The organism is Kitasatospora sp. NPDC096077 (assembly GCF_040303245.1).
In the GTDB taxonomy this organism is placed as follows: Bacteria; Actinomycetota; Actinomycetes; order Streptomycetales; family Streptomycetaceae; genus Kitasatospora.
This window is the reverse complement of sequence record NZ_JBEOSV010000032.1, coordinates 1-56,364: the sequence shown is the minus strand read 5'-3', so window position 1 is coordinate 56,364 and position 56,364 is coordinate 1. Positions and strand designations below refer to the sequence as shown.

Here is a 56,364-nt window from a genome sequence, read left to right as displayed (position 1 = left end):
GCGCCTGGGCGCTGCTCGGCGCCAGGCTCGACGCCGCCCCCGATCCCGATCCCGACCGCGACCGCGACCGCGACCCCGCCCTGACCAACCGGACCTGACGGACCAGAGACGGACCGGAGCCGACGTGACCACCCAGACCGCAAGCCCGCCGACGCCCCGCGCCGTCGTACCCGCCGCCCGCCGGGCCGCCGCCGCGCTGGGCTCGCCCGCCCGGCGCACCCTGCTGCTCAGCGTGCTGTGCTTCGCGGTGATGTGCGCGATCGGGATGCAGGGCTGGGCGTCCGTCTCGCTCGGCGGCTTCGACCTCGGCATCTTCGACCAGGGGATACGCGGCTACGCCCACTTCGGGTTGCCGGTCTCCACGCTGAAGTACTACCACCACGAGTTCCCGCCCGGGTTCTCGCTGCTCGGCGACCACTTCTCCCCGGTGCTGGCGCTGCTCGCGCCGCTGTACTGGATCTGGGACGACCCGCGCTCGCTGATCATCGGACAGGCGCTGCTGTTCGCGCTCGGGGTGCCGCTGATCCGCCGGATCGCCGCGCACGCCTTCGCCGCCGCCGAGCCGCGCACCGCCCGCCGGGCCGCCGACCTGGCCGGGCTGGTCTACGCGCTCGGCTGGCCCCTGCTGGTCGCCTCCCGGGTCGGCTTCCACGAGGTGGCGTTCGCCGTCCCGCTGATCCTGCTGCTGCTGGAGCGCGGGCTGGCCCGCCGCTACGGCACGGTGGTGCTGGCCGCGGTGCTGCTGTGCTGCACCAAGGAGGACCTGGGCCTGCTGGTCGGCGCGTACGGCCTGGTGCTGCTGCTGCGCACCCGGGGCACCGGGGACCGGGCCGGGCGGTTCACCGGGATCGGGCTGCTGCTGGGCGGGCCGATCGCCTCGGCGGTGGCGATCACCTGGCTGATCCCGGCGATGGGCGGCGAGCCGGGCTACTACTGGAACTACGACGCGCTCGGTGCCGACGGCGGCGAGGCGGTCCGCAACCTGCTGCACAACCCGTTCCTGCTGGTGCAGACCGCCTTCGACCAGCCGCTGAAGCCGCTGCTGCTGCTCTGGCTGTTCGGCACCATGTTCCTGCTGCCGCTGCGCTCGGCCACCGTGCTGTGCCTGGTGCCGCTGCTGGCCGAGCGGATCCTGTCCAGCAACCCCAACCACTGGTCGATCGCCCGGCACTACGACTCGATGCTCTGGCCGGTCCTGCTGACCGCGAGCCTGGAGGTGCTGGGGCGGCTGAGCAGCACCGGGCGGCCCGAGCGGACCCGTCGGCGGGCCCGGCTGCTGGGCCTGGGCACGGTCGGGGTGGCGCTGGTCGCGGCGGTGCCGATCGGGCTGCTGCAGCTCGCGGTGCCGTCCTCCTGGGAGCCCCGGGCGAGCGAGGCCGCGCTGGTCCGGGCGGCCGCGCTGATCCCGGACGGCGCCTCGGTGGAGGCGGACAACCAGATCGCGCCGCGGCTGACCGCCCGGACCGACGTGGTGCTGGTGGACGGGACGCCGCGCGGGCGCGCGTACGTGCTGATCCGCTCCGACAAGCGGTCCTTCCCGTTCACGACGGACAAGGAGCAGGCCGACCGGATCCAGCTGCTGCTGGCGCACGGCTACCGGCAGCTCTGGGCCGAGGACGGCGTGGTGCTGCTGCACCGGGAGGGCGACGAGCCGGTGCCCGGCGAGCACGTGCCCGGGCCGGGCAGCAAGCCGGTCCAGGACAAGGTGCCGACCGACGTGGGGCACAACCTGTTCAAGGGCTGACCCCGCCCGCGCGGACGATCACCACCGGGCAGGACGCGTGGCACAGGCAGTACTGGGCGACGGTGCCCAGCGGGACCTCCGGCGGGGTGCCGTGGCCGCGGTTGCCGAGCACCAGCAGCGCGGCGCCGGCCGCGGCGGTGACCAGGGCGGGGCCCGGCGGCCCGGCCTTGAGGTGGCGGCGCAGCGGGACGGCGCAGTGGGCCGCCGTCTCGTCCAGGATCCGGGCGGCCCGGTGCTCGGGCTCGAAGCCGTCCAGGGCGGGCGGTACGAGGCCGTGGTCGCCGTACAGGCAGGGGAAGTCCCAGACGGCCACCGCCTCCAGCGGGCCGCCGGTGAGGCCGGCCAGGCGGGCCGCCCAGCGGGCGGCGGCCAGGGCGGGTGCGGAGCCGTCCACGCCGACCACGATCAGGCCGTGCGGCTGCATGCTTCGAGCGTAGACACGGCCGGGGGCCGGCCGGAAGGTCTCCGGCCGGCCCCCGGGGGCGTGGGTCAGGGGCGTTCGGCGTAGGACTGGTGCTGGTGCGAGCCCTGGGGCGGGACGGCGCCGTAGCGGCCGGGGCGGTGGCCGCGCGGGTGCCGGGTCAGGTGGAAGCCGAGGACGCCGGCCAGGGCGGCCAGGAAGCCGCCGCCGATGGTCCAGTACCAGCGGCTGTTCCAGCCGGAGAACCAGCCGGTGTACCAGTGCTGCTTCTCGGCGACCGGGGCCGCCGCCTTGGCCGTGCTCGCGCCGCCGCCGACCGGCGGGACCAGCGGGGCCTTCAGCTCGCCGCCCTCGGGCTGGGCGTTGTCGGCGTTGCCCTTGGCGGTGACGTGCAGCCGGGTGGTGGCGGCCAGGCCGAGGTCGGGCTGCGGGGCGTCGGTGACCGACAGCCGGACGTAGTAGGTGCCGGGCAGCGGGTCGCCGGACCACGGCTCGGCCCAGGTGCGGACCTCGCGCAGGGTGCAGTTCAGGGTCAGGGCGGTGGCGCTCTGGTCGCCGGTGGCGTTCTGGGTGCCGGCGGTGCAGGCCTGGCGGCGGCGCAGGCCGTCGAAGACCTCGACGGTCCAGGTCTGCGGGCCGTGCCGGTCGGCGGCGGGGGCCAGGTTGACGGTCAGGCTGATCGTCGGGGTCTGGCCCTCGGCGGCGCCGAACGCCCAGTACAGGTAGTCGCCGGTGGAGACGGCGACGTCGGCGTCCTGGCCGGGGGAGAGGTTGACCGCGGTCAGGAAGGAGGTGCCGGCCTTGGTGGCCGGGGCCGGGCTGCCGCTCGCGGTCGCGCTCGGGGACGGCGAGGCGGCGGAGGCGGCGGGGGCGCCCAACACGAGGGTGGGCAGCGCGAGGGCGGGCAGCAGGGCGAGGGCGGCGAGGGCGCCGCGGATCGTCGTACGCATGGTCAGTTCTCCCGCCAGACGGCGATCCGCCAGCGTGCGATCCAGCCGGAGACCAGGCCGAAGGCCAGGCCGGCCAGGGTGAGGGTGAGCAGCAGGATCCAGCCGCGGCCGAGGCCCATCGCGGCGCCCTCGGGGGCGGGCGAGGCGGCGGCCAGGTCGACGGTCAGCTCCAGCGGCATGCCGGGGTCGGTGTGGACGCCGGCCTGGGGGGCCAGTGCGTTGCTGACGACCAGGCAGACGGTGGTGTCCGGCTTGTCCTTGGCCGAGGCGGTCGGGCTCGCGGTGACGTAGCCCTTGGAGTCGTCGGTGGACCAGCGCAGGCCGGTGGAGACGACGTCGGTGCGGGTGCTGCCGGCGTCGGTGCCGCGGACGAGTTCCTGGCCGGTGGCGCTGGTGGCCTGGAGCAGGACGCCGTAGTCGCGGGCCACCGCGCGGTCGAGTCCGACGCTGACCGAGGCGCGCAGCTCCTGGCCGGCCTTGACCGGGACCTTGTAGACGCGGTGCTCGGAGAACTTCTCCCGGTCGCTGTAGACGCCGGGGGCGAGCACCGGGGCGTTGTCGCACTTGTCGGTGCCGGTGGTCTTGACCGGGTTGACGGTGTAGGTGTCGTCGTTGCGGTCGATCAGCTGCTTCACCTTGTCGGTGAGCTGCTGTCCGGTGCGGACGTCGGTGTAGGTGCCGCCGGTGGCGTTGGCGATGCAGAGCAGCTGCTGGCGGGTCTTGTCGTCGTGGGCCAGGCCGAGGGTGTCGACCACCAGGTGGATGCCCTGGGCGGCGAGTTCGCGGGCCACGTCGCACGGGTCCGGCGGGGCGCAGTCGTCCTCGCCGTCGGTGATCAGGACGATCCGGCGGGTGGCGTCGCCCTTGCCGAGGTCCTGGGCGGCGCCGCGCAGGGCCAGGCCGATCGGGGTCCAGCCGGTGGGGCGCAGGGTGGCGACCGCGGTCTTGGCCTCGACCTTGTTGGTCCTGCCGACCGGGAACAGCTGCTTGGTGTCCTGGCAGCCGACGGTCTTGTCGTTGCCGGGGTAGCTGGCGCCGAGGGTGCGGATGCCGAACTCGGCCTCCGGGGGCAGGGCGTCGATCACCTCGTTCAGCGAGTTCTGGGCCACCGAGATGCGGCTCTTGCCCTGGATGTCGGCGGTGTTCATGGAGCCGCTGACGTCCAGGATCAGGTCGACCTTGGGGGCCTCCTGGGGTGCTGGGGTGGCGCCGGCTGAGGGTTCGTCGGCGTGGGCGGGCAGGCCGAGGAGCAGCGAGGCGCCCGTTATCGCCAGGGCGGCCAGCAGGCTGCCGAGCCTGGTGTGCGGTCGTCGTCCGGTATTCACCCGGTGATCCTAGGGATCATCAGTTCGTCGGGGCCAAACGGGGCCGGGCGGGCCGCCGGTTCGCTCCGGCGCGGGCTCCGGCGTGAACTCCGGTGCGGGGCGCGGTTGTTGCCGGGCGGGATGCTCACGGTGTCTTTACCGGGGCTGGATAACCTTCGTGGGGATCCGATGGAGACGGGGTGGGGATGGAGCTGACCGCGGTCGGCAAGCGGTACGGGCGGGGCGGGCGGTGGGTCCTGCGGGACGTCGCTCTGGCGGTCGGACCGGGGGAGTTGGTGCGGATCGCCGGGGCGAACGGGAGCGGCAAGTCGACCCTGCTGCGGTTGGTGGCCGGGATCGAGCGGCCGAGCACCGGCCGGGTGGTGCGGTCCGGTGCCGCGGCGTACGTGCCGGAGCGGTTCCCGCCGGCGCTGCCGTTCGACGCCTCCTCGTACCTGCTGCGGGTGGGCCGGGTGCACGGGCTGTCGGCGGCGGGGGCGCGGCGGCGGGCGGGGGAGTGGCTGGACCGGTTCGGCATCGCGGACCGGGCGGGCACCCCGTTGAGCCGGCTGTCCAAGGGGACGTGTCAGAAGGTCGCGGTGGCGCAGGCGTTGATGGCCGAGGCCCCGGTGCTGCTGCTGGACGAGGCGTGGACCGGGCTGGATCCGGGGGCCCGGGCGGTGCTGGACGAGGCGGCGGTCGAGCGGGCGGCGGCGGGCGCGGCGGTGCTGTTCGTGGACCACGACCCGAATCGGCTGGCCGGGCGGACCGGTGCCGCCTACCGGGTCGGCCCGGACGGCGGGCTGCGGCCGGTGGCGGAGGGGCCGGAGCCGGTGGTGGCCGACGGGCCGGTGATGGAGATCGAGGTGGAGCTGCCGGACGGCGCCGCGCTGCCGGAGCGGCTGCCCGGCGGGCCGGAGGCGGTCGCGCTGGGCGGGGCGCTGGTGCGCCTGACGGTGCCGGCCGGTCACTCGGACGCGCTGCTGCGCGCTCTGCTGCTGGGCCGGCCGGGCGTGCGGGTGCTGGCGGTGCGTCGACGGGAGGGGGAGCGGTGCGGCGGCTCGGACCACTGACCCGGTACCACCTGGAGCTGCTGGTGCGCTCGCACGCCTGGCTGCCGCCGTTCCTGACGTTCGTGCTGCTGCTGGTGGTCGGGGTGTCGGCGGGGGATCCGCTGCTGGGCGGGCTCGGCTACGGCGCGGGGGTGCTGGTGCCGGTGAGCGCCTGGTACGTGCGCGGGGTGCTGACGGCGGAGCCGGCGGCGTCGCGGGCCTGTCTGGTGGCGGCGGCGGGCCCGGCGCGGGTTCACCTGGCGGCGCTGCTGGCGGCGTTGACGGCGGCTCTGCTGTCGGCGGTGGGCGGGGTGGCGGCGCTGTGGTGGACGAGTGGGCCGGTGGTGAACCCGGGGGCGGGGGCCGATCCGGGGGTCGGCCGGGCGCTGCTGGCCGGCCTGGCCGCCTCGGTGGTCTGTGTGCTGTCGGGGGTGCTGGCCGGGGCGGTGGCCAACCGTCCGGTGCCGGTCCGCTCGCCGTACGGGATCCTGGCGGCGCTGGGTCTGGCCGCGGCGGCGCTGGTGGTGCCGGTGTCGCCGGCCAACGCGGCGGTGCGCGGGGTGGTGACGGCGGCCCGGACCGGGCGGCTCTGCGTGCCCTGGGGTCAACTGCTGCTGTCCGTCGTGCTGGTGGCCGTGGTCGGGGCGGGGGTGGCGGCGCTGGCGGGGCGGCGGCCGGAGTGAGGGGCGGAGTGAGGGGCGGGGCGGGGGCCGTTCGGGGCGATCGCGACACCGGCGGACACACCGTGCCGAACTGCCGTACATATGGATAACGCTCGTTAGGGTGACGAACCTGGGCACGGTCGCCGTCGCACCGGCGTCCGGTCCGCCCCGATCGGCATCCCCGCCTCCCCCCCCAGGACGGTCCGTGGCGACACCTTCCGCCGTGACGAGATCCCCGGCCCGGCCCGACCGGCCGGTGCCGACCCGGCGCACCACCGAGCTGGTGCTGGTGCTGGCGGCCGTGCTGACCGCCGTGTTCGGCTACGTCGAGGTCGGTGTCGACCTCGACGGCGAGGCGCCGGCCGACGCCGTCCAGTACGGGGCCGCGCTCGGTGTGCTCTCGCTCGCGGCGCACGGGGTGGTCCGCCGGCGGGCCCGGTACGCGGATCCGCTGCTGCTGCCGATCGCGGTGCTGCTCAACGGGATCGGCCTGGTGGTGATCTACCGGCTCGACCGGGCCACCCCGGGCCGGGAGGCCGCCTCCACCCAGCTGCTCTGGTCGGCGCTCGGGGTGGGGCTGTTCATCGCGGTGGTGCTGCTGGTGCGCGACCACCGACGGCTGCAGCGGTACGCCCACGTCGGGGCGCTGGCGGCGCTGGTGCTGCTGGTGGTGCCGATCCTGTTCCCGCCGGTGTACGGCTCCCGGATCTGGATCGTCGTCGGGCCGCTCTCCTTCCAGCCGGGGGAGTTCGCCAAGATCCTGCTGGCCGTCTTCTTCGCCGCCTACCTGGCGGTGCACCGGGACGCGCTGGCGCTCACCGGCCGCCGGGTCTGGCGCTGGCAGCTGCCGCGCGGGCGGGTGCTCGGGCCGGTGCTGATGATCTGGGCGGCCTTCGTCGGGGTGCTGGTGCTGGAGACCGACCTCGGGATGTCGCTGCTGTACTTCGGGCTGTTCGTGGTGATGCTCTACGTGGCCACCGCGCGCACCGGCTGGATCGCGATCGGGCTGGGCCTGGCGGCGGTCGGCGCGGTGACGGTGGGTTGGCTCTCGCCGCACGTGCACAGCCGGGTGGTGGACTGGCTGGATCCGCTGGGCTCGATCGCGGCGGGCCGGGGCGCCAACCAGATCGCCCAGTCGCTGTTCGCCTTCGCCTGGGGCGGCGAGCTGGGCACCGGGCTGGGGAACGGGCACTCGGTGCTGATCGGCTTCGCCGCCAAGTCGGACTTCATCCTCGCCACCATCGGCGAGGAGCTCGGCCTGACCGGGCTGTTCGCGGTGTTCCTGCTGTACGCGGTGCTGGTCTCGCGGGGTTTCCGGACCGGCATCGCGCTGCGCGACCCGTTCGGGCGGCTGCTGGCGATCGGGCTGGCCGCGATCGTCGGCCTGCAGGTGTTCGTGGTGGCGGGCGGGGTGCTCGCGCTGATCCCGCTGACCGGGATGACCATGCCGTTCATCGCCCAGGGCGGTTCGTCGGTGGTGACCAACTGGATCATCGTGGCGCTGCTGGTGCGGATGAGTCACGAGGCCCGCCGGCCCGCGCCGGAGGTGGTGGGCTGATGGCGGCCGGCCCGTCCGGCGGCGGCCGGCCGCGGGGCAACGGCCCGCAGGGGCTGCCCGGGATCTCGGTCACCGGGCGCCGGGCGGCCACCTTCTGCCTGCTGCTGGTGGGGGCGCTGTGCGTGCAGGCCACCCGGGTGCAGGTGTTCGAGGCCCGGGACCTGGACCGGAACAGCGCCAACCAGCGGCTCGTCGTCGAGCGCTACGCCCGGCCGCGCGGCGACATCCTGGTCGGCGGCCGGGCGGTGACCGGCTCACTGCCCACCGGCGGCCGGTACGCCTACGAGCGCACCTACACCGACGGCCCGACCTACGCCGCCGTCACCGGGTTCGCCTCCCAGGCGTACGGCAACAGCCAGCTGGAGGGCACCGAGGACGACCTGCTGACCGGCACCGACGGCCGGCTGGGCGGCTGGTCGCTCTGGGACGCCGTCTCCCGCCGGCAGAACCCCGGCGGGGACGTGTACACCACGATCGACCCGGCGGCCCAGCAGGCCGCGATGAACGGGCTCGGCGACCAGAAGGGGGCGGTGGCCGCGATCGAACCGGCCACCGGGCGGATCCTGGCGCTGGCCAGCACCCCCTCGTACGACCCGGGCGGCTTCGCCGGCTCCGGCAACGCCGACCAGACCGCCTGGAACCGGTTGCAGGTCGACACCGACCAGCCGATGCTCAACCGGGCGCTGCGGCAGACCTACCCGCCGGGCTCGACCTTCAAGGTGGTCACCGCCGCCGCGGCGCTGGCGGCCGGGACGGTGACCGACCCGGACGCGCCGACCGCGGCGCCCTTCCCGTACGTGCTGCCCGGGACGACCACGCCGCTGGTCAACGACAACGCGGCCTGCGACCGGCCGGGGCTGTCGCTGGACACCGCGATGACCCTGAGCTGCAACAGCGTGCTGGGCTGGCTCGGGGAGCGGACCGGGCTGTCGAAGCTGGTGGCGACGGCGGAGGGCTTCGGCTTCAACGATCCGAGGCTGGACATGCCGGTGCGCCCGGCCCGCTCGAACGTCGACACCTCGATGGACCCGGCCCAGCTGGCGCTGTCCTCGATCGGGCAGTACGACACCGCGGCCACCCCGCTGGTGATGGCGATGGTCGCGGCCGGGGTCGCCGACAACGGGACGGTGATGCGTCCACAGCTGGTGGACAGGCTGACCAGGAGCGACGGCGGCACGGTGGAGCTGATGAAGCCGGCCGTGTACCGGCAGGCGACCAGCCCGGCGGTGGCCGGGCAGCTGCAGCGGCTGATGACCGACGTGGTGGAGAACGGCACCGGCGGCAACGCCCGGATCCCCGGGGCGGTGGTCGGCGGCAAGACCGGCACCGCCGAGCACGGGGCGGACAACAGCGGGACGCCGTACGCCTGGTTCATCGCCTGGGCCAAGCCGGCCGGCTCGGACGCGGTGCCGCCGGTCGCGGTGGCGGTGGTGGTCGCGGACAGTGACGCCACGGATGTGACCGGTGGTGCGCTGGCGGCCCCGATCGCCCGTGCGGTGATGCGGGCGGTACTGGGCCGCTGAGGCCAATCGACGGCGCTGAGCTGGACGTTTAGCGGATTGACCGATGATCCGACGGGTGCGAAGTGTCGGGTTTGTCATTGTCGATGCGACGATTCGTACAATGCGCCGATCGGTATTGTTTGTTTGCGACAATGGCGTTTTCGCGGGGTACTGTCCCATGTTTGTTCGGTTGGTCCCCGATGGCACCCCCCCCAGCGCCCCGGGTGACCGGCCCCTGGACACCCTCCCCCGCCCAGAAGGACTGCGGTTTTGGCCAGCAACACCCTCGGTGCGCGTCTGCTGCGACGCAAGCCCGTCACGACCCTGATCGCGGAGAGCGAGGGGCGCGGCCTTCCGGCCGGTGCCCCCGAGGAAGGCGGACGCTCCGGCATCCACCTGCGCCGCTCCATCGGCCTCTGGCAGCTGTCCGCGATCGGCATCGGCGCCACCATCGGCACCGGCATCTTCTTCGTGCTCAACACGGCGGTGCCCTCGGCCGGACCGGCGGTCATCCTGTCCTTCGTGATCGCGGCGGTCACCGCCGGGCTCACCGCGCTCTGCTATGCCGAGATGGCCTCGGCGATCCCGGTCTCCGGCTCCTCGTACTCCTACGCCTACGCCACCCTCGGCGAGGGCGTGGCCTTCGGCGTCGGCATCTGCCTGCTGATGGAGTACGGCGTCTCGGCCTCGGCGATCGCGGTGACCTGGGCCGAGTACCTGAACAAGTTCTTCGACCTGGCCTTCGGGTTCAAGATCCCCGAGCAGCTGGCCGGGGCGCCGGACAGCACCCACTGGTTCAACCTGCCGGCGCTACTGCTGGTCGCCATGGTGTGCTTCCTGCTGATCCGCGGCGTCAGCGAGTCGGTCAAGGTCAACGCGGTGATGGTCGCGATCAAGATCGTCATCCTGCTGATGTTCATCGGTGTCGCGCTCACCGGCTTCAAGTCCGGCAACCTGACCCCGTTCATGCCGCTCGGCATCGGCGGCGTGCAGGTCGCCGCGTCCAGCATCTTCTTCTCCTTCATCGGCCTGGACGCGGTGTCCACGGCCGGCGAGGAGGTCAAGAACCCGCGCCGCACCCTGCCGATGGCGATCATCATCTCGCTGGTCGTGGTGACCCTGCTCTACATCCTGGTCGCGCTGGCCGGCATCGGCGCCCAGCCGTGGACCGAGTTCAACGGCCAGGAGGCCGGCCTGGCCCAGATCCTGCAGAACATCACCGGCCAGAGCTGGCCCGCGATGATCTTCGCGGTCGGTGCGATCGTCTCGATCTTCAGCATCACCCTGGTGGTGATCTACGGCCAGACCCGCATCCTGTACTCGATGGGCCGCGACGGCCTGCTGCCCAAGCGCTTCGCCGAGCTCTCCCCGCGCACCGGCACCCCGGTCTGGAACACCCTGGTGGTCGGGATCGGCGTCGGCGCGCTGGCCGCGTTCATCCCGCTGAACGTGCTGGCCGACATCACCAGCCTCGGCACCCTGATCGCCTTCTCGGTGGTCGCGATCGGAGTCATCGTGCTCCGCCGCACCCAGCCCGACCTGCCGCGCGGCTTCAAGGTCCCCGGCTACCCGGTCGTCCCGCTGGTCAGCGTCGGCTTCTGCATCTACCTGATCACCGGCCTGCACGCCGACACCTTCCGGGCCGGCGCGATCGCCCTCGCCGTCGCCGTGGTCGTCTACTTCGGCTACAGCGTCAAGCACTCCCGGCTGGAGCGGGCCGGGAAGCAGGACGCCCCGGCCGACACCACGACGGGCTGACCCGGCTGTTATCCAATCGTGAAGGGCCGCCGTCCGGCATGACGGGCCGCGGCCCTACGCGCGTAGCGTCCCGAACGGGGCCCGAGGCGATGGCGACAGGGCCCGCTCGGCAGCCATAACCTTCCACCATGGTGAGCACCCGCACGCCCGGCTCCTCCCGCCCGCGCGGCCGCTTCACCGGCCGAACGAGAACGCCGGCCCAGACCACCGGCGCCGAACCGCCGTCCAGACCCGGACCGCCGTCGAGCACCACGCTGCCCCGGCCGTTCCCCCGGCAGCGTGGCGAGAGCACCTTCCCGCCTACGCCCGATCGGTGGAATCCCGCCCGACTCGCCTCGCTGCGCTGGGTCCAGCTGATCGGCTGCCTGATCGCGGCCGGCTGGGCCGCCGCCTTCCCGCTCGTCTCCGACCTGGACAACCAGCGGCTCTGGGGCCTGGTCGCCGCCCCGGCCTACGTCCTGGCCGGACTGCTCTGCCTCGTCCTGCCGCGCCGCTTCGCGGCCGAGGCCGCCGCCGTGGTCGCCCTGCTCGGGGCCGTCGTGGCACCGCTCGGGCTGCTCGCCGTCAACGGCCGGCACCAGTCCGAGGTGATGGTGGTCGAACGCTCCGCCCACCTGCTGCTCACCAGCGGTGACGTCTACCTCCCGCACCCGGTGGTGGTCACCGACTACAACCCGTACCTGCCGGCGATGTCCCTGTTCGGACTGCCGCGCCAACTGCTCGGCAGCTCCACCGCGTTCGCCCGGGTCGCCGGGGACGCCCGGATCTGGTTCGCCCTCACCTTCGTCGTCTGCCTGCTGGCCGCCTGGCGGCTGCTGCGCCCCACCCGGGAGCGCGCGCCGCTGCTGCCGCTGGCCATCCTCACCGCCTCGCCGCTGATCGCGCTCGCCCTGGCGGTCGGCGGGGTCGACCTGCCGCTGATCGGGGTCTGCTGCCTCGCCATGGCCCTCGCCGAACGGGACCGTACGGTCGCCGCCGGACTGGTGCTCGCCCTCGCCTGCAGCCTCAAGTGGACCGCCTGGCCGGCCCTGCCGGTCGCCGTCCTGCTGCTGTGGCGGCTGTACGGCCGCCGGCCAGCCGCCCGCACCGCGCTGATCGCGACCGGGGTGAGCGCCGCGGTGCTGCTGCCCTCGATCCTCACCGAGCCGACGGCGCTGCGCGACCAGGTGGTGCGCTTCCCGCTCGGGATGACCGCGATCCGCACCCCGGCGGGCAGCCCGCTGCCGGGCAAGGTGCTGGCGGGCTTCGGGCCCACCGGTCACACCGTCTCGCTGGCGCTGATGACCCTGGCCCTGATCGGGGTGGCGATCTGGCTGGTGGCCAGGCCGCCGGTCTCCGCGATCGCCGCCGCCGACCTGCTGGCCGGCGGGCTCGCCATCGCCTTCACGCTCGCCCCGGCCGGCCGGTTCGGATACCTGGCGCTGCCCGCCGTGCTGATGATCTGGCCCCGGCTGGCGGCCCGGCGCTGGAGCAGCCGCCGCCCGCTGCCGCCGAGCCGCGCGGCAGCGCCGGAGCCCGCGCTGCCGTTGTGATGCGCCCGCTCCGCCTTCGTGGCGGAGCGGGCGCAGGGCCGGGGCCTACTGCCGGGGGGCGCCGACCGCCTTGATCAGCGAGGCGACCGCCGGGCCGGCCGCGTCCACGCCGTGGCCGCCGCCCTGGACCTCGGCGGCGATCGCCAGGTTGCCGCGGAAGGCGGTGAACCAGCTGTTGGTGGTGGTCGCGCCCTGGACCTCGGCGGAGCCGGTCTTGGCGCCCGCCTTGTCGGTGATCCCGGCCATCACCTGGCTGGCCGTGCCGCTGACCGCGGTGGCGTTCATCATCGCCCGCAGCTTGGTCGCGACGTCCGGCGAGATCTGCCGGGCGGCCTGCTGCTGCGGCAGCCCGGCGACCAGGATGGGCTGCTTGAACGTGCCGCTCTGGACGGTCGCCGTGACGGAGGCGATCGCCAGCGGGTTCATCTGGACCTTGCCCTGCCCGATGTAGTTCATCGCCTGCTCGTCCTTGCTGCCCGGGGCCACCGGGATCTTGCCGTCGGCGTTCGGCAGACCGGTCTTCCACTCCAGGCCGATGCCGTACACGTCCTTGGCCGTGTTGGCCAGGGTGTCGGGCTTGAGGCTGGTCAGGCCCTGGTTGATGAAGGCCGTGTTGCAGGACACCATGAAGTCCTGCTGGAGGGTGTTGTTCGGGAAGGCGCCCGGGAAGTCGTTCGGGATCGCCACCGGGTTGCTGCTCTTCTCGGGGCAGGCGACCGTGGTGTCCGGGTTGATCCCGGCCTCCAGCAGGGCCGTCGAGGTGAGGATCTTCATCGTCGAACCGGGGGCGAGCAGGCCGGCGAAGGCCCGGTTCTGGCCGTTGGCCGGGGCGTTGGCGAAGGCCAGCACCTGGCCGGTGCTCGGCTCGATCGCGACGATGGAGCCGGACTTGCCGCCCAGGTCGGTCATCGCCTTCTCGGCGGCCGCCTGGAGGGTGTTGTCGATGGTCACCTTGAACGGCTGGCCGGGCTTCGGCTCGACGATGGTGAACAGCTTGTCCGCGGCGGTCTTGCCGGCCGGGTCGGTGATGACCACCGCGCTGCCCGCGTCCTTGTCCTTGTTCGGGTCCGGCGGCAGCAGCTTGCGGGCGTTGTCCTGGAGGCTGGACATCAGCGCCGGGGTGAGCGAGGCGCCCTGCAGCGGCTTGCCGTTGCGGTCCACCACGGTGGACGGCGGGGCGAAGACCTGCTGGGTGGCGATGGTCTCGTTGCCGGACAGGTGCGGGTGGATCACCGAGGGCGCCCAGTGCACGGCCGGGGTGTTGTCGCTCATCTTCACGACGCCGAGGAAGCCGTTGTAGTCCCAGGCCCGGTTGGTGCCCTCGAACTCGGCGCGGGCCTTGAAGCCCATCAGCACGCCGGTCGGCGCCGCGGAGGCGGAGGGCGAGGCGGAGTCGCCGGCTCCGGGGGTGGCGCTAGCGGGCGGGGTCGCCGAGGCCGAACCGGTGGGCTTGGCCGGAGCGGGGCTGCCGGTGGCCGAGGCGAAGGCCTGCGGGGTGGCCGGACCGGCGGGGGTGAGGGTCAGCGCGCTCGGCTTCACCTGGTCCTTGAAGGCGGTCAGGGCGGTGGTTGCCGCGGCAGGGTCGTCGGTCAGCGAGGCCGCCTTGGCGATGTCGCCGGAGGCCCAGGCCGCCAGGAAGTCCTTCGCGCCGGCCGCCGCCTGATCGGCGGAGGGCGGTTCGGCGACCACGGTGCGGGGCTTCTTCGCGGAGGACCCGGAGTCCGAGCCGCCCATCAGGCTGTAGGCCCCGTAGCCGCCGCCCGCGAGGACGGCGATGGACACGCCGGTGATGATGCCGATCTTCGCGCCACTGCGCATGGTGCCAATCCCCCAGGGGTATCGCGGCCGGGCGCAACCGGCGGGGCCGGAAACGCGGTACGTCTCCCACCCTAGGCAGGCGGATTCGGCGCCCCGGCCGGAGGCCGGGGTCTTGTGACGGATCTGGTACGTGTCGTGGACCGGGTGCGGATGCTTCGGGGGAACCCTGTGCGGGCGCCCCGCGGGCCCGCCCGGGGCCTCAGATCCAGCTGTTGAACCACATCCGGCGGCGCCAGTCCTCCAGCGGGATGGTCTGCCCGGTGTACAGCGGGAAGAAGTAGAGGAAGTTCCAGACGATCAGCAGCACCAGCAGCCCGGCCGTCGCCGAGCCGATGATCCGGCGGTCCCGGGAGGCGCCGGGCGGCCCGATCAGCGCGCCGATCAGCATCGTCACGGCGAGCACCAGGAAGGGGACGAAGACCACCGCGTAGAAGAGGAAGATCGTCCGCTGCTGGTAGAGGAACCACGGCAGGTAGCCGGCGGCCAGGCCGCACAGCAGGGCGCCGGCCCGCCAGTCCCGGCGGAACGCCCACCGCCACAGGCAGTAGACCAGTGCCAGCACGCCCGTCCACCACAGCAGCGGGGTGCCGATGCCCAGCACCTCGCGGGCGCAGTCGGCGACGGTGCAGCCGTCCTGGCCGAGCTTGGGGGACTCGTAGTAGAAGGACACCGGGCGGCCCAGCACCAGCCAGGACCACGGGTTGGACTGGTAGGTGTGCGGGTCGGTCAGGTGGGTGTGGAACTCGTAGACCGTCGAGTGGTAGTGCCACAGGGCGCGCAGGCCCTCGGGTATCCACGGGTAGTCGGTGGAGCGGCCGACCGCCCAGTCCCGGCCCCAGCCGCCCTGACCGGGCGCGGTGCTGCTGGCGAACCAGCCCCACCAGGTGGCCAGGTAGACGGCCACCGAGACCACCACGACCGACAGGAAGGCCGGCACCACGTCCCGGGCCAGCACCGCCAGGTACGGGCGGGGGGCGCCGGCCAGCCGGCGGGCGCCGACGTCCCAGAGCACGGTCAGCAGCCCGAAGGCCGCCGCCACGTACAGGCCGCTCCACTTGGTGGCGCAGGTCAGGCCGACGCAGACGCCGGCCGCGATCCGGTACGGGCGCCAGCCCAGGTTGATCCGCTGGGCGAGCGCCGCGTCCGCGACCCCGTCCAGCCGGGCGGCCAGCCGGGCCCGGGTGCGGTCGCGGTCCAGCAGCAGGAAGCCGAAGGCGGCGACGATCCAGAACATCACCACCAGGTCGAGCAGCGCGGTCCGGCTGAGCACCAGGTGCAGGCCGTCCACCGAGAGCAGCAGGCCGGCCACGCAGCCCAGCAGGGTGGAGCGGAACATCCGGCGGGCGATCCGGGCCAGCATCAGCACCGACAGGGTGCCGAGCAGGGCCACCGCGAACCGCCAGCCGAAGGGGTTCATGCCGAACAGCTGCTCGCCCGCGCCGATGATCCACTTGCCGACCGGAGGGTGCACCACGTACGAGGGCGTCGAGCGGTACGGGACGGCCGCGCCCGGCGTCATGATCGTGGTGTTGGCGTCCTCCGGCCAGTTGATCTCGTAGCCGCCGTGCCAGAGCGCGTAGGCGTCCTTGGCGTAGTACGTCTCGTCGAAGATGATCGCGTGCGGCTGGCCGAGGTTGCTGAACCGCAGCAGCCCGGCGAACACCGCCACCGCGATCGGGCCCAGCCAGCCGGACCAGCGGCACAGGAAGTACCAGAGGCCCTGCGGCAGCGCCAGGCCCAGGCGCAGCAGCAGCGGGGACTGCGGGACGTCCGGCGGCGTCACCCGGGGGCCGTCCGGCATCGGCGGGACCAGGCGCTCGGTGAGCGTCCCGGCGCTGCGGGCGCGGTAGCCGTACCCGGCCAGGCGCTCCCGCCAAGCCGCGGGTGAACCGGATGACCGGGATGACCGGGATGACCGGGGGGACGGCAGGCCGACACCGCCCCGCGCGGAGTGGTCCGTACCGGTGGGCGTCTGCGCCGCCTTGTCGCCGTTCATCCGCCACATCGTAGGGGCGCTCCTCGTACGGGTGAGCGATCCCTCGGAAGCTGCCCGAATCGTCACCAAAAGCTCCGGACGGCCCCAGGTGGAAGGATGGGGCCCGTGACAGGAGTACTGGTTCTCGCAGGCACCCCCATCGGCGACGTCTCGGACGCCCCGCCCCGGCTGGTCAATGAGCTGGCCACGGCGGACGTGATCGCCGCCGAGGACACCCGCCGGCTGCGCCGGCTCACCCAGGCGCTCGGGGTGACCCCGGCCGGGCGGGTCGTCTCCTACTTCGAGGGCAACGAGGTCGGCCGCACCCCCGAGCTGGTCGAGGCGCTGCTCGGCGGCGCCCGGGTGCTGCTGGTCACCGACGCCGGGATGCCCTCGGTCTCCGACCCCGGCTACCGGCTGGTGGCGGCGGCGGTCGCGGCGGACGTGAAGGTCACCGCGGTGCCCGGGCCGTCCGCGGTGCTCACCGCGCTCGCGCTGTCCGGCCTGCCGGTCGACCGGTTCACCTTCGAGGGCTTCCTGCCGCGCAAGAACGGTGACCGGGCCCGGCAGCTGGCCTCGGTCGCCGCCGAGCCGCGCACCATGGTCTTCTTCGAGGCGCCGCACCGGATCGCCGAGGCGCTGTCGGCGATGGCCGCGGCCTTCGGGCCGGAGCGGCCGGCCGCCGTGTGCCGGGAGCTCACCAAGACCTACGAGGAGGTCAAGCGCGGGCCGATCGGCGAGCTGGCGGCCTGGGCCGCCGAGGGCGTCAGGGGCGAGATCACCGTCGTGGTCGCGGGCGCCCCGCCGGCCGCGCCGGAGGAGCTGACCCCGGCCGAGCTGGCCCGGCTGGTGGCCGTCCGGGAGGAGGCCGGGGAGCGGCGCAAGGAGGCCATCGCGGCGGTCGCGGTCGAACTGTCCGTGCCCAAGCGGGACGTCTTCGACGCCGTGGTGGCGGCCAAGAAGGACGGGTTGGACGGGGCTTTGAAAAAGGGGTGAATTCCGGGGGTTGCGGGGCGGGCGGGGAGTCGTACCTTGGAGGGAAGGCCCCGGTAAACGCTCGCCGAGCTGAAGGTTCGGCCCCGGTTTCCGGGGTGCGGGAGGCCCTTCGTATAGGACTTCCCAACCCGCATCCAAGATTTCACAAGAGGGGCGTCACCCGGGGCGGTCCGGGCATTTCCTGGAATGGAAAGCCCCAGCCGGGCGAGCGCCCGACGGGCACTGGGAGTTGGCTATGAGCGACACGATCGGTAGCCCCCGCAGTGGCAACGCGCTGGGCGTACCCGGGCTGGCCGGGGCGGCGCACACTCCCGTCGAGACCGTACGGGAGGCCTACTCCTTCGCCTGCCTGCGCTGCGGGTACGGCTGGGAGCAGGCGTACGACATCGAGCACCACGTGGGCAAGGACGGCCACATCGTGTTCGAGTACCACGCCAACGGCGTCCGGGTGCCGTCCCCGTTGCTCAAGCCGACCTGCCCGGGGTGCGGTGGCCACACCGTGCGGATCATGCGCGAGGGCCGGGTGGCCTCCGCCGACCAGTCCCGGCACCACGCCCCCGGCTACCCGGCGCACGCGGAGCCCGCGCCGGTCGAGTCGGTCGAGTCGGCCGGGGCGACCCCGGTGTCCGGGCCGCGCGGGCCCTGGGCCCGGTTCTGGGCGCGGCTGTTCGGCTGACCGCCCGCCACGGACCACCGGGGCCGCCCGCCGCGAGCAGTGCGGCGGGCGGCCCCGGTCTCGTGCGGGTGCGGGTGCGGGTGGTGGGGGCGGGTGTGGGCGGTGCGGCGGGCGGTGCGGGCGCGTGCGGCGGTAATGCGGTCGATTCGTGTGTTCGGGCCCGACTAAGCTTTCCGACCATGGCGGCCACTGCAGACCACAGCACCACCGGGGCGAGCGCCCCGGCGTACTACGTTTCCACCCCGATCTACTACGTCAACGACCGTCCCCACCTGGGCCACGCGTACACCACCGTGGCGGGCGACGTCCTCACCCGCTGGCACCGCCAGCGCGGCGAGAAGGTGTGGTACCTGACCGGCACCGACGAGCACGGTCAGAAGATCATGCGGACCGCCGAGGCCAACGGCGTCAGCCCGCAGGAGTGGTGCGACAAGCTGGTCGAGGAGGCCTGGAAGCCGCTCTGGCAGCACCTGGAGATCGCCAACGACGACTTCATCCGCACCACCGAGGAGCGGCACACCGCCCGGGTGCAGGAGTTCGTCCAGGACCTGTTCGACAAGGGCGAGATCTACAAGGGCGGCTACTCCGGCCCGTACTGCGTCGGCTGCGAGGAGTTCAAGCTCCCCGCCGAACTGCTCGACGGCGCCACCGAGGACGAGAAGCTCTGCGCCGTGCACAAGCGGCCGGTCGAGTGGCTGGAGGAGGAGAACTACTTCTTCCGGCTCTCCGCCTACGCCGAGCGGCTGCTGGAGTTCTACGCCGCCAACCCGGACTTCATCCAGCCGGCCTCGGCCCGCAACGAGGTGCTGCGCTTCGTCGAGCAGGACCTCAAGGACCTCTCGATCTCCCGCTCCACCTTCGACTGGGGCGTGCCGCTGCCCTGGGACGAGAAGCACGTCCTCTACGTCTGGGTGGACGCGCTGCAGAACTACATCACCGCGGCCGGCTACGGCAGCGACCCGGAGCGCTTCGCCGAGCTGTGGCCGGCCTCCGTCCACCTGGTCGGCAAGGACATCCTGCGCTTCCACGCGGTGATCTGGCCGGCCATGCTGATGGCCGCGGGTCTGCCGCTGCCCAAGCGGGTCGTCGCCAACGGCTGGCTGATGGTCGGCGGCGAGAAGATGTCCAAGTCCAACCTGACCGGCATCGCGCCCACCGACCTGACCTCGCACTTCGGCGTGGACGCGTACCGCTACTACTTCCTGCGGGCGATCCCGTTCGGCACGGACGGCTCGTTCTCCTGGGAGGACTTCACCGCCCGGTACACCTCCGAGCTCGCCAACGACTTCGGCAACCTGGCCTCCCGGGTCGCCGCGATGGTCGGCAAGTACTTCGGCGGGGCGCTGCCCGCCCCGGTCGCGCACGGTGACGCCGAGCAGGCCGTCGCGGACGGGCTGGCCGCGGCCGTCGCCGCCGCCGACCTGAAGATCGGCGAGGAGCTGGACTTCGCCGGCGGCCTCGCGGCGATCTTCGAGTTCGTCAAGCAGGTCAACGGCTACCTCACCATCCAGGAGCCGTGGAAGGTCGCCAAGGACGAGTCGGAGGAGGGCAAGGCCCGGCTGGCCACCATCCTCTACACCGCGGCCGAGGCGCTGCGCGGCACCGCCGTGCTGCTCAACCCGGTGATGCCGTCCACCGCCGAGAAGCTGTGGGCCTCGCTGGGCGCCGCCGAGGGCCTCGGCGCGCTCGCCGGGCAGCGCGTCGCCACCGCCGGCGACTGGGGCCTGCTGCCCGCCGGTGCCACCGTCACCAAGGGCGACATCCTGTTCCCGCGCCTCGAAGAGAAGCCGGCCGCCTGACATGGCCAAGAAGGACGACGACCGGTCGACCCCGCCGCCGCTGCCGGAACCCCTGGCCGTGGCGGTGGCCGACTCGCACACCCACCTCGACATGCAGACCGGCACCCCGGCGGAGGGGCTCGCCCGGGCCGCCTCGGTCGGGGTCACCACGGTGGTCCAGGTGGGCTGCGACGTGCCCGGTTCGCGCTGGGCCGCCGAGCTGGCGGCGCAGTACGAGCAGGTGCACGCGGCCGTCGCCCTGCACCCCAACGAGGCGCCGCGGATCTTCCTCGGCGACCCGGACGGCTGGTCCGGGCAGCGGCGGCCCGGCGGCGGGCAGGCGGCGCTGGACGAGGCGCTCGCCGAGATCGACGCGCTGGCCGCGCTCCCGCAGGTCCTCGCCGTGGGCGAGACCGGCCTGGACTACTTCCGCACCGGGCCGGAGGGGGTGGAGATCCAGAAGGAGTCGTTCCGCCGCCACATCGAGATGGCCAAGCGGCACGGCAAGGCGCTGGTCATCCACGACCGCGACGCCCACGAGGACGTCATCGCGGTGCTGCTCGCCGAGGGCGCCCCGGAGCGGACCGTCTTCCACTGCTACTCGGGCGACGCCGAGATGGCGAAGGTCTGTGCCGAGCACGGCTGGTACCTGTCCTTCGCCGGACCGGTCACCTTCAAGGCCAACCAGCCGCTGCGGGACGCCCTGCTGGCCACCCCGCTCGACCGCGTCCTGGTCGAGACCGACGCCCCCTTCCTCACCCCGCACCCCTACCGGGGGCGGCCGAACGCGCCGTACCTCATCCCGGTCACGGTCCGCTCGATGGCCGCCACCCTGGGGCTGCCCGAGGACGAGCTGTCGGCGGCGATCGCGGCGAACACGGCGCGGGCCTTCGGGTACTGAGCTCCGGGCTTCGCCGGTCGAACGGATTCGTGGTTCCGGAGAAACGGTTCGGCACTCCTGATCGCTGCCTAGGCTGGCTAGCATGAGTGCAGTGAGGGAGGTGGCGATGACCGCCGAGCCGATCGACTGGAAGCTTCCGCCGTCCCAGGGCTGGACGTACGAGCAGGTCAGGATCATGGACCTGCCGTCTGACTGGGAACTGGTGGACGGAGCCGTCGTGGTACGAGGGCAGACGAAGTGGTGGCACGACCAGGTACGTGATCAGCTGTTCGCGGAGCTGCGCGCCGCACGGGTCGCACCCTACGTAGTCAATGTCGAGCGCTGTGTACTGCTCGACGAATACAACGTGGCCAAGCCGGACGTGGCCGTATTCGACAAGACGGGCCTCGATTTCTTCGAGCTCGAGTGCACGCCACCTGAGTCCGTCGCCCTGGCGGTGGAAGTAGTCTCGCCCGGTTCCAAGGCAGCTGACCGCTTCCGCAAGCCCGGGCAGTACGCCGAGAAGGGCATTCCCTCCTACTGGCGGGTCGAGCGCGGCATCGACAACCTCCCGATCGTCCACGAGTTCCACCGGGACGAGGAGAAGGGCGTCTACCTGCCCGTCGAGCAGCACGAGGGAGTGCTCCGCACCTCGGTTCCGTACCCCGTGGAGATCGACCTCGCCGCGGTCGTCGAACTCTGAGCGCCTCCGGCGCCCGTATCCTTGGCGCGTGAGCACCACCGACCCCACCCCTGACAGCCACCTGCTGGGCGCCGCCGACATCCGGGAGCTGGCCGCCGCGTTCGGCGTCAAGCCGACCAAGCAGCGCGGACAGAACTTCGTCATCGACGGCAACACCGTGCGGCGGATCGTCCGGGCCGCCGAGGTGACCGGGCAGGACGCCGTGGTGGAGGTCGGGCCGGGGCTCGGCTCGCTCACGCTGGCGCTGCTGGAGGCGGCCCGGCACGTCACCGCGGTCGAGATCGACCCGGTGCTCGCCCGGCACCTGCCGGACACCGTCGCGGCCCGGATGCCCGGCAAGGCGGACGCCTTCGCGCTGGTCCTGAGCGACGCGATGGAGGTCACCGAGCTGCCCGGCCCGGCGCCCACCGCGCTGGTCGCCAACCTGCCGTACAACGTGGCCGTGCCCGTCCTGCTGCACATGCTGGCGACCTTCCCCAGCATCGAGCGGACCCTGGTGATGGTGCAGAGCGAGGTCGCCGACCGGCTCGCCGCCAAGCCGGGCAACAAGGTGTACGGCGTCCCCTCGGTCAAGGCCAACTGGTACGCCGAGGTGAAGCGGGCCGGCGCGATCGGGCGGAACGTGTTCTGGCCCGCTCCCAACGTGGACTCCGGGCTGGTCTCGCTGGTCCGCCGCGAGCCGCCGAGGACCACGGCCAGCCGGACCGAGGTGTTCGCGGTGGTCGACGCCGCGTTCGCCCAGCGCCGCAAGACCCTGCGCGCCGCGCTGGCCGGCTGGGCCGGTTCCGCCGCCGGGGCCGAGCAGGCGCTCGCGGCCGCCGGCATCGACCACAAGCTGCGCGGCGAGATGCTGACGGTGGAACAGTTCGCCGCGATCGCCGAGCACAAGCCCGTCATCGCCGAGCACGAGCCTGCTAAGGACAGTGAGTGATCACCGTACGGGTACCGGCCAAGGTCAACGTCCAGCTCGGTGTCGGCGGCCTGCGCGCCGACGGCTTCCACGACCTGGCCAACGTCTTCTTCGCGGTCGCGCTGGGGGACGAGGTCACGGCGAGCCCGGGTGAGGGCGTGACGCTCTCCTGCACCGGGCCGGACGCCGCCGTCGTCCCGCTGGACGACAGCAACCTCGCCGCCCGCGCCGCCCGGCTGCTCGCCGCCCACCACGGCCTCGCCGACCCGGGCGTGCACCTGCACATCGCCAAGGCCATCCCGGTGGCCGGCGGCATGGCCGGCGGCAGCGCGGACGGCGCCGCCGCCCTGGTCGCCTGCGACGCGCTGTGGCAGCTGGACACGCCGCTGCCGGTGCTGCTGGACCTCGCCGCCGAACTCGGCTCGGACGTGCCGTTCGCCCTGCTCGGCGGCGTCGCGCTGGGCCGCGGCCGGGGCGAGATCCTGGAACCGCTCCCGGTCGAGGGCACCTTCCACTGGGTCTTCGCGGTGGCCGACGGCGGCCTGTCCACGCCCGCCGTCTACCGCGAGTGCGACCGGCTGCGCGACCGGGCCGGCACCGGTTCCGGCGAGACCGACGTGCCCGTCCCGGACGCGGACCCGACGCTGCTCGCGGCCCTCGCCGAGGGCGACGCCGTCGCCCTGGCCGCCGCGCTCACCAACGACCTCCAGCCCGCCGCCGTCTCGCTGCGCCCCGCGCTGGCCGCCACCCTGCGGGCCGGCACCGAGGCCGGCGCGCTCGGCGCCCTGGTCTCCGGCTCCGGGCCGACCTGCGCCTTCCTGGCCAAGGACGCCGAGTCGGCCGCCGCCGTCGCCGAGGCGCTGCTCGCCTCCGGCACCTGTCGGGCCGCGCACGCCACGTACGGGCCGGTGCCGGGGGCCTCGGTCGTCTCCTGACGCGTCGGGGGTGCCCGGGCGGGCCCATTAGGCTGGGGTGATCGGGGCGTCCCCGATTCAGGGGCGGGCTGGGCCCGCCCCGCGACCGCCGAACCCAGGAGCGCAGCACACGTGGCCGTCAACCTCGCCACCATCGAGTCCGTCACGAAGGTCTACGGCACCCGCACCCTGCTGGACGCGGTGAGCCTGGGCGTGAGCGAGGGCGACCGGATCGGCGTCGTCGGCCGCAACGGCGACGGCAAGACCACCCTGATCCGGATGCTCGCCAAGCTGGAGGAGCCCGACGGCGGCCGGATCACCTGGAGCGGCGGCCTCGAACCGTCCGTCCTCACCCAGCACGACTCGCTCGACCCGAAGGCCACCATCCGGCACGAGGTCATCGCCGACCGCGCCGACCACGAGTGGCTCGGCGACGCCCGGATCCGCGACATCATCGAGGGCCTCTTCGGCGGCCTCGACCTGCCCGGCTTCGCCGACGGCCTGGACACCGTGATCGGTCCGCTCTCCGGCGGTGAGCGCCGCCGGATCGCCCTCGCCAAGCTGTTGCTCGGCTCGCCCGAGCTGATCATCCTCGACGAGCCCACCAACCACCTCGACGTCGAGGGCATCAACTGGCTCGCCCAGCACCTGCAGAAGCGCCGCTCCGCGCTGGTCTGCGTCACCCACGACCGCTGGTTCCTCGACCAGGTCTGCACCCGGATGTGGGACGTCCAGCACGGCGAGGTGCACGAGTACGAGGGCGGCTACTCCGACTACGTCTTCTCCCGCGCCGAGCGCTCCCGGATCGAGGCCGTCGAGGAGCAGAAGCGCCAGAACCTGGCCCGCAAGGAGCTCGCCTGGCTGCGCCGCGGCGCCCCCGCCCGCACCTCCAAGCCGCGCTACCGGATCGAGGCGGCCAACGCCCTGATCGCGGACGTGCCGGAGCCGCGCGACAAGAGCGAGCTGATGAAGTTCGCCAACGCCCGGCTCGGCCGGACCGTCTTCGACCTGGAGGACGTCACCGTCAAGGCCGGCCCCAAGCTGCTGCTGGAGAACCTCACCTGGCAGCTCGGCCCCGGCGACCGGATCGGCCTGCTCGGCGTCAACGGCGCCGGCAAGACCTCGCTGCTGCGGGCCATGCGGGACGCGTACGCCTCCGAGGGGGACGTGCAGCCGACCTCGGGCGTGATCAAGGTCGGCAAGACCGTGCGGCTGGCCTACCTGTCGCAGGAGATCGCCGAGCTGGAGCCGGAGATCCGGGTGCTGCAGGCCGTCGAGCAGGTCCGTTCGCGGGTCGACCTCGGCAAGGGCCGGGAGATGAGCGCCGGGCAGCTGTGCGAGCAGTTCGGCTTCGGCAAGGACAAGCAGTGGACGCCGGTCGGCGATCTCTCCGGCGGCGAGCGGCGGCGGCTCCAGCTGCTCCGGCTGCTGATGGACGAGCCCAATGTGCTGTTCCTCGACGAGCCGACCAACGACCTGGACATCGAGACCCTCAACCAGCTGGAGGACCTGCTCGACGGCTGGCCCGGCTCGATGGTCGTGATCAGCCACGACCGGTTCTTCATCGAGCGCACCACGGACGTCGTCCACGCGCTGCTCGGTGACAAGAAGATGCGGATGCTGCCCGGCGGCGTGGACGAGTACCTGGAGCGGCGGGCGCGGATGGCGGCCGCGGCGGCAGCCGCCTCCTCCGCCGCGGTCGCGGCCTCCCCGGCCGCGGCGGAGGCCGCCGCGGGGCTGTCCGGCGGGGACCTGCGGGCGGCGAAGAAGGAGATGCAGAAGCTTGAGCGGCAGATCGCCAAGCTGGACCAGAAGGAGTCCAAGCTGCACGCCCAACTCGCCGAGCACGCCGCCGACTTCTCCAAGGTCGCGGAGCTGGACGGGCAGCTGCGCGGGGTCCGGGAGGAGAAGGAGGAGCTGGAGCTGAGCTGGCTGGAGCTGGCCGAGCAGGTCTGACCTGCGGTTCCGGCCTGTGGTTCCGGCCCGAGGCTTCGGCCTGCGGTTCTGGACTACGGCTTCCCGAGCAGTACGTCGAGTTCGTCCGCCGCACGGCCCAGCGCGCTGAGCGCGGGGTCGTGCGGCGCGTTCGGCCGCAGCGAGGGCCCGGTCGGCGGGCGGTGCTCCCGGGCCGCGGCGGTCAGTTCGTCCAGGGCCCGGTGGACCCGCCCGGTCTCGGCCGGGTCCGGCACCCGGCCGCCGTACCGGACCTGCGCGGCGAACGCCGCCACCGCGCCGCCGAGCCGCTCAAGCGCGGCCGTGGCCGGCAGCCACTGCTCGGCCAGCCGACCGGTGGGCGGCGGCTCGGCCAGGCCCTGCTGCACCTCCCGGCGGGCGTCCGCCAGTGACCGGTAGGCGGTGCGGCGCAGCCACACCTGGGCGGTGTGGTCCGTCGGGTGGCCGTGCTCGGTCCGCTGGTCCGTCCGCTGGTTCGTCGGCTGGTCCGTCCGCTGTTCCGTCACCGCGTCCAGGTAGGCCCGCAGGGCGGTGGTCGCGGCCACCAGGCGGGGCTCGATCCGGTGACGGGGGCGCTCCGGCCACAGCAGGTAGCCGAAGAGCAGCACGATCACGCTCGCCAGCACGGAGTCCAGCACCCGCGGCCAGAACTCGGCCGCACCGCTCTGGCCGCCCAACTGGAGCAGGACCAGCGCCATCGGCGTCATCACCACGGTGTTCAGCCCGTAGTGCGCCGCCGTCGCGTACGGGAGCAGCGCCACACAACCGGCCGCGACCGCCGTCAACGCCCACTCCCCGGTGGCCACCGACAGCAGCGCGGCCGTCACCACCACGCCGAGCACCGTGCCGACCGCGCGGCTCACCGCGCGCAGGAACACCGAACCGAGGTCCGGCTTCAGCACGAAGGCGATCGTCATGGGCACCCAGTAGCTCTTGCTGAGCGGGTAGTTGGCCGTGACCGCCGAACCCGCCGCGATGCACAGCGCGACCCGCAGGCCGTACCGGAGGGACGGGCCGGACAGCAGGGCGCCCCGGAGCCGCCACGGGTCGGGCGGCGGCGCGGGCGCGGTGCCGACCCTGGTCGGGCGGCCCGCGACCGTGTCGGCGGCGGCCCGCAGGGCCGCGTCCAGGGCCTGCCGGGAGGGGGTGTCCGGCCGCCAGTCCGGCACCGTCACCTCGCCGCCGCCCCGCCGTACGGCCCGCGCCAGCCGCCCCGGCACCTCGGCCACCTCCGGCGGCACCGGCCGCCAGGCCCACAGCAGGCCGGTCGCCGCCTCGGTGGCCGCCAGCGCCGCCTCGTACATCGGGCGCAGGCCCCGGCGGTCCGTCGTCCGGCCGCGTTCCGGCAGCAGGTCCTGCAACTGGTTCAGGCGGGCCGTCAGCACCCGGCGGGAGGCGGCGCCCCGCGCGGTGCCCAGATCGGCCAGGGTGCGGCCGAGGGCCTCGTACACGGCGGCCAGCGCCCGGTTGCGCGGATCCGAGGCCGGGCGGGTGTGGGCGCCGGCCGGCAGCCCGAGCAGCACCACGAACGCGGCACCCACCAGCATCATCGGCGCCGCCGCCCACCACGGCGTCGGCAGCGGCATCCCGCTGCCCAGCGCCGTCGACACCAGCAGCAGCATCCCGGCCGCCGAACCGCGCGGGCCCGTCGCGCTCAGCGCGCCCGACCCGAACGCCGTCAGCGTCAGACCGGCCCCGAGCGCGAGCGTGCCCGTGTGGACGTGCTGCAGGGTGGTGCCGATCAGCATCCCGAGAGCGGAGGCCGTCACCGCCGACCCGATCCGGGCCGCCCGCAGCCCCACCGGCTCGGCGCGGTCGTTCATCGTCGCGTGCATCGCCCCCAGCCCGGCGAACACCCCCAGGTCCAGCCGGTGCAGCAGCAGCCCGACCACCAGCGGCACCGCCATGCCCACCGCCGCCCGGACCATCGCCCCCACCGGCACCGGCGGCCGGGCGGGGCGCACGGCACGGGCCCACCAGGTGGTCTGGGTCGGCTTGCTCGCAGGCATGTCGTCGCGTCCGTTCGGCGGCCTCGGATCGCTGCTGTGCGACATTGCGCGGCAGATGGGGCGTACCGGGTCAGTCTACCCAGGGCCCCGGGGCGGGCCCCGGACGTGTCGAGTTCGTACCGATCGGGCCCGGCCCGGCCGAGGTCCCTGCCCGGCCGACAGGGGTGGTGGCTACCATGACGGAGGCGGGGGCCGCTCCCAGGACGGGCGGTCGGACGGCCAGGACGGTACGAACCGGAAGTTGACGGTGTGTGACGGCAGGCGGGGCCCCGGGAGTCGCCCGGGGCGCGCGGGCCGACGGGGGAGAGGTGGATTGCTGTGACGGATCCGAGTACGCCGGCGGCGGGGTCGAACCCGGGGGACACGCCGTTCACCCTGGAGAGGAAGCTGCATCTCCCGTGGGTCGGCGGGGTCAACATCGCGCCCGTCTTCAGCACCGCGGAGACCAACAACACCGCCGGTGACCTGGTCTCGGCCTTCGGCAAGCACGACGTCAAGGTCGAGCTAGACACCCTCACCGGCTTCGCGAAGAAGATCGAGGCCCTGCTCGCGGCGATGGAGGGCTCGGAGGCCGCGCCGTACAAGCTCGCGGCGCAGAAGGTGTCCCAGCAGAACTTCGTCAGCGGGGACGAGGCCCACCAGTTCGTGGAAGCGGTCGCGCTCTCCTCCACGTACGAGAAGGTCCACACCCAGCTCGTCAAGCTGCACAAGGACTTCACGGCGCAGATCAAGGCGATGCAGCACGCGGTCACGTCGACGGCACAGAACTACTCGACCAACGAGGACAAGACGACGGACGACCAGAACGCGGTCGCGAAGCGGACCGGCGCCGACGGCTTCTGACGGCGGTCGAGGTCGAGGTCGAGGTCGAGGGCGACGGTTCACGGGGAACGGGGAGAGAGAGCAGTGGCAGTCCAGTCGAAGTTCGAAGGCATGGACCATCAAGTACTTCTGAACATGGTCAACGGAACCGACCCCACGACGATCCTCAGTCGTGCCGCGAAGCTGCAACAGGCCGGCGGTGTTCTCAAGGAGTTGAGCGAGGCACTCACGGCGCACCTCTCCAAGGTCACCTGGGAGGGCCGTGCCGCGGAGAACTTCAAGACGTGGGCCGGGAACCTGCAGCAGTCCGCCGAGAAGCTGGGCGCCTACTCGACGGGCGCGGGCAACGCCATGAACCAGGCCGGTGAGGCCCTCAGCACGGCCAAGGCCGCGGTGCCGCCGGTGCCGCCGGACGCCGTCGCCTGGGTGAAGGGGCGGCACGACCAGGGGGCGCCCGACCCCGAGGTGCTCCGGCAGCTGAAGACGGTCGGCTGGTACCCGAACGGGCCTTCCACGGGTGACATCGACGCGGCCATGAAGCGCAAGAACCCGAACTGGGTCTCCGAGACCCAGGCGATGGCCGGGACCAAGGAGCTCTACGACGCGCACCAGGAAGCCATCCGGCAGATGGAGAAACTGGGCGAGGCCTACTCCGCGGCGACGACGACGCTGACCGGGCTCGGCGACAACGTGGTGCTGCCGGGGACGCCGACGGCGACGAACCAGAACGATTCCACGGCGGTTTCCCGTGACGGGGCCAGTGGCGGTGGCTACGGCGGGTACGTGAGCGCCCCGCATACAACCAACACCCGTAAGAGTTCCGGTCAGTCCGGCGGCTACATCGGCGGCCCCTCCATGGTGCGCCGTGATCCGTCGACGAACTGGGAGGAGTCGACCTACCCCGGTCACACCGGACCGGTACCGCCGCACGACGGTGGCCAGTTGCCCACGCCCCCGCGGGACCCGGGCACCCCGGTGCCGCCGTCCACCCCGTCGGACCCGGTCCACCGACCGGGCACCGGTCTCGACAGCTTCCCGACCCTGCCGGACCAGACCGTCCCGGTCGGCCCCGGAAGCGGTCCCGGCCTGCCGGGCGGCCCGGGCGGAACTCCCGCCCACCCGGGCGGTCCCGACGGCCAGGGCGGCCTGCCCGGGCTGTCGGGTGGCACCGGACCGATCAGCGGCTACCCGGGCGGCGTCGGCGGCGGCTCCGTGCCGGCCAGGGGCATCGGCGGCGTCCCGGGCAAGGCCGGCGGCTCGATTCCCGCCCGTACGGGCCCGTTCGGCGGTGGCTCGGTCCCGGGCAGGTCCGGCGGTCTGCCCAGCGGCACGGTCTTCGGCCGTGAGGGCGCACCGGGCGGCGGCCGGATCGGCGGGTCGGCCACGGGCGGCGGAACGGGTGGCATGCACCCGGGCATGGGCGGCGGCCACGGTGTCGTCGGCGGGGCCGGCGGCTCGCGCGGTCGGGGCCTGACCTCGACCCCCGGTGGCACCGTCGGCGGCCGCAAGGGTCCTGCCGCCGGTGGGGAGTTCACCCCCGGCGGCACCGGCCTGCGCAACCGGGCGGCCGCGGCGGAAGCCGCCGAGGGCGGTGCCCGCTCCGGGCAGAACGGCATGATGGCCCCGGGTGCGGGCGGTCACGGCAACCGGAAGGAACGCGACCGCCGCGACCGTGCGGACTACCTGCACGAGGACGAGGAGACCTGGACCAGCGGCACGCCGCACAGCAACCCCGACGTGATTGAGTAGGACGACAGAGAGACTGCCCGGCCACTGGGCCCAGCCGGTGGCCGGGCAGACCTGTTCGGGGCGCGCTCTGCCGGCCTGCGGTGGGACTGACGAGGAGTGGTGATGGGGCGGACGGACGCGCGATCGCGTTGGCGGGCCGGGGCTGCGGCACTTCTGGCGACGGGAATCGTCGTCGGCCCGGTTGCGGTGCCGGCAGCCGCGGACGGATCGATCCGTGAGAAGCAATGGCATCTGGACGCCATGCACGCGTCGGAGATGTGGAAGACCTCCAAGGGGCAGGGAATCACCGTTGCGATCGTCGACGGTGGATTCAAGCTGGACCATCCGGATCTTGCCGGGCAGTTCCTGTCCGGCAAGGACTTCAGCGGAGGTTCCGGGGGCGTGGGGTCCTACACGGACGGGCACGGCACGGAAATGGCGAGCCTGATCGCCGGGACGGGCGCGAGTGTCGGTGGGACCGGCGCCTACGGCTTGGCACCGGCGGCCAGGATTCTTCCGCTGAAGATCAACAACGGGTCCGCCACGGCAGCCTCCCCCAGTGATTTCCTCGACCAGATCGGGCAGGCGGTGAACTATGCGGTCGACCAGGGCGCAAAGGTCATCAACATCTCGCAGGGCATGGACGAGGACAGGTTCGCCGCGGCTGATGTGGCGAAGCTGAACGGGATTCTCGCGCAGGCGCGCGCCAGGGGATCACTGGTCGTGGCAAGCGTCGGGAACGAGGCGCAGTCGGGGAACCCGGTGTCCTATCCCGGGGGGCTGCCCAACGTCGTCGGCGCGGGGGCGGTCGACCACGATGTCGTCGCGACCTCCGAATCCGAGCAGGGGCCGCAGGTGATACTCGCCGCGCCCGGCATGGACATCTTCGCGGCCTGTGTGGCGGACACCGGCTACTGCAAGAGCCATGGCACCTCCGACGCGGCCGCTCTGGTGTCCGCTTCGGCGGCTCTGGTCTGGTCGGTGCACAAGGACTGGACCGCGAACCAGGTTCTCCGGGTCCTCATCAATACGGCGAGCAAGCCCACGGACGGTTCCGTCCGCAACAACGACGTCGGGTACGGGGTGGTGCGGCCGCGGGTCGCGCTGACGGATCCCGGCGACCCCGGTCCGGCGGACGTGTCCCCGGTTCCGGCGGCGGATCCGGTGCCCGCGGCGAGCCCGTCCGCGTCTGCGGGTTCGCCGGCTCCGGCCGCGTCGGCGTCGGTGCCCGCGGGGAGTCCGAGTGCCGTGGCGGTGGGCGCGCCGACGGTGGCCGCGTCGTCCGGGTCGTCCGGGTCGGGGGGCGTGCTGCCGGTCGTGGGCGGTGGGGCGGCCGGGTTGGTGGTGGTGGCCGCGGTGGTCGTCCTGGTGCGTCGGCGTCGGCGGGCGGCCGCGTAGGAGGTGGAGGCGGGGACGGGCCCGGGTGTCGCGGAGGCGGCGCCCGGGCTTTTGCGTGGGGCGTGTGGGGCGGGGGTGTGCGCCGGGGTCACTCGGGTGGGGGCTGGCGGGGTGGCCGGACGGTGGCGAGGGTGGGTGGTATGGATGCGGAAGGTGTGGGCCGGGACGGGCAGTTGAGGCGGGCGGCGGCCGCGGCGTTGATCGGGACGGCGATCGAGTTCTACGACTTCTTCCTCTACGGGACGGCGGCCGCCCTGGTGTTCGGGCCGGTGTTCTTTCCCGGACTGGGGTCGGTGGGGGCGTTGTTGGCGGCGTTCTCGGTGTACGCGGTGGCGTTCCTGGCCCGGCCGTTGGGGGCGGTGGTGTTCGGGCACTTCGGGGACCGGGTGGGGCGGAAGGCGACGCTGGTGGTGTCGCTGCTGCTGATGGGCTCGGCGACGGCGGCGGTGGGGTTGTTGCCGGGGTTCGCCGTGTGGGGCTGGTGGTCGCCGGTGCTGCTGGTGGTGCTGCGGGTGTGCCAGGGCGTGGGGTTGGGCGGGGAGTGGGGCGGGGCGGCGCTGCTGATCGCGGAGAACGCGCCGGCGGGGCGGCGCGGGCGGTACGGGGGGTTCCTGCAGTTGGGGCCGTCGGGCGGGTTCGTGTTGGCGAACGGGGCGTTCCTGGCGCTGCAACTGGGGCTGGACGAGCGGTCGTTCCGGGAGTGGGGGTGGCGGGTGCCGTTCGTGGCCTCGCTCGCGCTGGTGGCGGTGGGCCTGTTCGTGCGGCTGCGGTTGGCGGAGACGCCGTTGTTCCGGGCGGACGAGCGGCGGGACCGTCCGCCGGTGGTGGAGCTGCTGCGCGAGCACTGGCGGCCGGTGCTGGCGGGCGGCGGGGCGATCACCTTCGGGTACGCGCTGTTCTACCTGACCACCACGTACGCGCTGGCGTACGCGACCTCCGGGTTGGGGGTGGCGAGCACGCTGGTGCTGGCGATGCTGCTGGTCGGCTCGGTGGTCGGGGCGGGGACGGTGTGGCTGAGCGCCTCGCACAGTGACCGGTGGGGCCGGCGGCGGACGTTGCGGTGGGCGACGGGCCTGGCGGCCGGGTGGTCGCTGGTGCTGTTCCCGCTGTTGGAGACGGTGCGTCCACCGCTGATGTTCCTGGCGCTGTCCGGGGCGTTGGTGGTGCTGGGCTGCCTGATGGGCCCGGTGGCGGCGTTCCTGCCGGAGCTGTTCCCGACCCGGGTGCGCTACACGGGCGCCGCGTTGACGTACAACCTGGGCGGTGTGATCGGCGGGGCGACGACGCCGCTGGTGGCGACCAGGCTGACGGCGGAGTACGGGACGGCACAGCCGGTCGGCTGGTACCTGGCGGTGCTGGGCGGGTTGGCGCTGGGCTGTCTGTGGCTGCTGCCGGACACCACGGGCGCGGAGTTGGCGGCGGTGGACGGCGGACGCCGCCGGGTGCCCGTCCTGGGGACGGACCCGGCGGCGTAGCCGTACGGGGGGCGGGGTCAGCCGGCCAGGGCGGCGCGGCCGGCCAGCAGGACCGCGGTGTGCCGGGCGACGCGCTCGCCGAGGTGCTCGGCGGTCGCGATGTCGGCCTTGTGGACGGCCTCCGGGCCGGCGTCGGCGGGGGAGGAGGCGGCGGCGCCGTTGAAGAAGCCGAGCCGGTTGAGGTCGTTCTCGGTGGCGGTGGTGGCGTTCCAGCCGGGCTTGAGGCCGAGGTTGACCCAGCTCATGCCGTGCTGGGCGGCCAGGGTCTGGAAGAAGCCGAGGGTGCCGGCCTTGTCGCCGCTCTTGGAGGCGGAGTTGGTGAAGCCGGCCGCGACCTTGTCCTGCCAGGCGTCGGAGAACCAGCGCTTGCTGGTGGCCTCGGCGAAGACGTGGAAGGCGCCGGAGGCGGTGCCCATGTAGGTGGGGGAGCCGAAGACGATCGCGTCGGCGGCGTCCAGCTGGGCCCACTGCTCGTCGGTGATGGTGTCGACGGCGATCGTGACGACCTCGGCACCCGCAGCGGCGGCGCCGCGGGCGACGGCCTCGGCGATCACGGCGGTGTGGCCGTAGCCGGAGTGGTAGGCGAGGGCGACGGTCGGACGGACGGCGGTCATGAGGGCACTCCTGTGCGGGGTGGAAGCGGCGGGGACGGCGAAGCGCGGACGGGTGCGGGCACGACGGTGCCCCGGGCGGGGCCCGGGCCTGCCGGACCCGCCTTCGGTCTCTAATGTAGACCAGGTCTCTGTTGGTTACCAAGAGCGGATCGGAGACCGTGGGTCTACCCTGGCGGTATGACGACGGAGGAAGCGGCCCGCGCCGGGGTCGAACAGCACGAGGAGCTGGAGCTCGACGTCTTCGCCCGGCTCTGCCCCAGCCGCGAGATGTTCGCCGAGCTCGCCGACAAGTGGTCGATGCTGATCCTGATGAGCCTCTCCGCCTGCGGCCCGCAGCGCTTCTCCGAGCTCCAGCGCGCGGTCGGCGGGGTCAGCCGCAAGATGCTCACCCAGTCGCTGCGCAACCTGGAGCGCAGCGGCCTGGTGCTCCGCACGGTCTTCCCGGAGACGCCGCCGCGGGTGGTCTACGACCTGCGGCCGCTCGGCCGGGAGCTGGCCGAACTGGTCGCCCCGCTGGGCCGCTGGACGGAGCGGCGCGCCCTGCAGATGCTCGCGGCCCGCGAGGAGTTCGACGCGGCGCACGCCGGGGGCGGCGAGTAGCAGCCGGGGGCCGGCGGGCGGCCGGGAGCCGGGACGGAGCCGATTTCCCTTCCGGGCCGACGGCCGTGTAATGTCTTCCTTGTTCGACCGGCCCGGGAAAACGAAAACCCGGCAAGCCCCTATAGCTCAGTCGGTAGAGCGTCTCCATGGTAAGGAGAAGGTCTGCGGTTCGATTCCGCATGGGGGCTCAACTGAAAGACCCTCGCCTCTCGGCGGGGGTCTTTCGCGTTCCCGCGCCCGACCTGCGTCGATCCGCCCCGGTCCGCCCGGCCCCCGGGTGGCTCGCGGCGGACGTGACCTAGCGGGTCGGGTACGGAATGCGCTGTGATGGTGCGTCATCGGCCGCCCGCCCGACGGGTGCGGGCACGAGCCGGACCCCGAGCTGGAGGGCGTCATGGGCGTTCGACTCGTGGTGGTCGACGACCACCGGTTGCTGGCCGAGGCACTGGCCACCGCGCTCCAGCTGCGCGGCCACCGGGTGCTCGCGGTCGGCTCGCCGGCCGCTACCGCCGCCGACCTGGTGGCCGGGCGGCGGCCCGAGGTGTGCCTGCTGGGGGTGGCCGCGCCGGGCGACCCGGGGGCCTTCGACGGGCTGCGCCGGATCCGCCGGGAGCGTCCCGAGGTGGCCGTGATCGTCCTCGGACCGGTGGGTGAACTCCGGGGTGTGGCCTGTGCGTTCGCGGCCGGGGCGGCCGGGTACGTGCCCAGCGACGAGCGGATCGAGGTGGTCGAGCGGGCGATCGGACGGGCCCGGGCGGGCGAGGCCGCGGTGACGGTGGACGTCCTGCGCGGTGCCTTCGACCAACTGCTGCGCCCGGTGGCCGAACCCGACGACGAGGCGGTCCGGCTGCTGCGGCTGCTGACCCGCCGTGAGGTGCAGGTGCTGGCCCGGATCGCGGACGGCGAGGACACCGCCGCGATCGCCGCCGGGATGCGGATCGCCGCGAGCACCGCCCGTACCCACGTCCAGCGGGTGCTGATGAAGCTCGGCGCGCGCACCCGGCTGGAGGCGGCCGCGGTGGCCGCCCGGACCGGGCTGCTGGAGCGGATGTCCGGCGGCTGAGCCGGGCGGGGGCCGTGGGGGGCGCGGGGCGACCGCCCCGGTGGTCCGGAGCACCCGTCCGGGCAGGGACAATTGGCCGTAGTCGTACGCATTCCGTCGATGGCGCCGCCGACGCGCGGGCCATCGCCCGCTGGAGGTCTCATCATGAGTAAGTACCTGGTCACGGGTGGCGCCGGCTACGTCGGCAGTGTGGTGGCCGCCCACCTGCTGGAGGCGGGGCACGAGGTGACCGTCCTGGACGACCTCTCGACCGGCTTCCGCGAGGGCGTCCCGACCGGTGCCGAGTTCGTCGAGGGCCGGATCCAGGAGGCCGGCCGGGTGCTGGACGGCTCCTTCGACGGCGTGCTGCACTTCGCCGCCTCCTCGCAGGTCGGCGAGTCCGTCGTGGACCCGGAGAAGTACTGGCGCAACAACGTGGCCGGCTCGCTGGAGCTGATCACCGCGATGCGCGCGGCCGGCGTGCGCAAGCTGGTCTTCTCCTCCACCGCCGCCGTGTACGGCGAGCCCGAGGTGGTGCCGATCGCCGAGACCGCCCGGACCTCGCCGACCAACACCTACGGCGCCAGCAAGCTCGCCATGGACCACATGATCACCAGCGAGGCCGTCGCCCACGGCCTGGCCGCCGTCTCGCTGCGCTACTTCAACGTGGCCGGCGCGTACGGCGCCTACGGCGAGCGCCACGACCCCGAGTCGCACCTGATCCCGCTGGTCTTCCAGGCCGCGCTCGGCCGGCGCCCGCACATCGCGGTGTTCGGCGAGGACTACCCGACCCCGGACGGCACCTGCATCCGCGACTACATCCACGTCGCCGACCTGGCCGACGCCCACCTGCTGGCGCTGACCGCCGCCAAGCCGGGCGAGCACCTGATCTGCAACCTGGGCAACGGCAGCGGCTTCTCGGTGCGCGAGGTGATCGAGTCGGTCAAGCGGGTCACCGGCCGGGAGATCCCGGTGCAGGTCGCCGGTCGCCGGGCGGGCGACCCGGCGGTGCTGGTGGCCTCCGCCGAGCGCGCCCACCAGGAGCTGGGCTGGACCCCGCGCCGTCCGAACCTGGACGACATCGTCGCCGACGCCTGGAAGTTCGCGCTGGAGCAGCACGGCCACTGAGCGCGGCCGCTGAACCCGGCCGCTGTGCCCGGTTGTTGAACGGCCCGGCTGTCGAACAGCCCGGCTGTCGAACAGCCCGGACCGGGCCGGGGAGCCGGTCGGTCGGTACGGTTCCCGGGGGCCGCGCGAGCGGCGTCCCCGGGCCGTCCGACCGGTCAAGTCCGGCCACTCCGGCACCTCCTGACGAAACTTCACCGAACCGCCACGGGAGCGTTTCCCGGCCCGTACGCTGAGTGCGGTACCGGTGGGGGCCGGCGTCCTTTCGGCTTCACCGGCCACCGGTGGGCGGGCGGAGCGGCGGGTCCGGAACGCGGACGCCGGCCGCTCCCCGTCCCCGGGCTCGGGCGCTCTGAGCAGGGGGTACTGACGATGGGGCGGATCCGGGTCCTGGTGGTCGACGACCACCGGATCTTCGCCGAGGCACTGGCCGCGGCCCTCGCCGCCGAGCCCGACGTGGAGGTGGGCGCGGCCGGCAGCGCGGCCGCCGCCGAGCGGGCGCTGGAGCGCGCCGCCACCGAGGGCCGGGCCTACGACGTGGCGCTGATCGACGCCGACCTGGGCGCCGGGGCCGTCGGGCCGGGGGCCCGTGCCCGGCCGGGCGTCGAGGCGGCCGAGGAGGCCCGGCGCCGCCCGGCCCCGGGCGTACCGCCACCGCGAAGGCCGGGGGCCGCACCGACCGCCCCGGGGGCCGTCGGCCGCCCGGCGGACCAACTGCGCGCCGAGCAGTTGCGCGCCGAACAGCTACGGGCGGAGCAGCTGCGGGTCGACCACCCCCGCACCGAGCAGTTACGGGCCGAGCAGCTCAGGCCCGCCGCCCCGCCCCCGGACGGGATCGCCCTGCTCGGCCGGCTCCGTCGGGCCCACCCGGGGCTGCGCGGAGTGGTGCTGGCCACCGCGGACGACCCGCACCGCGCGGCCCGGGCGCTGCATCTGGGTGCCACCGGCTGGGTGGCGAAGGAGAGTTCACTGGCCCGGCTGCTCGCGGTGGTCCGCGGGGTGCTGCGGGACGAGACGCACCTGCCGCCCGCGCTGCTCACCGGGGTGATCCGCGAACTGACCACCGCCCGGCGGGACCGGACCGAGAGCGAACGGCTGGTCGACTCCCTGACGCCGCGGGAGAAGCAGATCCTGCGCTGCATGGTGGCGGGCCTGGGCCGACAGGCCGTCGCGGAGCGGCTGTACCTGTCGCCGCACACCGTCCGCACCCACATGCAGAACGTGCTGGGGAAGCTGGGGGTGCACTCCACGCTGGCCGCCGTCGCGGTGGCCCGGCGGGCCGGGGTCAGCCCCTCGGAGCCGGCCGTGCCGCCGTCCATCGCCTCCGCGCCATAGTGGACGTCGGGGGCGGATCGGACCGGGCGGCCATCGAGGGCGGAGCGGACATCGAGGGCGGAGCGGACGTCGGGGACGGAGCCCGGTTCAGCCCGGGATGTTGTCGAAGGGCGCGACCAACAGCCGCAGCAGGGCGGCGAGTTCGCCCTGCTGGTCGGAGCTGAGCTGGGCGAGCAGTTCGCGCTCGTGCGTCAGCAGGCCGGCCAGTGCCTGGTCGGCGCGGTCGCGGCCGTCGTCGGTGAGCCGGACGAGCACGCCGCGCCGGTCGTCCGGGTCGGGCAGGCGCTTGACCAGGCCCTTGCCGGTGAGCCGGTCGATCCGGTTGGTCATGGTGCCGGAGGTGACCAGGGTCTGGGTGAGCAGTTGGCCGGGGGAGAGCTGGTACGGGGAGCCGGCCCGCCGCAGGGCGGTCAGGACGTCGAACTCCCAGGGCTCCAGGCCGTGCTCGGCGAAGGCGGTGCGGCGGGCGCGGTCGAGGTGACGGGCGAGCCGGCTGACCCGGCTGAGCACCTCCAGCGGCTCCACGTCGAGGTCGGGGCGCTCCCGGCGCCATGCTGCGACCAGCCTGTCGACCTCGTCCTCCATGACGATCAGTGTATCGGTGGATGTGTCGATGTGAAGTCTCTTGACATCGAGAAATGTGCCAGCGACGCTACCGGAGATATCTTGATGTCGAGATACCTGCGAGGTGAACCATGACCAGCCCTGTCTGGGACCCGGCGCAGTACCTGCGCTTCGCCGACGAACGCACCCGCCCGCTGCGCGACCTGCTCGCCCGGGTCCCCGCCCTGCCGAACGAAGTCCTGCCGCCCGAAGCCCTGCCGCCCGAAGCCCTGCCGCACGGAGAACCGTCGCACGGGGAACCGTCGGACCGGAACGGACCGGTCGCGACGATCCTGGACATCGGCTGCGGCCCCGGCAACTCCACCGCCGTGCTGCGCGAGCGCTGGCCGCGAGCCCGGATCATCGGCGTCGACAACTCCGCCCCGATGCTGGAGACCGCCCGCACCGAGGGCGAGCCCACCGCCGAGTACCTGCTCGCGAACGCCCGCGACTACGACCCGGCCCCGGTCGGGCCCGACCTGATCGCCTCCAACGCGACCCTCCAGTGGGTGGACGGGCACCTGGCGGTGCTGCCGCGCTGGGCGGACGCCCTCAAGCCCGGCGGGGTGCTGGCCTTCCAGGTGCCCGGCAACTTCGAGGCCCCCAGCCACACCCTGCTGGCCGACCTGCGCCGCAGCCCGCGCTGGCGCGACCTGCTGGGCGACGACGCCGTCCGCAACGGCGTCCACGAGCCCGGGCGGTACCTGGACGCCCTGGCCGGGGCCGGCTGCGCCGTCGACGTCTGGGAGACCACCTACAGCACGCTGCTGCCGGGACCGGACCCGGTGCTGGAGTGGGTCAAGGGGACGGCGCTGCGCCCGGTCCTCGGCCGGCTCACCGACCCGGCCGACCGGGCCGCCTTCCTGGCGGAGTACGGGCGGCTGCTGCGCGGGGCCTACCCGGCCGGGCCGCACGGGACGGTCTTCCCGTTCCGGCGGATCTTCGCCGTCGGGGTCAAGCAGTAGCCGGGTCAACAAGCAGTAGCCGGGTCGAGCGGTAGCCGGGGTGGGTGGGTGGCCGGGGGCGCGGACCGCCCGGGGCGCGAACGGCACCCGGGCGGTCAGCCCTTGCGGTCGCCGACCAGCCTCGGGTGCCGCTCCAGGCCCTCCAGCCCGTGCCAGGCCAGGTTCACCAGGTGCGCCGCCACCGTCGCCTTGTCCGGCTTGCGCACCTCCAGCCACCACTGGCCGGTCAGCGCGACCATCCCGACCAGCATCTGCGAGTACATCGGCGCCAGCCGGGCGTCGAAGCCCCGGGACTTGAACTCCAGGCCGAGGATGTCCTCGACCTGGGTGGCGATGTCGCTGATCAGCGAGGCGAAGGTGCCGGTCGACTGGGCCACCGGGGAGTCCCGGACCAGGATCCGGAAGCCGTCCGTCGAGGTGTCGATGTAGTCCATCAGCGCGAACGCCGCCTGCTCCAGCAGCTCGCGCGAGTGCCCGCCGGTGAGCGCGCCCGTCACCATGTCCAGCAGCAGCTGCATCTCGCGGTCCACCACCACCGCGTAGAGCCCCTCCTTGCCCCCGAAGTGCTCGTACACCACGGGCTTGGAGACCCCGGCGCGCTCGGCGATCTCCTCCACCGAGGTGCCGTCGTAGCCGCGCTCCGCGAAGACCGTCCGGCCGATCTCCAGCAGCTGCTCCCGGCGCTGCTTGCCGGTCATCCGGACCCGGCCGCCCCGGCGGCGCGGGGCCGGGGCGGTGGCGGGTGCGGCGGCGGCGCCGTCCGCGCCCGGCTCGGCCCCGCCGCCGGCGGGACCACCCCCGGGGGCCGCGCCCGCCGCTGCGGCGGCCCGCGGACGGGCCGGCGCCGTTCCGGGCGCCGCGTCCGTCCGCGTGCTGTGGTGACCGCCTGTGCTGTCTGCGCTGCTCCCGTTCACCCCTACATCATGCTGGAAGCGCCGCCTCATGCGGCGCGGCGGGCGGCGATCCGCTGCGCGTCCGGCCAGCGGACGTCCCGGACCCAGCCGGCCAGCTCGAACCAGCGGATCAGCCGGGCCGAGGAGTCGATCTGCCCGCGCAGCACCCCGTGCCGGGCCGAGGTCGGGTCGGCGTGGTGCAGGTTGTGCCAGGACTCGCCGCAGGAGAGCACCGCGAGCCACCAGACGTTGCCGGAGCGGTCCCGGGAGCGGAACGGGCGGCGGCCGACCGCGTGGCAGATCGAGTTGATCGACCAGGTGACGTGGTGCAGCAGGGCGACCCGGACCAGCGACCCCCAGAAGAAGGCGGACAGCGCGCCCTGCCAGGACAGCCCGACCAGGCCGCCGACCAGCGCGGGCAGCAGCAGCGAGATGGTGGTCCAGAGCCAGAACAGCCGGGAGATCCGCCGCAGCGCCGGGTCGCCGACCAGGTCCGGGGCGTACTTGAGCTGAGGGGTCTGCTCCTCGTCGAACATCCAGCCCATGTGCGCCCACCACAGGCCCTTGATCAGTGCGGGGACGCTCTCCCCGTAGCGCCACGGCGAGTGCGGGTCGCCGTCCTTGTCGCTGAACCGGTGGTGCTTGCGGTGGTCGGCCACCCAGCGCACCAGCGGGCCCTCGACCGCGAGGCTGCCGACGACCGCCAGCACCAGCCGCATCGGGCGGGAGGCCTTGAAGGCGCCGTGGGTGAAGTAGCGGTGGTAGCCGACGGTGATGCCGTGACAGGTGAGGAAGTACATGGCGACGGTGACCGCCACATCCGTCCATCCGAGCCCCCGGCCCCACGCCACCGGCACGGCGGCGACCAGCGCGGCGAACGGCACCAGGATGAACAGCGCGAGCGCGACCTTCTCGGCGGGGCCCTGCTGCTCCCCGCCGCGGGTGGCGGACAGCCGGGTCGCCGCGTCGGCGGAGGGATCGGGAGAGGGATCGGGGAGCGCGGCCTCCGCGCGCGCCTCGCCGGCCTGGATGGTCATGGGCGTCCCTTCGCGACGTCCCGGATCGGGACAGAGCGGAGCCTACGGTGGCGTAACTTACGGCATCGTAGGTTGCGCTCCGTGTCCAACGGAACACACCGCCGCGCGGCGCTTGAGTGAATTCACCCGACTGGATGGATGAACCCGGGGCCCCGGCCGTGCCCGGGTCGGGTGGACCGGACGGTCGGCATTGGTGGTAGATGTGGAGCGCGCTACCCCGTAGTCTTGGCCCAGCGCGCCGTCGGCCCACCGACGGTGGGAGCTCCGGTCCCGGATCGTCTAAGGGCAGGACAGCTGGTTTTGGTCCAGCTTATGGGGGTTCGAATCCTCCTCCGGGAGCACTGAGTACGGCCGCGGGCGGGCAGCCGCGGGCCGGGCCCCGGCATTTCGGCCGACCGCCCGGCACTATCCTCGAACTGCCAGAGCACATGTGCGGACCCGCGTTCTGGCCTGCTCTGCCCTCTCTGTGAACCTACTGAGGAGCCTTCCCGCATGGGTGCCAATTCGCTTGCCGCCGTTGTCGTGCTCGCCGCCGGTGGCGGGACCCGGATGAAGTCGAACAAGCTGCCCAAGGTGCTGCACGAGGTGTGCGGGCGCTCGTTGGTGGGTCATGCGGTCTCGGCGGCGGGGGAACTGACGCCGGGACAGCTCGTCGTGGTGGTCGGGCACCAGCGCGAGCAGGTCGAGGAGCACCTCGCGGCGCACTACCCGGCCGCCCGCCCGGTGGTCCAGGAGGAGCAGAACGGCACCGGCCACGCGGTGCGCACCGCGCTGGAGGCGCTGGTCGCCGACGGCGTGACGCTGGACGGCACGGTGATCGTCACCGCCGGGGACTCGCCGCTGCTGACCGGGGCCACCCTGCGACGGCTGGCGAAGTCGCACGAGGCGCAGCAGAACGGCGTCACCGTGCTGACCGCCGTCGTGCCCGAGCCCTTCGGCTACGGCCGGATCCTGCGCGACGAGGACGGCACGGTCGCCGCGATCGTCGAGGAGCGGGACGCCACCGCGACCCAGCGGGCGATCGCCGAGATCAACTCGGGCGTCTTCGCCTTCGACGCCAAGCTGCTCGCCGAGGCGCTGGCCGAGCTGACCACCGACAACTCGCAGGGCGAGGAGTACCTGACCGACACCCTGGAGATCCTGCGCAAGGCCGGGCACCGGGTCGGCGCCGTGGTCGCCGAGGACCACCGGGACATCCTGGGCATCAACGACCGGGTCCAGCTGGCGCAGGCCCGCCGGCTGCTGAACGACCGCCTGCTGGAGCGGGCGATGCGCGAGGGCGTCACCGTGGTGGACCCGGCGACCACCTGGATCGACGTCCAGGTGACGTACGAGCCGGACGCCGTCGTGCTGCCGAACACCCAGCTGCAGGGCGCGACCCACCTGGGCGAGGGCTGCGAGGTGGGCCCGAACTCGACCCTGCGGGACACCGCGGTCGGCGCCGGCGCCCGTGTGAGCAACACCACGGCCGACCGCGCCGAGATCGGCGAGCTGGCCGCCACCGGCCCGTACGCCTACCTGCGGCCGGGGGCGAAGCTGGCCCGCAAGGCGAAGGTCGGCACCTACGTCGAGGTGAAGAACTCCGAGCTGGGCGAGGGCGCCAAGGTGCCGCACCTCTCCTACATCGGCGACGCCACCATCGGCGAGGGCAGCAACGTCGGCGCGGCCTCGGTCACCGTGAACTACGACGGGGTCAACAAGCACCGGACCGTCATCGGCGCGCACTGCCGCACCGGGTCGGACAACATGTTCATCGCCCCGGTCACCATCGGTGACGGCGCTTACACCGGCGCGGGCTCGGTCATCACCACCGATGTTCCGCCCGGCGCACTCGGCGTGAACCGCGCGCAGCAGCGCAACATCGAGGGCTGGGTCGAGCGCAAGCGCCCCGGCACGGTGTCCGCCCAGGCGGCGCAGGCGGCGACGGACGGGGCCGCTGAGGTCTGAGAGGTCGCCCCAGGGCCGCTGCTGCGGTCCCGGGGCGGACGGTTTCTGCGCGGGCGCGTAACCTTGAGGTCATACGTGCGCCACTGGGCTTACCGCCCGTGTCCAGGCGTACCGACATTCCCCCGAAACCGTCTTGCGCACGGGCTGCGCCTGCTCGCGTTGGATGGTGGGGATCAGCGTCCGCAACGCGAGGAGACGGTGCAGTGAGCGGGATCACGACGTCGGGTGAGAAGAAGCTGAAGCTCTTCTCCGGCCGTGCCCACCCGGAGCTGGCGAGGGAGGTGGCCGCGGCGCTGGACACCGAGCTGGTTCCGACCAAGGCCCTGGACTTCGCCAACGGCGAGATCTACGTCCGCTTCCTGGAGTCCGCCCGTGGCGCGGACTGCTTCGTGATGCAGAGCCACACGGCTCCCATCAACCAGTGGATCATGGAGCAGCTGATCATGATCGATGCTCTGAAGCGGGCCTCCGCCAAGAGCATCACCGCGATCCTGCCGTTCTACGGCTACGCCCGCCAGGACAAGAAGCACCTGGGCCGCGAGCCGATCTCGGCCCGCCTGGTCGCCGACCTGCTCCGCCAGGCCGGCGCCGACCGCCTGATGGCCGTCGACCTGCACACCGCGCAGATCCAGGGCTTCTTCGACGGCCCGGTGGACCACCTGTTCGCGCTGCCGATGCTGGCCGACTACATCGGCGAGCGGGTCGACCGCTCCAAGCTCACCATCGTCTCGCCGGACGCCGGCCGGGTGAAGGTGGCCGACCAGTGGTGCGACCGGCTGGACGCCCCGCTGGCGATCATCCACAAGCGCCGCGACGTGACCCAGGCCAACACCATCCTGTCGGCCGACGTCGTCGGTGACGTCAAGGACCGGGTCTGCGTCCTGGTCGACGACATGATCGACACCGCCGGCACGATCTGCGCCGCCGCCGACGCGCTGTTCGAGAACGGCGCCGCGGACGTCGTGGTGGCCGCCACCCACGGCGTGCTCTCCGGCCCGGCCGCGGACCGGCTGAAGAACTCGCGGGTGAGCGAGTTCGTGTTCACCAACACGCTGCCCACCCCGGCGGAGCTCCAGCTGGACAAGATCACCACGCTCTCCATCGCCCCGTCGATCGCCGCCGCGATCCGCGAGGTCTTCGAGGAGGGCTCGGTCACCAGCCTCTTCGAGGGCGTGCACTGACGAAGCCCGCGCAGGCGGCCCCGGACCCGGTGCGGTCCGGGGCCGCCCGTGGTTCGGCCTCCGGAGGGGCCGATTTCACGCCCGGGGGCTTGTGCGGTTAGACTCGTGAGACTGCTCGGCGAGGGATGCCGTGTGCCTGCTCGACGGGCACCGACACCGTGATCGACGCGCTGCCGGTAGCGGATTCCGTCCGCCGGCAGAGGACGTTGCCGCCGAGTGACCCCCGAACGTACTGAGGGTGTGGTCCCGGCGGTTTTTCGCGTTGCCTGCACCCCCGCGCCATCTTCCACGAGGAGTGCAGTCGTGTCCGAGATCCGCCTTGCCGCTGAGACCCGCACCGAGTTCGGCAAGGGTGCCGCCCGTCGCGCCCGCCGTGCCGGCCTCGTCCCCGGTGTCGTCTACGGCCACGGCCACGCCCCGGTTCACCTGAACCTGCCCGGCCACGACCTGATGATGGCCCTGAAGACCCCGAACGCCCTGCTGGTCGTTCCGATCGAGGGCAAGGACGAGTACGTCCTGCCGAAGGCCGTCCAGCGCGAGGCCATCAAGCGCACCATCGAGCACGTCGACCTGCTGCTGGTCAAGCGTGGCGAGAAGGTCACCGTCGAGGTCCCGGTCCACACCGAGGGCGAGCTGGCCGCCGGCGGCAACCTGCTGGAGCACGTCCTGCAGGCCCTGCCGGTCGAGGCCGAGGCCACCCACCTGCCCGAGGCCGTCACCGTCTCGGTCGAGGGCCTGGAGGCCGGCGCCTCCGTCCTCGCCAAGGACATCGCGCTGCCGGCCGGCGTCGCGCTGGCCGTCGAGGCCGACGCCGTCGTGCTGCAGGTCATCGCCGCCCAGGCCGCCCCGGTCGAGGACGAGGCGGCCGAGGGCGCCGAGGCCTGAGCCTCGCGCACCGCTTAGCCGTTCGGCCGCTGCCCCGGTCGCTCCCCTGGAGCGGCCGGGGCAGCGGCGCGTCCGGGATGATGACGTCGAGCGCGAAGGAGAGGGAGAGCATGGCGGACGACGAGTACGACGGCCCCTGGCTGGTGGTCGGACTGGGCAACCCGGGGGAGCAGTACGCCCGGAACCGGCACAACATCGGCTTCATGGTGGTGGACCTGCTGGCGCAGCGGATGGGCGCCAAGTTCAAGGCGCACAAGAGCCGGGCCCAGGTGGCCGAGGGGCGGCTCGCGGGCAAGCGGGTGGTGCTGGCCAAGCCGATGTCCTTCATGAACCTGTCCGGCGGGCCGGTGACGGCGCTGCGGGACTTCTACAAGGCGCCCGCCTCGGCGCTGATCGCCGTCCACGACGAGCTGGACATCGACTACGCGGCGCTGCGGCTGAAGCTGGGCGGCGGCGACAACGGCCACAACGGGCTGAAGTCGATCACCAAGTCGCTCGGCCCGGACTACCACCGGGTGCGCTGCGGGATCGGCCGTCCGCCGGGCCGGATGGAGGTCGCGGACTTCGTGCTGAAGGACTTCTCCTCGACCGAGCGCAAGGAGCTGGAGTGGTTCGTGGACCGCTCGGCGGACGCGGTGGAGGCGCTGCTGTCCGAGGGGCTGGAGCGCGCGCAGGGCAACTACAACTCCTGACGGTCCGTCATGTGCACATCGTGCCGGGTACACAACAGTCGTACAACGCTTGCTCCGTCAAACCTGAATCCACGTGAGAATCCCGTGCGGGATCGGATAGCGTCGGCCGGGTACGCGAACGGGTCCTGGGGAGTTCTCGATGCGGAGATTGCGTCCGGTCCGCCGACTTCGGCGGCTCCGGGTGGTCCGGCTGAAGCGGTTCGGACGGAGGATCGGCACGGCCGGTGCGCTGGGGGCGGCCGGGGTGCTGCTGTCCGGCGGTGCGGTGGCGCACGCCGATCCGGTGGCCGAACCGGATGCGGTGGTCTCGCCGGAGCCCGCGGCGGCGCAGTTCGGTCCGGTGCTCGGCGACCCGGTCGGTCCGGACGCCGGGCTGCTGGCGGTCGGCGGCGGCCTGCTGGTCGCCTCCGGCGGAGCGGCGCTGTGGTTGAAGCGCCGGCGCGCGGGTGAACCCGCGGAGTAGCGACGTGCGGTGAGGGGCCGGGGTCCACGGGAGTGGGCGCCGGCCCCTCCTGCCGTCCGGGGCCGGTCCGCCCGCGGGGACGCGAAGGGGCCGTCGTCCGTCCGGTGGGACGGGCGGCGGCCCCTTCGGTGCGTCCGGGCGGCCGTCAGCCGGTGTTGCGCAGGCCGGCGGCGATGCCGTTGACGGTGAGCAGCAGCGCGCGGGCGCGCAGCGGGTCCTCGGGCCGACCGGTGGCGACCTCCTCGCGCTGGCGGCGCAGCAGCGCCACCTGGAGGTAGGAGATCGGGTCGAGGTAGGCGTCGCGGACGGTGAAGGTCTGCTTCAACACCGGGTTGTGCTCCAGCAGTTCGCTCTCACCGGTGAGCCGCAGCACCTCGCGCAGGGTGAGCTCGTGCTCGGCGACGATCTGGTCGAAGATGTGCCGCAGCTCGCCGGGCACCAGCTGCTCGACGTAGTGGCGGGCGATCCGCAGGTCGGTCTTGGCCAGCGTCATGGCGACGTTGGACAGGAAGTTGCGGAAGAAGTGCCACTGGCCGTACATCTCGTCCAGCACGTCGCCGAGGCCGGCCGCGCGGGCGGCCGCCAGGCCGGAGCCGACGCCGTACCAGCCGGGGACGATCTGACGGGACTGGGTCCAGCCGAACACCCACGGGATGGCCCGCAGGCCGTCCAGCCCGGCGCCGGAGTCGGGGCGGCGGGACGGGCGGGAGCCCAGGTGCAGCGAGGCGAGCTGGTCGACCGGGGTGGCGGCGAAGAAGTACTTCGGCAGGTCCTCCTGGTCGACCAGGGCGCGGTAGGAGGTGTGGGCGGCCTCGGAGACCCGGTCCATCGCGGCGTCCCAGCGGGCCAGTTCCTCGGGGGCCTGGCGCGGGGCGGTGTGCAGCGCGGAGGCGGCGAGGGTGGCGGAGATGGTCAGTTCCAGGTTCTCCCGGGCGAGCGAGGGGAGCAGGTACTTGTCGGAGATGACCTCGCCCTGCTCGGTGACCTTGATCTCGCCCTCCAGGGTGCCCCAGGGCTGGGCCAGGATGGCCTCGTGCGAGGGGCCGCCGCCGCGGCCGACGGTGCCGCCGCGGCCGTGGAACAGCCGCAGCCGGATGCCGTAGCGGTGGGCGACGTCGCGCAGTCGGCGCTGGGCGCGGTGGATCTCCCACTGGGAGGTGGTGATGCCGCCGAACTTGGAGGAGTCGGAGTAGCCGAGCATGACCTCCTGGACGTCGCCGCGCAGCGAGACGAGCAGTCGGTAGGAGGGGTCGGAGAGCATCTCGTCCAGGATGCGGTCGGCCTGCTGGAGTTCGTCGGTGGTCTCCAGCAGCGGCACGATGCCGATCTTGGCGATCCCGGCGTGCAGGTCGATCAGCCCGGCCTCGCGGGCCAGCACGGTGGCGGCGAAGACGTCGTCGGCGCCCTGGCACATCGAGATGATGTAGCTCTCGACGATCTCGTCGCCGAAGCGCTCGAAGCCCTCGCGGACGGTGTTGAAGACGCCGAGGGTCTTGGTGCCGGCCTCGTCCAGCGGGGCCGGGGTGGGGGCGAGCGGGCGGCGCGAGCGCAGCTCCTTGGCGAGCAGCTTCTGCCGGTACTCGCGGGGCATGTCGGCGTAGCGCCAGGCCTCCTCGCCGAGGCGGTCGAAGAGCTGGCCGAGCGCGTGGTGGTGGGCCTCGGCGTGCTCGCGGACGTCCATGGTGGCGAGCTGGAGGCCGAAGGCCTCGATGGTGCGGATGGCGCGGGCGAGCCGGCCGTCGGCGATCAGCTCGCCGCGGTGGGCGCGCAGCGACTCCTGGATCAGCCGCAGGTCGACGAGCAGTTCGCGGGTGCCGACGTAGTCGCGGCCCTCGACGTGCGGGGTGCCGCCGGCCAGCCGCTCGCGGGTGTTCTCCAGCTTGAGCCGGATGCAGGTGGCCTTGAGGCGGTAGGGCTCCTCGGCGTTCATCCGCTTGTAGCGCGGGCTGAGTTCGGGGAGCCGGTGCAGGTCGGTGTTGAGCGAGGCGAGCAGTTCGACCGAGGCGCCGGCCAGGCGCTCGGAGGTGGAGAGGGTGTTGCGCAGGTCGTCGATCGCGGCCAGGGCGTCCTTGATGCCGTACTCGTGCTGGAGGTTGAGGACGTCCCAGGTGACCTGCGGGGTGACGTTGGGGTTGCCGTCGCGGTCGCCGCCGATCCAGGTGCCGAAGGTGAGCGGGCGCACGCCGTCGGGCAGGTTCAGGCCGACCCGGGCGAGTTCCTCGTGCAGCTCCTCCAGGACGGAGGGGACGGCCTCGCGGTAGAGCTCGTCCAGGTAGTAGACGGCGTTGCGGGCCTCGTCGGTGGGCTCGGGGCGGGCGATGCGCAGCTCGTCGGTCTGCCAGAGCAGGTCGATGACCTCGGCCAGCCGGCGGTCGGCGGAGCGCTTGGCGCTGCTGGTGCGGGCCGGGTCGGCGGCGGCCAGGCCGGAGCTGAGCTCCTCGCGGTGGATGCGGTCGAGGAGTTCGCCGATCCGGCGCAGCTTGTTGAGCACGCTGCGGCGGGCGGCCTCGGTCGGGTGGGCGGTGAAGACCGGGCGGACCGCGAGGTGGGCCAGGGTGTCCCGGAGGTGCTTGGGGTCGGCCTCGGCGAGCTGGTCGGCGGTCTGCGCGAGCAGTGAGCCCTCGCGGGCCCGGCGGGTGGCGAACTCCCGGCCGCGGTGCACCTGTTCGGTGACGTTGGCGAGGTGGAAGTAGGTGGAGAAGGCGCGGACCAGCTTGGCGGCGGTGTCCAGGTCGATGTCGGAGAGCAGTTCGGCGGTGGCCTCGCCGTCGGTGCGGCTCAGCAGCCGGACCTGTTCGACCAGGCCCAGCAGTTGGGGGCCCTCCTGGCGGACCAGCGTCTCGCCGAGCAGGTCGCCGAGGCGGCGGATGTCCGCGCGCAGGGCGGCATTGTCGGCGACGGTGGTGGGGCTGTCCGCCGGGTTGGGGACCGGAGCGGTCACGGCTGGCTCCCTGTGGTGGTGGGGTTCGGCAACGGCTCATCGTCACAGGTCCACGCGCAGTGTGGCGGGTGTGACGCGTGCGGACCGCGCTGTCCGACGCGACCAGCATAGGTGTCGGGGCGGTCGCTGTCCGCGAGGTGGCCGGATGGCGGACAGGGGCGCCGAAAACCATCTGTGGTCTGGACCACTTGCCGGGCTCCCGGAGGTGTACCCGGCAATCCCGGTGGGGAAGGGAGGGGGTTGCCGCTTAACCTGTCACACATGAGCAAGTCGCCTGGGGAGCGCGTGCCGGTCCGGTCGTTCTGGTGGTGGAAGCGGCCGCGGAGCGCCCTCCTGGACATCGGGCTGGCGCTGCTCGCCGCGGTCGAGTGCTCGGCCAGCACGATCTCCTTCCTGTCCGCGCGGTTCCACGTGACCACCATGGGCGCGGTGGGCATCGCCGTGCTGGGCACGCTGGCCGGCGGCTCGCTGGTGGTGCGCCGGCGCTGGCCGGCCGTACCGGTGCTGGCGACGCTGCTGGTGCTGCCCGGGATGCTGGGTGTGCTGCTGCTGGTGGTGGGGCTGTACACGCTGGCGGAGACCTGGGAGTGGCCGTCCCGCCGCCGCCGGGTGGTGGCGCTGTCCGGACTGGCCTTCGTCGAGGCGGTCGGTGTGATGGCGGTGCAGTTCCTGACCCCGGACGACTCGATGACGGCCGAGCGGCCGCCGCTGTGGGGCATGGTGCTGCTGTCCCTGCTGGTCGCCGTCGGACTGACCGTCGCCCCGGTGGTGACCGGGCTGTACGTGGGGGCGCGGCGGCGGCTGATCGAGTCGCTCAAGGACCGGGCGCACGGCCTGGAGACCGAACTGGACCTGCTGGCCGAGCAGGCCCAGGAGCGCGCCCGCCGGGCCCGGCTGGAGGAGCGCACCCGGATAGCCCGGGAGATGCACGATGTGGTGGCGCACCGGGTCTCGCTGATGGTGGTGCACTCCGGGGCGCTGGAGCGGATAGCCGTGAAGGACCCGGAGAAGGCCGCGCAGAGCGCCCGGCTGATGGGCGAGGTGGGCCGGCAGGCGCTCAACGAACTGCGCGAGATCCTCGGCGTGCTGCGGATGGACGACGAGCGGCAGCCGGAGCCGGACTCGCTGGCCGGACTGCCCCGGCTGGTGGACCAGTCCCGGGCGGCCGGGATGTCGGTGACCCTGACGGTCAGCGGCAGTCGGCAGGAGTTCACCGCCGAGGCCGAGCAGACCGCCTACCGGGTCGTCCAGGAGGGGCTGACCAACGCGCACAAGCACGCGGGCGGGGCGCAGGTGTCGGTGCTGCTGGCGTACGCGCCGAACGGGGTGCGGGTCGGCGTGGTGAACGCCTGCCCGGGCGGCGAGCGGGGCGGGGCCCAGCTGCCCAGCGGGGGCAACGGGCTGGTCGGGATGCGGGAGCGGGTGATCGCGCTGGGCGGCACCTTCTCGGCCGGGCCGGAGGCGGACGGCGGGTTCCGGGTCGAGGCGGTGCTGCCGTCCCGGCTGATGGTCCGGGGCGACCGGTTGAACTAGGCCCTGTCCGGCCGGACAGGTTCTAGGGCGCTCCGTGCTCCTCGGCGGTGCGCAGCCGCTCCGGGGCGGTGCCCAGGACCAGCGCGCTGATCGCCTGGTCGATGCCGTGGCCGAGGAACCACTCGCCGGTGTGGTCCAGGCTGTACACCCGGCCCTCCTCGTCGACGGCCAGCAGCGCCTGCCCGTACGCCTCCTCGCCGAGCGGGGCGACCTGGCTGCCCAGTGCCCGGCCGAGGTCGAACAGGGTGCGCGGCTGGTGCAGACCGCAGAGCGGGTCGATCAGGAACGGGGTGCGGGCCAGCTGGCGGCCCGGCCCGGACAGGTCGAAGGCGAGTCCGCCGAACTCGGCCCAGGCCTCCACCGCCGCGGGGAACACCGCGTGCCCGGTCGCGCCGGGGCCGCCGCCGTGTCCGACCAGGGCGTCGGCCCACTCCTCGGCCTGCCGGATCTGCCACCGGCCGGGGTGCCAGCCGGCCGCCTTGAGCTCGGCGGCGACCTCGGCGGGGAAGCGCGGGCGGGTCCGCCCGGGGGCGGCGGCCGGGGCGAGGGTGGCCGGTGGGGGCGGGGGCGGGCTGGGCGGGTTCAGGGCGTGCTCCGGGGCTCGGGGACAGGGGGGCGTGCGAGGGGCGCCAGGGCGTGGACGTCCGGCGTGCGGACGCTCACCGCGCCGGCGGCCCGACGGCCACGCTCAGTACGGTGAAGTGCTCCAGCATCGGGGCGCAGGAGCGGCACGGCGGGGCGTGGGTGCCGTGCGCCGGGTCGCCCTCCTCGCGGATCCGGAGGGTCGTCATCCGGGAGCCCTTGAGCGCCTTGCGGGCCTCGTGCAGGCTCATCGGCTTGCGGGCGGCGCGCTTGGAGCGCCTGCCGTCGACCGTGGTCAGGTGCTGGGAGAGCAGGACGGCCTCCGGGCAGCGCCCGGTGAACCGCTCGCGGGCCTCGACCGGCAGGGTGCGCAGGAACTCGTCGACCAGCGGGTGCAGGACCGGGCGCCGGTCGTCCTTGTCGCCGGCCAGGGTGTGCACCTCGCCGCCCTTGAGCGACAGCGCGGCGGCGACGGCGGGCAGCAGGCTGTCGCGGAGGTGGCGCAGCACGGGCGGGCCCGCGGGCTCACCGGTGGTCATGCGGTGTCCTCCTCCTCGTTCCTGGTGGTCCGGCTCCTGTTGGTCCGGTCGGTCCGGGCAAGCCTGTCATTCGACACCGACAACCGCACAACCGGGGTGCGGGGCCGGGCGAACACCCGTGCGGTCGGCGGTGGATCGCGTTCCCGCCCCACCGGAATCCTGGCGGTGGAAGGGCCGGATCCGCACACCGTCGTCACGACATGTCCGTTGATTCACCGAAACCGCCCACGGCTCCGGGCCCGGGCCGGTACGGTTCCGGCAGCGAGCCGAAGGGGGGCCGTCCCGGCCGTACGGACACGTACCGGCGGGGCCGACTCCGCTTCCCGCGACGGAGGTTGGGGCCCGGGTGCCGGGGGCGGGCAGGGCGGCCCCCGGCACCCGGTGCCGTCCGAGTGCCGGAGTCAGACCCTTCCGCAAGGGGGCCCGAGCGATGACGTCGAAGCAGTGGGCGGCCGAGGCCGCCAACCAGGCGCCCGGCGGCCACGTGCCCACCCCGGGCGAGCCGCCCCGGCCGGTGCCGGAACGACCGGTGGGCCTCGCTGTGGTCGGGGCCGGCTACTGGGGGCCGAAGCTGGTCCGCAACGCCCAGCACACCCCGGCGCTGCGGCTGCACTGGCTGTGCGACCTGGACGAGGCCAAGGCCCGTGCCGTGCTGGGGGAGTACAGCACCGTCGGGGCGACCGGCCGGTACGAGCAGGTGCTGGCGGACGAGCGGGTGGACGCGGTCGCGGTGGCCACCCCGGCGGGCGCCCACTACCCGCTGGTGCGGGCCGCGCTGGCCGCGGGCAAGCACGTGCTGGTGGAGAAGCCGATCACCACCTCCGCCGCCGAGGCCGCCGAACTGGTCGAACTGGCCGGGCACGCCGGACTGGTGCTGATGTGCGACCACACCTTCTGCTACACCCCGGTGGTCCGTCGGATCCGCGAACTGGTGCACGGCGGGGAGATCGGGGACGTCCAGTTCTTCGACTCGGTGCGGATCAACCTCGGCCTGGTGCAGCCGGACGTGGACGTGCTGTGGGACCTCGCCCCGCACGACCTGTCCATCCTGGACTTCGTGCTGCCGCCCGGGGTGGTGCCGGTCGGGGTGTCCGCCCAGGGCGCCGACCCGATCGGGGCCGGCCGGGCCTGCGTCGCCTACCTGACGGTGCGGCTCAGCAACGGCGCGCTGGCGCACTGCCACGTCAACTGGCTCTCCCCGACCAAGGTCCGCACCACCCTGATCGGCGGCTCCCGGCGCACCCTGGTCTGGGACGACCTCAACCCGCAGGCCCGGCTGGCCGTGCACGACCGGGGGGTCGACCTCACCCCGCCCGACCAGCTGACCGACGCCATCCGGCACCGGGCGCTGATCTCCTACCGGGTCGGCGAGATGGTCGCGCCCGCCCTGGTCGAGCAGGAGGCGCTGCGCAACGTGATGGCCGAGTTCGCCGCCGCCATCGTCGAGGGCCGCGCCCCGCTCACCGACGGGCGGGCCGGGGTCCGGGTACTGGAGCTGCTGGAGGCGGCCTCGCTCAGCCTCGAACTCGGCGGCGTCACCGTGCCGGTGGGCGCCGCGGACCGGGCGGCCGTCCGATGAGCCCGGAGATCCCGCTGGTGGACCTGGCGGCCGCGCACGCCGAGGTCGCGGCCGAGGTGCGGGCCGGCTTCGACCGGGTGCTGGCAAGCGGCGCCTTCGTCAAGGGCCCCGAAGTGGCCGCCTTCGAGCGGGAGTACGCCGCCTTCGCCGGCGTCCGGCACTGCGTGGGCGCCGGCAACGGCACCGACGCGCTGGAACTGGCCCTGCGCGCCCTGGACCTGCCGCCCGGCGGCGGGGTGGTGCTGCCCGCCAACACCTTCGTCGCCACCGCCGAGGCGGTGCAGCGGGCCGGGCTGCGCCCGGTGCCGGTCGACGTCGACCCGGAGCACCTGCTGATCGACCCGGAGCGGGCCGCCGCCGCCCTGCCCGGCGCGGTGGCGCTGCTGCCGGTCCACCTGTTCGGCCAGCTCGCGCCGATGGAGGCGCTGCTGGAACTGGCCGACGGCCGACCGGTGGTGGAGGACGCGGCCCAGTCCCAGGGCGCCCGGCGGCACGGGCGCGGCGGGTACGGGCGGATCGCGGCGACCAGCTTCTACCCGGGCAAGAACCTCGGCGGCTACGGCGACGCCGGGGCGGTGCTCACCGACGACGACGAACTCGCCGCCGCCGTACGGCTGATCGGCGACCACGGCGCCCGTGACCGGTACCGGCACGAACGGTTCGGCTTCAACTCCCGGATGGACGCGCTGCAGGCCGTCGTGCTGCGCGCCAAGCTGCGCCGGCTGGCCGACTGGAACGCCGCCCGCCGGGCCGCCGCGGCCCGTTACGACGCGCTGCTCGCCGGCCTGCCGGGCGTGCGACCGCCGTCCACCGCGCCGGGCAACGAGCACGTCCGGCACCTCTATCCGGTGCGGATCGCCGGCGGCCGGCGCGACGCCGCGCTCGCCGCCCTGCACGCGGCCGGGATCGGCGCCGGGGTGCACTACCCCGTCCCGGTCCACCTCCAGCCCGCGTTCCGCCCGCTCGGGCACGGCCCGGGCGCCTTCCCGGTCGCCGAGCGGGCCGCCCGCGAACTGCTCAGCCTGCCGCTGCACCCGCACCTCACGGAGGCCCAGCAGGTACGGGTCGTGGAGGTGTTGGGGCGGGCGCTGGACGCGGGGGTTCGGCCGGCCGGGTGACGCAATAGGCTGGGGCCCAGCAAGCGCACCGAGCACTTTGCAGCAGCCAGTGGGGGCTCCCAGATGACGACAGGTCGGCCCGGCGTCGCCGCCGCACCGAACGCGGCGTACGCAGGTCAGGTGGTGCAGTTCCCGGACCCGGTCCGCGCGGAGCGGCACCCGGCCGGGGTCCGGGTGGACGAGGCCGGCTACCCGGACTTCGGCCCGTACGCCGCGGCGGCGGCCGAGGTCGCGGACCCGCCCGAGGGCTTCGGCGTCGACGAACTGCGGCTGACCGACTACGTCTCGGCCAACGCCGCGCTGTTCACCCAGGGGCACCCGCTCTGGGCCGACCTGGAGACCGCGGTGGCCACCCCGCCCGGCTGGACCTGGCACCACGCGGTCGGCCGGGCCGCCCCCGGCTGGCGCCGGATGGAGCTCGTCCCGGTCGAGGTCAAGGCCCTGCTGCGGCACCACGGCGGCCTGGCCACCTCGCCCGCCGACCACACCCGGCGCGGCACCCGCCCGCTCCAGGAGCGCCGGCCCGTCCACTTCTCGCTGGCCAAGGACGGCGGCGACCCGATCGGCGTCCCCGAGGACCTGGTGCAGGCCGCCGAGGAGCGCCTCGGCTACCGGCTGCCCGGCGCCTACCGCACCTTCCTCAAGCTGGGCGGCGGCCGCGGCCCGGTCGGCGTCGCGCTGGACACCGAGCTGGGCATGCTGCTCGACCAGCCGTTCCTGACCCTCACCGAGGAGTACGGCAGCGAGGACGTCGTCTACGCCAACAAGTGCCTGCGCGACCACTTCACCAAGGACTACCTGGGCATCGCCTACGTCCAAGGCGGCATCGTCGCGCTCAAGGTGCGCGGCGAGCGGACCGGCTCGGTCTGGTTCCACCTGTACGACGACGCCCGCGACTCCGGCGCCCCGGAGGCCCCGGAGGAGCGCTGCGCCCGGCTGCTGCTGCCCTGCGGGGACGACTTCGACGCCTTCCTGCTCCGGCTGGCCGGCAGCCCGCCGGAGCTGGAGACGGTCGCCGAGCTGATGGTGGACGGCGGGTTCGCCCGGGCCGTCCCGGTGGACTGACGTGGCGGCGGGAACGGCGGCGATGGAACGAGTGGGGACGACGGGGACAGGGGTGAACCGGGCGTGGTGACGTACGCGCAGGCGCAGGAGCTCGCCGAGGAGTGGATCAACGGCGGGGTGCCGCACGGGCAGCAGCGCGAGGTGCGGGTCCGGGAGTTCGACCTGGGCTTCGTCTGCTGGGCGGTGCCGCCCGGGGGCGATCCGGGCGTCCCGGCCGCCGGTGACGGCGGGTCGGGCGCGGGCAACGGCTCGGGGCCGGGCTCCGGCGCGGGCGAGGCGCGGCTGGTGATCGCCCGTGACTCGGGCGCCAGCACGCTGTGGCCCGCGCTGCCCGTCAACGAGGTGGTCCGGCAGTACGAGGAGGTGTACGGCCGGCCGGTCGCGGCCAACCCGGCCGGGGCGGCGAAGCCCGCGCCGGGGCCGGTGGAGGCGACCTCCTTCCTGCTCAGCCCGCCGCAGTGGCTGCAGGAGGCGGGGGCGGCGGCGCTCGCGGCGGAGGCGGCGAAGCTGGGGACCGCCCCGGCCACCCCGGCACCCGCGCCGGTCGCGCCGGTCGCCCCGGTGCCGCCCGTCGCCCCGGTGCCGCCCGTCGCGCCGGTGGCGCCCGGGCCCGCCGTGCTGACCGAGCCGCCGGTCTCCGACCGGCCCGCCGGGGACGCTCCGACCATGCTGGCCCCGCCGCCCGGCGGGGACCCGTTCGCCGTACCGGTGCCACCCGCCGCCGCACCGGTGCCGCCCGCCGCGCCCGTCGGGGCCGAGGCGGCGACCGTCCTGATGCCCGAGGGCCTGCGCACCTCCGGCTCGGACCTGCCCGGGGCACCCGCCCCGGCCGGGGCCGAGGCCGCGACCGTGCTGATGCCCCCGGGCGGCCCCGGCCTGCCCGGGGTCCCGCCGGTCGGCGCCCGGCCCCCGGCCGCGCCGCCCGCCGTCCCGCCGGTCCCGCCGGTCCCGGCGCCCGCTCCGGCCGCCGAGCCGGCGCCGACGCTGCTCGCCCCGCCGGACGCCCTGCCCGGCCTGATGGGCCTGCCCGGCGCCCCGGCGACCCCGCCCGGCCCGCCCGCCGCCCCGGTGGAGCCGGCCCCGACCGTCCTCGCCACGCCCGGCACG

The 56,364-nt window shown here is 73.7% G+C and carries 48 protein-coding genes and 2 tRNA genes (1 of these 50 only partly in view); 37 read left to right on the top strand and 13 right to left on the bottom strand.

Going from position 1 to position 56,364, the window contains the following annotated elements; all coding sequences use genetic code 11:
* A protein-coding gene (locus ABTZ03_RS25450) for a glycosyltransferase 87 family protein (protein WP_350515378.1) crosses the window boundary here: on the top strand, positions 1-98 show its final stretch. Its footprint begins 1,249 nt before the window's first position; the window shows 98 of its 1,347 coding nt (coding positions 1,250-1,347); its start codon lies off the left edge, out of view; the stop codon is at positions 96-98.
* A 26-nt stretch (positions 99-124) separates the two neighbouring features.
* Positions 125-1,744, top strand: coding sequence for a DUF2079 domain-containing protein (locus ABTZ03_RS25445; RefSeq protein WP_350515377.1), 1,620 nt, complete (start codon positions 125-127; stop codon positions 1,742-1,744).
* Here ABTZ03_RS25445 and ABTZ03_RS25440 read toward each other — a convergent pair.
* From ABTZ03_RS25440 to ABTZ03_RS25430, 3 genes are all read right to left on the bottom strand, one after another.
* Entirely contained in the window at positions 1,734-2,168 is a 435-nt protein-coding gene (locus tag ABTZ03_RS25440) for a universal stress protein (protein WP_350515376.1), read from the bottom strand. The genes ABTZ03_RS25445 and ABTZ03_RS25440 overlap by 11 nt on opposite strands.
* A gap of 65 nt (positions 2,169-2,233) precedes the next feature.
* Positions 2,234-3,115: a peptidase gene (locus ABTZ03_RS25435; protein ID WP_350515375.1), complete on the bottom strand. Its 882-nt coding sequence runs from the start codon at positions 3,113-3,115 to the stop codon at positions 2,234-2,236.
* A 2-nt stretch (positions 3,116-3,117) separates the two neighbouring features.
* Positions 3,118-4,440, bottom strand: a complete 1,323-nt coding sequence (locus ABTZ03_RS25430; RefSeq protein ID WP_350515374.1) for a VWA domain-containing protein — start codon at positions 4,438-4,440, stop codon at positions 3,118-3,120.
* Between the two features lie 185 nt (positions 4,441-4,625).
* Here ABTZ03_RS25430 and ABTZ03_RS25425 point away from each other — a divergent pair, with 185 nt between their 5' ends.
* The 6 genes from ABTZ03_RS25425 (at position 4,626) to ABTZ03_RS25400 (ending at position 12,483) form a co-directional block, all read left to right on the top strand.
* Positions 4,626-5,492: an ATP-binding cassette domain-containing protein gene (locus tag ABTZ03_RS25425; RefSeq protein WP_350515373.1), complete on the top strand. Its 867-nt coding sequence runs from the start codon at positions 4,626-4,628 to the stop codon at positions 5,490-5,492.
* Positions 5,471-6,154, top strand: coding sequence for an ABC transporter (locus tag ABTZ03_RS25420; RefSeq protein ID WP_350515372.1), 684 nt, complete (start codon positions 5,471-5,473; stop codon positions 6,152-6,154). Before ABTZ03_RS25425 ends, ABTZ03_RS25420 begins: the two co-directional genes overlap by 22 nt.
* A gap of 202 nt (positions 6,155-6,356) precedes the next feature.
* Complete coding sequence (locus ABTZ03_RS25415) at positions 6,357-7,691, top strand: FtsW/RodA/SpoVE family cell cycle protein (protein ID WP_350515371.1); 1,335 nt, start codon at positions 6,357-6,359, stop codon at positions 7,689-7,691.
* On the top strand, positions 7,691-9,214 hold the full coding sequence (locus tag ABTZ03_RS25410; RefSeq protein ID WP_350515370.1) for a penicillin-binding transpeptidase domain-containing protein: 1,524 nt from the start codon (positions 7,691-7,693) through the stop codon (positions 9,212-9,214). Before ABTZ03_RS25415 ends, ABTZ03_RS25410 begins: the two co-directional genes overlap by 1 nt.
* Positions 9,215-9,463: 249 nt before the next feature.
* The gene (locus tag ABTZ03_RS25405; protein WP_350515369.1) at positions 9,464-10,951 is read left to right on the top strand and encodes an amino acid permease; all 1,488 of its coding nucleotides are present in this window, start codon (positions 9,464-9,466) and stop codon (positions 10,949-10,951) included.
* A 128-nt stretch (positions 10,952-11,079) separates the two neighbouring features.
* Positions 11,080-12,483, top strand: a complete 1,404-nt coding sequence (locus ABTZ03_RS25400; RefSeq protein ID WP_350515368.1) for a glycosyltransferase 87 family protein — start codon at positions 11,080-11,082, stop codon at positions 12,481-12,483.
* Positions 12,484-12,528: 45 nt separating this feature from the next.
* Here ABTZ03_RS25400 and ABTZ03_RS25395 read toward each other — a convergent pair whose 3' ends face one another.
* Together ABTZ03_RS25395 and ABTZ03_RS25390 are read right to left on the bottom strand one after the other, a co-directional pair.
* Positions 12,529-14,301, bottom strand: coding sequence for a penicillin-binding transpeptidase domain-containing protein (locus ABTZ03_RS25395; protein WP_350515367.1), 1,773 nt, complete (start codon positions 14,299-14,301; stop codon positions 12,529-12,531).
* 199 nt (positions 14,302-14,500) lie between these two features.
* Entirely contained in the window at positions 14,501-16,297 is a 1,797-nt protein-coding gene (locus tag ABTZ03_RS25390; RefSeq protein WP_350515366.1) for a dolichyl-phosphate-mannose--protein mannosyltransferase, read from the bottom strand.
* Positions 16,298-16,402: 105 nt separating this feature from the next.
* Here ABTZ03_RS25390 and rsmI point away from each other — a divergent pair, with 105 nt between their 5' ends.
* From rsmI to ABTZ03_RS25350, 8 genes are all read left to right on the top strand, one after another.
* Positions 16,403-17,272 carry a 16S rRNA (cytidine(1402)-2'-O)-methyltransferase gene (rsmI, locus tag ABTZ03_RS25385; protein ID WP_350515365.1) on the top strand — a complete coding sequence of 290 codons (870 nt, stop codon included), beginning with the start codon at positions 16,403-16,405 and terminating at the stop codon, positions 17,270-17,272.
* A gap of 235 nt (positions 17,273-17,507) precedes the next feature.
* Positions 17,508-17,948, top strand: coding sequence for a hypothetical protein (locus ABTZ03_RS25380; RefSeq protein ID WP_350515364.1), 441 nt, complete (start codon positions 17,508-17,510; stop codon positions 17,946-17,948).
* 179 nt (positions 17,949-18,127) lie between these two features.
* Positions 18,128-19,747, top strand: a complete 1,620-nt coding sequence (gene metG, locus ABTZ03_RS25375; protein ID WP_350515363.1) for a methionine--tRNA ligase — start codon at positions 18,128-18,130, stop codon at positions 19,745-19,747.
* A 1-nt stretch (position 19,748) separates the two neighbouring features.
* Positions 19,749-20,627, top strand: a complete 879-nt coding sequence (locus tag ABTZ03_RS25370) for a TatD family hydrolase (RefSeq protein WP_350515362.1) — start codon at positions 19,749-19,751, stop codon at positions 20,625-20,627.
* An 82-nt stretch (positions 20,628-20,709) separates the two neighbouring features.
* Positions 20,710-21,309 (top strand): Uma2 family endonuclease, encoded by a 600-nt coding sequence (locus ABTZ03_RS25365; protein ID WP_350515361.1) that lies wholly within the window; start codon positions 20,710-20,712, stop codon positions 21,307-21,309.
* Between the two features lie 28 nt (positions 21,310-21,337).
* Complete coding sequence (gene rsmA, locus ABTZ03_RS25360) at positions 21,338-22,240, top strand: 16S rRNA (adenine(1518)-N(6)/adenine(1519)-N(6))-dimethyltransferase RsmA (RefSeq protein WP_350515360.1); 903 nt, start codon at positions 21,338-21,340, stop codon at positions 22,238-22,240.
* Positions 22,237-23,154 carry a 4-(cytidine 5'-diphospho)-2-C-methyl-D-erythritol kinase gene (locus ABTZ03_RS25355; RefSeq protein WP_350515359.1) on the top strand — a complete coding sequence of 306 codons (918 nt, stop codon included), beginning with the start codon at positions 22,237-22,239 and terminating at the stop codon, positions 23,152-23,154. The genes rsmA and ABTZ03_RS25355 overlap by 4 nt, the downstream gene beginning before the upstream one ends.
* A gap of 111 nt (positions 23,155-23,265) precedes the next feature.
* A complete protein-coding gene (locus ABTZ03_RS25350) occupies positions 23,266-25,089 on the top strand; it encodes an ABC-F family ATP-binding cassette domain-containing protein (RefSeq protein WP_350515358.1) in 1,824 nt (607 codons plus the stop codon).
* A 53-nt stretch (positions 25,090-25,142) separates the two neighbouring features.
* Here the strand turns inward: ABTZ03_RS25350 and ABTZ03_RS25345 are convergent, their stop codons facing one another.
* Positions 25,143-27,095, bottom strand: a complete 1,953-nt coding sequence (locus ABTZ03_RS25345) for an FUSC family protein (RefSeq protein ID WP_350515357.1) — start codon at positions 27,093-27,095, stop codon at positions 25,143-25,145.
* 318 nt (positions 27,096-27,413) lie between these two features.
* Here ABTZ03_RS25345 and ABTZ03_RS25340 point away from each other — a divergent pair, with 318 nt between their 5' ends.
* The 4 genes from ABTZ03_RS25340 (at position 27,414) to ABTZ03_RS25325 (ending at position 32,518) form a co-directional block, all read left to right on the top strand.
* The gene (locus tag ABTZ03_RS25340) at positions 27,414-27,938 is read left to right on the top strand and encodes a DUF2563 family protein (protein WP_350515356.1); all 525 of its coding nucleotides are present in this window, start codon (positions 27,414-27,416) and stop codon (positions 27,936-27,938) included.
* A 114-nt stretch (positions 27,939-28,052) separates the two neighbouring features.
* Complete coding sequence (locus ABTZ03_RS25335) at positions 28,053-29,666, top strand: WXG100 family type VII secretion target (protein ID WP_350515355.1); 1,614 nt, start codon at positions 28,053-28,055, stop codon at positions 29,664-29,666.
* Positions 29,667-29,768: 102 nt separating this feature from the next.
* Entirely contained in the window at positions 29,769-31,043 is a 1,275-nt protein-coding gene (locus ABTZ03_RS25330; protein ID WP_350515354.1) for a S8 family serine peptidase, read from the top strand.
* A 140-nt stretch (positions 31,044-31,183) separates the two neighbouring features.
* Positions 31,184-32,518: an MFS transporter gene (locus tag ABTZ03_RS25325; protein WP_350515353.1), complete on the top strand. Its 1,335-nt coding sequence runs from the start codon at positions 31,184-31,186 to the stop codon at positions 32,516-32,518.
* Between the two features lie 17 nt (positions 32,519-32,535).
* On the opposite strand, the gene ABTZ03_RS25320 is transcribed toward ABTZ03_RS25325, so the two are convergent.
* A complete protein-coding gene (locus ABTZ03_RS25320) occupies positions 32,536-33,132 on the bottom strand; it encodes a flavodoxin family protein (protein ID WP_350515352.1) in 597 nt (198 codons plus the stop codon).
* Between the two features lie 177 nt (positions 33,133-33,309).
* Here ABTZ03_RS25320 and ABTZ03_RS25315 point away from each other — a divergent pair, with 177 nt between their 5' ends.
* From ABTZ03_RS25315 to ABTZ03_RS25295, 5 genes are all read left to right on the top strand, one after another.
* The gene (locus ABTZ03_RS25315; protein WP_350515351.1) at positions 33,310-33,732 is read left to right on the top strand and encodes a winged helix-turn-helix transcriptional regulator; all 423 of its coding nucleotides are present in this window, start codon (positions 33,310-33,312) and stop codon (positions 33,730-33,732) included.
* Positions 33,733-33,847: 115 nt separating this feature from the next.
* Positions 33,848-33,920 (top strand) — tRNA-Thr (locus ABTZ03_RS25310).
* A 206-nt stretch (positions 33,921-34,126) separates the two neighbouring features.
* On the top strand, positions 34,127-34,795 hold the full coding sequence (locus tag ABTZ03_RS25305) for a LuxR C-terminal-related transcriptional regulator (RefSeq protein WP_350515350.1): 669 nt from the start codon (positions 34,127-34,129) through the stop codon (positions 34,793-34,795).
* Positions 34,796-34,939: 144 nt separating this feature from the next.
* Positions 34,940-35,902, top strand: a complete 963-nt coding sequence (gene galE, locus ABTZ03_RS25300; protein WP_350515349.1) for a UDP-glucose 4-epimerase GalE — start codon at positions 34,940-34,942, stop codon at positions 35,900-35,902.
* 369 nt (positions 35,903-36,271) lie between these two features.
* On the top strand, positions 36,272-37,234 hold the full coding sequence (locus tag ABTZ03_RS25295; protein ID WP_350515348.1) for a LuxR C-terminal-related transcriptional regulator: 963 nt from the start codon (positions 36,272-36,274) through the stop codon (positions 37,232-37,234).
* A gap of 87 nt (positions 37,235-37,321) precedes the next feature.
* Here the strand turns inward: ABTZ03_RS25295 and ABTZ03_RS25290 are convergent, their stop codons facing one another.
* The gene (locus tag ABTZ03_RS25290; RefSeq protein WP_270144612.1) at positions 37,322-37,819 is read right to left on the bottom strand and encodes a MarR family winged helix-turn-helix transcriptional regulator; all 498 of its coding nucleotides are present in this window, start codon (positions 37,817-37,819) and stop codon (positions 37,322-37,324) included.
* Between the two features lie 110 nt (positions 37,820-37,929).
* Between ABTZ03_RS25290 and ABTZ03_RS25285 the strand changes: the two genes are divergently transcribed.
* Positions 37,930-38,802 carry a methyltransferase domain-containing protein gene (locus ABTZ03_RS25285; protein WP_350515347.1) on the top strand — a complete coding sequence of 291 codons (873 nt, stop codon included), beginning with the start codon at positions 37,930-37,932 and terminating at the stop codon, positions 38,800-38,802.
* 95 nt (positions 38,803-38,897) lie between these two features.
* Here the strand turns inward: ABTZ03_RS25285 and ABTZ03_RS25280 are convergent, their stop codons facing one another.
* Positions 38,898-39,500, bottom strand: a complete 603-nt coding sequence (locus ABTZ03_RS25280) for a TetR/AcrR family transcriptional regulator (RefSeq protein ID WP_030259955.1) — start codon at positions 39,498-39,500, stop codon at positions 38,898-38,900.
* A 242-nt stretch (positions 39,501-39,742) separates the two neighbouring features.
* Positions 39,743-40,732 carry an acyl-CoA desaturase gene (locus ABTZ03_RS25275; RefSeq protein WP_350515346.1) on the bottom strand — a complete coding sequence of 330 codons (990 nt, stop codon included), beginning with the start codon at positions 40,730-40,732 and terminating at the stop codon, positions 39,743-39,745.
* A gap of 268 nt (positions 40,733-41,000) precedes the next feature.
* On the opposite strand from ABTZ03_RS25275, the gene ABTZ03_RS25270 reads away from it, so the two are divergent.
* The 6 genes from ABTZ03_RS25270 to ABTZ03_RS25245 all read left to right on the top strand — a co-directional run bounded on the left by ABTZ03_RS25270 (position 41,001) and on the right by ABTZ03_RS25245 (position 45,900).
* A tRNA-Gln gene (locus tag ABTZ03_RS25270) sits at positions 41,001-41,071 on the top strand.
* 153 nt (positions 41,072-41,224) lie between these two features.
* Entirely contained in the window at positions 41,225-42,679 is a 1,455-nt protein-coding gene (gene glmU, locus ABTZ03_RS25265; protein WP_350515345.1) for a bifunctional UDP-N-acetylglucosamine diphosphorylase/glucosamine-1-phosphate N-acetyltransferase GlmU, read from the top strand.
* Between the two features lie 203 nt (positions 42,680-42,882).
* On the top strand, positions 42,883-43,860 hold the full coding sequence (locus tag ABTZ03_RS25260) for a ribose-phosphate diphosphokinase (RefSeq protein WP_350515344.1): 978 nt from the start codon (positions 42,883-42,885) through the stop codon (positions 43,858-43,860).
* A 303-nt stretch (positions 43,861-44,163) separates the two neighbouring features.
* Positions 44,164-44,745, top strand: coding sequence for a 50S ribosomal protein L25/general stress protein Ctc (locus ABTZ03_RS25255; RefSeq protein ID WP_350515343.1), 582 nt, complete (start codon positions 44,164-44,166; stop codon positions 44,743-44,745).
* Positions 44,746-44,855: 110 nt separating this feature from the next.
* Positions 44,856-45,437, top strand: coding sequence for an aminoacyl-tRNA hydrolase (pth, locus tag ABTZ03_RS25250; RefSeq protein WP_350515342.1), 582 nt, complete (start codon positions 44,856-44,858; stop codon positions 45,435-45,437).
* Between the two features lie 139 nt (positions 45,438-45,576).
* Positions 45,577-45,900 (top strand): hypothetical protein, encoded by a 324-nt coding sequence (locus ABTZ03_RS25245; protein WP_350515341.1) that lies wholly within the window; start codon positions 45,577-45,579, stop codon positions 45,898-45,900.
* A gap of 145 nt (positions 45,901-46,045) precedes the next feature.
* Here the strand turns inward: ABTZ03_RS25245 and ppc are convergent, their stop codons facing one another.
* A complete protein-coding gene (ppc, locus tag ABTZ03_RS25240; RefSeq protein WP_350515340.1) occupies positions 46,046-48,841 on the bottom strand; it encodes a phosphoenolpyruvate carboxylase in 2,796 nt (931 codons plus the stop codon).
* 261 nt (positions 48,842-49,102) lie between these two features.
* On the opposite strand from ppc, the gene ABTZ03_RS25235 reads away from it, so the two are divergent.
* Positions 49,103-50,374 (top strand): sensor histidine kinase, encoded by a 1,272-nt coding sequence (locus tag ABTZ03_RS25235; protein WP_350515339.1) that lies wholly within the window; start codon positions 49,103-49,105, stop codon positions 50,372-50,374.
* A 22-nt stretch (positions 50,375-50,396) separates the two neighbouring features.
* Here the strand turns inward: ABTZ03_RS25235 and ABTZ03_RS25230 are convergent, their stop codons facing one another.
* Together ABTZ03_RS25230 and ABTZ03_RS25225 are read right to left on the bottom strand one after the other, a co-directional pair.
* Positions 50,397-50,960 carry an SUKH-3 domain-containing protein gene (locus ABTZ03_RS25230; RefSeq protein ID WP_350515417.1) on the bottom strand — a complete coding sequence of 188 codons (564 nt, stop codon included), beginning with the start codon at positions 50,958-50,960 and terminating at the stop codon, positions 50,397-50,399.
* Between the two features lie 73 nt (positions 50,961-51,033).
* Positions 51,034-51,495 carry a YwqJ-related putative deaminase gene (locus ABTZ03_RS25225; RefSeq protein ID WP_350515338.1) on the bottom strand — a complete coding sequence of 154 codons (462 nt, stop codon included), beginning with the start codon at positions 51,493-51,495 and terminating at the stop codon, positions 51,034-51,036.
* Between the two features lie 430 nt (positions 51,496-51,925).
* Between ABTZ03_RS25225 and ABTZ03_RS25220 the strand changes: the two genes are divergently transcribed.
* The 4 genes from ABTZ03_RS25220 to ABTZ03_RS25205 all read left to right on the top strand — a co-directional run.
* Positions 51,926-53,074 carry a Gfo/Idh/MocA family protein gene (locus ABTZ03_RS25220; RefSeq protein WP_350515337.1) on the top strand — a complete coding sequence of 383 codons (1,149 nt, stop codon included), beginning with the start codon at positions 51,926-51,928 and terminating at the stop codon, positions 53,072-53,074.
* A complete protein-coding gene (locus ABTZ03_RS25215) occupies positions 53,071-54,192 on the top strand; it encodes a DegT/DnrJ/EryC1/StrS family aminotransferase (RefSeq protein WP_350515336.1) in 1,122 nt (373 codons plus the stop codon). Before ABTZ03_RS25220 ends, ABTZ03_RS25215 begins: the two co-directional genes overlap by 4 nt.
* Positions 54,193-54,255: 63 nt before the next feature.
* The gene (locus ABTZ03_RS25210) at positions 54,256-55,257 is read left to right on the top strand and encodes an SMI1/KNR4 family protein (RefSeq protein WP_350515335.1); all 1,002 of its coding nucleotides are present in this window, start codon (positions 54,256-54,258) and stop codon (positions 55,255-55,257) included.
* Between the two features lie 63 nt (positions 55,258-55,320).
* On the top strand, positions 55,321-56,364 hold a 1,044-nt coding region (locus ABTZ03_RS25205; RefSeq protein ID WP_502894576.1), incomplete at its 3' end, for an SUKH-4 family immunity protein.

Bases quoted from the DNA above. Each gene is read 5' to 3' on its own strand.
- ABTZ03_RS25335 (WP_350515355.1), top strand. From the start codon at position 28,053: ATGGTCAACGGAACCGACCCCACGACGATCCTCAGTCGTGCCGCGAAG.
- ABTZ03_RS25440 (WP_350515376.1), bottom strand. From the start codon at position 2,168: ATGCAGCCGCACGGCCTGATCGTGGTCGGCGTGGACGGCTCCGCACCC.
- ABTZ03_RS25280 (WP_030259955.1), bottom strand. From the start codon at position 39,500: ATGACCGGCAAGCAGCGCCGGGAGCAGCTGCTGGAGATCGGCCGGACG.
- ABTZ03_RS25435 (WP_350515375.1), bottom strand. From the start codon at position 3,115: ATGCGTACGACGATCCGCGGCGCCCTCGCCGCCCTCGCCCTGCTGCCC.
- ABTZ03_RS25320 (WP_350515352.1), bottom strand. From the start codon at position 33,132: ATGACCGCCGTCCGTCCGACCGTCGCCCTCGCCTACCACTCCGGCTAC.
- ABTZ03_RS25390 (WP_350515366.1), bottom strand. From the start codon at position 16,297: ATGAACGGCGACAAGGCGGCGCAGACGCCCACCGGTACGGACCACTCC.
- ABTZ03_RS25210 (WP_350515335.1), top strand. From the start codon at position 54,256: ATGACGACAGGTCGGCCCGGCGTCGCCGCCGCACCGAACGCGGCGTAC.
- ABTZ03_RS25395 (WP_350515367.1), bottom strand. From the start codon at position 14,301: ATGCGCAGTGGCGCGAAGATCGGCATCATCACCGGCGTGTCCATCGCC.
- galE (WP_350515349.1), top strand. From the start codon at position 34,940: ATGAGTAAGTACCTGGTCACGGGTGGCGCCGGCTACGTCGGCAGTGTG.
- pth (WP_350515342.1), top strand. From the start codon at position 44,856: ATGGCGGACGACGAGTACGACGGCCCCTGGCTGGTGGTCGGACTGGGC.
- ABTZ03_RS25330 (WP_350515354.1), top strand. From the start codon at position 29,769: ATGGGGCGGACGGACGCGCGATCGCGTTGGCGGGCCGGGGCTGCGGCA.
- glmU (WP_350515345.1), top strand. From the start codon at position 41,225: ATGGGTGCCAATTCGCTTGCCGCCGTTGTCGTGCTCGCCGCCGGTGGC.
- ABTZ03_RS25235 (WP_350515339.1), top strand. From the start codon at position 49,103: ATGAGCAAGTCGCCTGGGGAGCGCGTGCCGGTCCGGTCGTTCTGGTGG.
- ABTZ03_RS25425 (WP_350515373.1), top strand. From the start codon at position 4,626: ATGGAGCTGACCGCGGTCGGCAAGCGGTACGGGCGGGGCGGGCGGTGG.
- ABTZ03_RS25220 (WP_350515337.1), top strand. From the start codon at position 51,926: ATGACGTCGAAGCAGTGGGCGGCCGAGGCCGCCAACCAGGCGCCCGGC.
- ABTZ03_RS25400 (WP_350515368.1), top strand. From the start codon at position 11,080: ATGGTGAGCACCCGCACGCCCGGCTCCTCCCGCCCGCGCGGCCGCTTC.
- ABTZ03_RS25290 (WP_270144612.1), bottom strand. From the start codon at position 37,819: ATGGAGGACGAGGTCGACAGGCTGGTCGCAGCATGGCGCCGGGAGCGC.
- ABTZ03_RS25275 (WP_350515346.1), bottom strand. From the start codon at position 40,732: ATGACCATCCAGGCCGGCGAGGCGCGCGCGGAGGCCGCGCTCCCCGAT.
- ABTZ03_RS25285 (WP_350515347.1), top strand. From the start codon at position 37,930: ATGACCAGCCCTGTCTGGGACCCGGCGCAGTACCTGCGCTTCGCCGAC.
- ABTZ03_RS25325 (WP_350515353.1), top strand. From the start codon at position 31,184: ATGGATGCGGAAGGTGTGGGCCGGGACGGGCAGTTGAGGCGGGCGGCG.
- ABTZ03_RS25315 (WP_350515351.1), top strand. From the start codon at position 33,310: ATGACGACGGAGGAAGCGGCCCGCGCCGGGGTCGAACAGCACGAGGAG.
- ABTZ03_RS25295 (WP_350515348.1), top strand. From the start codon at position 36,272: ATGGGGCGGATCCGGGTCCTGGTGGTCGACGACCACCGGATCTTCGCC.
- ABTZ03_RS25380 (WP_350515364.1), top strand. From the start codon at position 17,508: ATGAGCGACACGATCGGTAGCCCCCGCAGTGGCAACGCGCTGGGCGTA.
- ABTZ03_RS25345 (WP_350515357.1), bottom strand. From the start codon at position 27,095: ATGCCTGCGAGCAAGCCGACCCAGACCACCTGGTGGGCCCGTGCCGTG.
- ABTZ03_RS25410 (WP_350515370.1), top strand. From the start codon at position 7,691: ATGGCGGCCGGCCCGTCCGGCGGCGGCCGGCCGCGGGGCAACGGCCCG.
- ABTZ03_RS25225 (WP_350515338.1), bottom strand. From the start codon at position 51,495: ATGACCACCGGTGAGCCCGCGGGCCCGCCCGTGCTGCGCCACCTCCGC.
- metG (WP_350515363.1), top strand. From the start codon at position 18,128: ATGGCGGCCACTGCAGACCACAGCACCACCGGGGCGAGCGCCCCGGCG.
- ABTZ03_RS25215 (WP_350515336.1), top strand. From the start codon at position 53,071: ATGAGCCCGGAGATCCCGCTGGTGGACCTGGCGGCCGCGCACGCCGAG.
- ABTZ03_RS25245 (WP_350515341.1), top strand. From the start codon at position 45,577: ATGCGGAGATTGCGTCCGGTCCGCCGACTTCGGCGGCTCCGGGTGGTC.
- ABTZ03_RS25365 (WP_350515361.1), top strand. From the start codon at position 20,710: ATGAGTGCAGTGAGGGAGGTGGCGATGACCGCCGAGCCGATCGACTGG.
- ABTZ03_RS25305 (WP_350515350.1), top strand. From the start codon at position 34,127: ATGGGCGTTCGACTCGTGGTGGTCGACGACCACCGGTTGCTGGCCGAG.
- ABTZ03_RS25370 (WP_350515362.1), top strand. From the start codon at position 19,749: ATGGCCAAGAAGGACGACGACCGGTCGACCCCGCCGCCGCTGCCGGAA.